The following is a 56,101-nucleotide window of genomic DNA, read 5'->3' as shown; positions in this document are numbered from 1 at the left end:
GAGCACGGCGAGGATCGGGATGAACCGGCCCAGGGCCATCGCGACGCCCAGCGTGGACTGGAACCAGTCGCTGGTCACGGTCAGGCCGCCGAAGGCGCTGCCGTTGTTGTTGGACGCCGAGGCGTACGCGTAGAGGACCTCGGACAGGCCGTGCGCGCCGGGATTGGTCAGTGCCGCGCCGGTGGCGGGCAGCACGACCGCGATGCCGGCGAGCACCAGCACCAGGGTGGGCATGGCCAGCATGGCGATCGACGCCATGGTGACTTCCTTGCGCCCCAGCTTCTTGCCCAGGTACTCGGGCGTGCGGCCGACCATCAGGCCGGCGAGGAACACGGCGATGATGGCGAACACGAGGATGCTGTAGATACCGGTGCCGGTGCCGCCGGGCGAGATCTCGCTGAACAGCATGTTCAGCATCGCGCCGCCGCCGCCGAGGCCGGTGAAGCTGTCGTGCGCGGAGTTGACCGCGCCGGTGGACGTGCCGGTCGTGGAGTCGGCGAACAGCGCGGATCCGGGGATGCCGAACCTGGTTTCCTTGCCCTCCAGGGCGGAACCCGCGAGCAGCGCCGCCGGGCCGTTCGGGTGCGCCTCGGCCCACCAGATCACCGCGAGCATGGCCGCCCACAGGAACGCCATCACCGACAGGATGGTGTAGCCCTGCTTGCGGTCCGCCACCATCACGCCGAAGGTCCGGGTGAGGCTGACCGGGATCACCAGCAGCAGGAAGATCTCGATGAGGTTGGTCCAGGCGTTGGGGTTCTCCAACGGGTGCGCCGAGTTGGCGTTGAGGATGCCGCCGCCGTTGGTGCCGAGTTCCTTGATGGCTTCCTGGCTGGCCGCCGGGGCCAGCGCGATGGTGTGCTGCGCGCCGTCCACACCGGTCACCGTGATGCCGCCGGAGAGGCTGTCCACCACGCCGAGTCCCATCAGGACGATCGCGAACACGAACGCGACCGGCAGCAGGATCCGGATCACCGTGCGGGTCAGGTCCACCCACAGGTTGCCGATGCGATCGGTGCCGGCGCGCATGAAGCCGCGGATCAGCGCGACCGCGACACACATGCCGATCGCCGCCGACACGAAGTTCTGCACGGTCAGGCCGGCCATCTGCACGAGGTGGCCGTAGGCCTGCTCCGGCACGTAGGACTGCCAGTTGGTGTTGGTGACGAAGCTGATCGCGGTGTTGAAGGCGACCGACGGGACGATCTCCGGCCGGCCCAGCCCCAGCGGCAGCACGGTCTGGAGCCGCTGCAACAGGTACAGCACGACCACCGAGACGAAGGAGAAGCCGATCACGCCGTAGGCGTACGTGCTCCAGCGCTGGTCGGACTCCGCGTCGACGCGAACCACCTTGTACAGCGCGCGTTCCACGCGCCAGTGCCTGGTGCTCAGGTACGCCCTGGCCATGTAGTCGCCGAACGGCTTGTACACCGCGGCCAGCGCGGCGAGCAGCAGCGCGACCTGGAGCAGGCCGGCAACAGTGTCGTTCATGTCAGAACTTCTCCGGCTTGATCAGGGCGACGAACAGGTAGACGAGCAACAGCAGGGCGAGCACGCCGCCGAGGACGTTCGCCACCACACCGGCCCCGTTCACAGCCGCTCCAATCCACGCACCATGAGTGCCAGTAGTCCGAAGACGCCGATGACCAGCACGGCGTAGGCCAGGTCGGCCATGACGCGCCGTTCCCCTCTCGCGTTGCGGTCACCCCGTCGGCGACCGCGATCGCAGGAAGCATCCGTCCGCGGCGACGCCCCGAAGCGGTGCCTGACAGCCTCTTGACGCGCCCCTACGCCGCATTGACGCGTTATTGACGGGTCCGGTGAGCCAGGTCTCCACCCGTTCGGGGGACTACTGCGCGGAGTGTGACCGGGGCGACGCGCCGCAAACGTTCCCGGTCGGGCGCTGGCCCCGCGACCAGGCGGTTCCGCGTGTCAAGATCGTCACCGAGCGCGACTGTCGGCGATGTGCGCCGCTACCTGGGTGCGGTTGTTGACGCCCAGTTTGTTCATGATGCTGCGCAGATGGGTCTGCACGGTTCGTGCGCCCAGGAACAACTTCGCGGCGATCTGAGGGTTCGTCAGGCCGGCCGCCACCAGCTCGGCCACCTCGCGTTCACGGGCGGTCAGCTCCGGCAGCGGCGGCGATGCCGAGCGCGTCGGCAGCCCGACCCGCGCACCCATCGCCACCGCGCGGTCGAAGCCGAGCTCGGCACCCTCGTCGATGGCCGCCCGGAACGCCCGCTCGCCCAACGCCTCCGTCAGCGTGGCGGCGGCCCGGTCGTGCCCCATCGCGAACGGTCCCGGCCGGTACAGGCGCAGGCCGATGTCCGACCACAGCTTGCCGGCCGCGCCCATCAGGATCGCGGCGCGCTCGTGGTGGCCGGCGGCGGTGCAGGCCCAGGACAGCATCTCCATGGTCCAGCCGCAGCCCCACAGATCGTCGATCGCCTGGAACCGCCGCAGCGACTTCTCGATCGACGTGACCGCCCGCTCCGGGTCCGTGGCCAGGAACGACGAGCCCAGCGCCCACGTCGCGTTGGCCAGCGAGTAGCCCGCGCCCAGACCCTCGGCCCGGTCCACCAGGGCCTGGCAACCGGTTTCCGGCTCGCCGCCGTTGAACGCGAACCACAGCTCGGTGGCGAACGCGTCGCCGACCGCGCCGGCCCGGAGGAACAGGTCCCGTGCGGCGGCGAAGTTCTCGGCCACCACGGCGTAGTTGTACTCCACGATCCACGCCCAGATCGCCCGTGCGGTCAGTGTGGACGCGTCGGCCAGGGCGTCGCCGGTGTCGGGGATCAGCTCCGGCGCCTGCGCCGGATCGCCGAGGAACACCGCGATGATCGACGCCCACGCCAGGCCCATCGCCCGCAGCGGCGTCGGCTGCTCCTCGCCCGCGGCCAACGCGAGCCGCAGCCAGCGCAGGCCCTCGGCCAAGCCGCCGACCACGTACCAGCAGTGCGACCGCATCAGCGAGATCGCCATCTCCAGCGCGGCGGCCGACTCGCCGGGCGTGCTCAGGCTCCAGCCCATGGCGGCCAACACGTTCGGCAGATCCGTGCGAATCCTTTCCAGCCAACGGAGTTCGTCCGGACCGTGCCACTGCGTGGCGGCCTCGTAAGCGAGGCGTCGGAAGTAGTCGCGGTGGCGGATCTGCACCGACTCGGGGTCGTCGAGCTGCTGAGCGCCGTACTCGCGGATCGTCTCCAGCATCCGGTACCGCACGCGGCCGCCCCGGTGCTCGCTGATCAGCAGCGACCGCTCGGCGAGGCCGGCCAGCGCCGCGAGCACCTCCTCGTGCGGGAGGAGGTCGTCGGCACAGACCTGTTCGGCGGCCGCCAGGTCGAGGTCGCCGGCGAACACCGACAGCCGCGCCCACAGCAGCCGCTGGTGCTCGGTGCACAGCTGGTAGCTCCAGTCCAGGGTCGCCGCCAGGCCGGTGAGCAGCCGGAACCGGTCGCCGAGCCGCTCCAGCAGGGTGGCCATGCCGATCGAGCGCAGCTGGGCCGCCGCCAGCTCGATCGCCAGCGGCAGGCCGTCCAGCCGCTGGCACAGCCGCAACGCCGTGTCCCGGTCGCCGGCCGTCGGCTCGAACTCCGGCATCGCCGCGTGCATGCGGTCGAGCAACAGCGTCACCGCCTCGGACGCCAGCGGCCGCAGCTCCAGCACGTGCTCGCCGGCGATGCCCAGCGGCTGCCGGCTGGTGGCGATCACCCGCAGCTCCGCCGACGCGGCCAGCATCGCCCGCACGATCGGGCCGACCGCGTCGATCAGGTGCTCGCAGTTGTCCAGCACCAGCAGCAGACGCCGGTCACGGACGTGATCGAGCAGGACTTCGGTGGTGGTGCGGGTGGAATGGTCCTGCACGCCGAGGCCCTTGGCGATGGTCTCGGCGACCAGCTGCGGCTCGGCGCCGCGATGCAGTGTGGACAGATCCGCCCACCAGGCGCCGTCGGCGAAGGACCGGCGCAGCTCGTAGGCGAGTCGAAGGCTCACCCGGGTCTTGCCGACGCCGCCGACGCCTGTCACCGTCAGCAGGTGCGCCGTGGCCAGCAGCCGGCGCATGGAGGCGAGGTCGTCACGCCGCCCGACGAACGAGCTGATCTCGGTTGGTAGCGATCCACCCGCCATGGACCCACCCTAGAGCGGCCCGCTACGCCACCGCCTACGCCATCGCGCGGATGCGGCTCTCGGGCAGAAACGGGCACGCTGGGTCGCGGGGAGAGGGGTTGCAGGCGGCCCACCCGCTGGGAGGTTGGGTGGGCCCTCCCCGCTCAGAGCGCGTAGCCGAGGACGAAGTACATCAGCATCGAGCCGACCAGCGCGTTCGCCGGCACCACCAGCCACAGCGTGCGGCGGTCCACCCGGCTGTAGTAGCCGACGAGGACCGAGACGAACGCCGCCGGCACGCCCACGATGATCAGCGCCAGGCCGCCGTGACCGAATCCCACGACCGGCAGCACCCGCAGCAGCCACCAGGCCGGCTGGAGGCTGTAGACGTAGGCGAGGACCTTGCCCGCGAACGTGGACTGGTCCGGGTTCAGGAACGGCAGCAGCGCCTTGACCGTCGGGAGTTCGGCGATGGCCCGCACCCCGTCCTGGCCGCGGACCAGCAGCGGCAGCGAGATCGCCAGGCCGACCAGGCCGGTCAGCAGGAACAGCGGCGTCGTGTGGTAGCTGCGGATCGAGGCGCCGAACAGCAGCGCGCTGGCCGTCGTCACGATGAGGCCGGCCAGCGCCAGCACCTCGACGCCGTCCTTGCGCTGGTCCTTGGGCAGCGCACGGGTCGGCTCGTCCGGCTGGGGCGGCGGCGGGTAGCCGGCCGCCGAGCGCAGCTCCGCCGCGTACGCCTCCGGGCTGCCCAGGCGCAGCTCCAACTGGTCCTCGCCGTGCTCCCGGGCCAGCTCGCGGACGTGCTCCTCGGTGTCCTCCAGCAGCTCGTTCACCTCGGTCGGCGGCAGGTCCGACAGGGCGGCCCGCATCCTGCTCAGGAACCGGTCAGTAGTTGATCCATCGTCTTCGCGAACGTCCGCCACGTCCTGCACGACTCCTCCAGTCGAACGCGTCCCGACTCGCTGACGCGGTAGTACTTGCGGTGCGGCCCCTCCTCGCTCGGCACGACGTAGGAGGTGAGCAGGTCGGCCTTGTAGAGCCGGCGCAGCGTCCCGTACACCGAGGCGTCGGCCACCTCGTCCAGGCCGCTGGCCCGCAACCGGCGCAGCACGTCGTAGCCGTAGCCGTCCTCCTCGCGGAGCACCGCCAGGACCGCGAGGTCCAGGACGCCCTTGAGCAGCTGGCTGGTGTCCAACGACAATCCTCCCGGTGATGCGCTGCCCACACTATTCCGCAATGCGCACTACTAGGCAAGCTGGGGGTCCCGCGCGGAGGTCGCGAGCGACCCTCACCACGGAGTCGCGAGGCCCCGCCGGTGCTTCGCCCGGTTGCTGGATTTCGATCGACCGCCACCCGAAGCACCCACCGCACGAGCCGATGCGGGCGATCGAAATCCAGCAAGGGCGAGGCACCGGCCCCGAAGGGGCCGAGCCCCGCGCGGAACGCGCGGCAAACTACACGTGGGGGTTCCTCGGCATCGGCTGGCAGCGGGGGCAGCTGTAGGACGACCGGTTCATGAAGGGGTCGCGACGGATCTCGGCGCCGCAGCGACGGCAGGGCTTGCCCTCCTGGCCGTACACCGCCAGCGACCGCTCGAAGTAGCCGGACTGGCCGTTCACGTTGACGTACAAGGCATCGAAGGAGGTGCCGCCGGCGGCCAGCGCCTCGGTCATCACCTCGGTCGCCGCCGACAGCAGCTCGCCGGCTTGAGCCCGCGTCAGCTTCTCGGTCGGCCGGGCCCAGTGCAGTTTGGTGCGCCACAAGGACTCGTCGGCGTAGATGTTGCCGACGCCGGACACCAGCGTCTGGTCGAGCAGCGCCCGCTTCACGCCGGTTCGCTTGCGCCGCAACGCGGTCACGGCGGCGTCGGGGTCGAAGGCGGGGTCCATCGGGTCGCGGGCGATGTGCGCGACCGGCGCCGGCACGGCGGCGCCGGCGGCCTCGACCATGTCGGCCAGCGCCAGCCCGCCGAACGTCCGCTGGTCGACGAAGCGCAGCTCCGGCCCGCCGTCGGCGAACCGCACCCGCACCCGCAGGTGCTTCTCGTCGGCGACGCCCTCGGGCTGCACCAGCATCTGCCCGCTCATGCCGAGGTGGGCGATGATCGCCTCGGCGCCGTCCAGCTCCAGCCACAGGTACTTGCCGCGGCGGCTCGCGGCCACCACGGACCGCCCGGCCAGCCGGCCGGCGAAGTCCGCCGGGCCGGGCTCGTGCCGGCGCACCGCGCGCAGGTTCAGCACCTCGACGGCGGTGATGGTCCGACCCGTCACGTGCGCGTCCAGCCCACGGCGGACGACCTCGACCTCGGGCAGCTCCGGCATGCCAAACCCCTTCTGTGCCTTTGCCGCGCGTTCCGCGCGGGGCTCGGCCGCTCTGATCCGGCGCCTTCCCTTGCCGTATTTCGAGCGCCGCATCGGTTTACCGGTCGGTCACGTCGAGTGGCGGCGCCCGAAATACGCCAACCGGTCCAGGCGCCGGCGCGGCCTCGAATGCTCGGAAGGGGGCATTCCTGGCGTTGAACGCCTGGAATGCCCCCTTCCGAGCAAGGAGCGACGTGTCAGCCCGCGGCGTTCGCGGGCGGGATCTCGTCCTTGAGCGTGGTGTAGGCGGCCTCGGCCGCCTTCTGCTCGGCTTCCTTCTTGGTCCGGCCGCTGCCGGAGCCCAGGCCGCGCCCGCCGACATAGACGGTGGCGGTGAACTCCTTGCGGTGGTCCGGGCCCTCGTCGTCGACGCGGTACTCGGGCACGCCGAGGCCCTGCGCGGCGGTCAGCTCCTGGAGGCTGGTCTTCCAGTCCAGGCCGGCGCCGAGCGTGGGCGCCTCCACCAGCAGCGGGTCGAACAGCCGGTGCACCAGGCCGCGGGCCACGTCGATGCCGTGTTCGAGGTACACGGCGCCGATCATCGCCTCGAGGCCGTCGGCGAGGATGCTCGCCTTGTCCCGGCCGCCGGTCAGCTCCTCGCCGCGGCCCAGCAGCAGGTGCGCGCCGAGGCCACCCTCGCCGAGCCTGCGTGCGACCTTGGCCAGGGCGTGCATGTTCACCACGCTGGCCCGCAGCTTCGCCAACTGCCCCTCGGGCAGGTCGGGGTGTCTGCGGTACAGGTGGTCCGTCACCACGAGTCCGAGGACGGCGTCGCCGAGGAACTCGAGACGCTCGTTCGGCGGCAGGCCGCCGTTCTCGTACGCGTAGGACCTGTGAGTGAGGGCCAACACGAGAAGCTCGGCTTCCAACTCCACGCCGAGCGCCTCAAGTAGCGGGGTCCGATCCGGTGCCGGACCCCGTGCTCCCTTACCTCCCACTGCGCTCAGCCTTCTCGCCGGGAGGCGGCGGTCAGGCCGGCTGGACGACCTGGCGGCCGTCGTACTGGCCGCAGGTCGGGCACGCGATGTGCGGCAGCTTGGGCGCGCGGCAGGCGCGGTTGGAGCAGGCCACCAGCGTGGGGGCGACGGCCTTCCACTGCGAACGGCGCGTACGGGTGTTGGAGCGGGACATCTTCCGCTTCGGGACGGCCACGACTAGCTCTCCTCCTCGGTCCCGCCGAACCGTTCCTTCAGAGCGGCCCAGCGAGGATCAATCGTCTCATGCGCGTGGTCGGGGCCCAGTTCGGCCCACTTGACGCCGCACTCGGCGCACAGTCCACGACAGTCCGGCGAGCACAGCGGAACCTGCGGCAACGCGAGCACGACGGCGTCGCGGACCACGGGTTCCAGGTCGATCAGGTCGTCGACGAGTCTGGAGATCTCGTCCTCGTCCGTGGTCGCCTCGGTCGCGCTGTCCGGATACGCGAACAGCTCGGTGAAGCGGACCTCGACCGTGCCGGACAGCGGGTCAAGACACCGCGAGCACTCCCCGACCGTCTCCGCCTTGGCGGTCCCGGTGGCGAGCACTCCCTCCACTACCGACTCGACCAGCAGGTCCAGCACGACATCGCTGCCGACCTCGACCCCGATGACATCCGGGAAGCCGAGACCCTCCGGCGCCGGAGCCACTCGGTGGTAGCTGCGGCTGGAGCCGGGTCTACGGCCGATGTCCCGGGTGTCGATGACCCATGGACCGGCCGTCTGCTGGGGGCGCGCGTGTGATCGTTGCTTAGACATGGTGGTGGTGTCGCTGGTGGGGTGACTTACCGTTTCCAGCCCGGTAAGCCTACTCAAGAACTACGCCGGAAGGAAAATCCGCAGGTCAGAGGGCGATCAAGGTCTCGACACCGGGGTCGCGAGGCCCCGCCGGCGCTTCGCGCGATTGCCGCATTTCGATCGCCGCCACCCGACGTGCCCCACCGCACGAGCCGATGCGACGGTCGGAATGCGGCAAGGGCGAGGCGCCGGCCCCGAAGGCGGCGCCAATGACACTGCTCAATCCCGCGCGTAGTCGAACGGCGCGCCGGAGGCGCTGCTGCTGGTCACGGGGGCGCGCAGGCTGGCGCGGCCCTTGCCGACGGTGCGCAGGGTGTGGGCCAGCAGGTCCTCGAAGTCGGCGAGCTTGGCGTCGACGTAGGCGTCGCACTCGGCGCGCAGGCGGTTGGCCTCGCCGCTGGCGGCGTCCAGCACGCGGGCGGACTCGGCGTGGGCGGCCTGCACGACCTCGGTCTGCTGGACGAGGCGGTGCTGCTCGTTGCGCCCCTCCTCGACGGCCCGCTCGTAGGAGGCGCGGCCGGCCTGGATCATGCGCTCGGACTCGTCGCGGGACCGGCCGACCAGGTCCTCGTACTCGTGCCGGCCGGCGGCGACGACCCGCTCGGCCTCGCGCTCGGCCTCGGCGACGAGCCGCTCGGCGTGCGCCCGGGCGTCGGCGACCATGCGCTCGGCCTCGGCGCGGGCCTCGGCCAGCGTGCGGTCGGCCTCCTCGCGAGCCTGGCCGACGCCCTGCTCGCTCTCGTGCTTGGCCTTGGAGATCATGCTGTCGCGGTGGTCCAGCACGTCCTGCGCGTCGTCGAGCTCGCGCGGGATGGCGTCCCGGATGTCGTCGAGCAGCTCCAGCAGGTCGCCACGGGGCACAACGCAGCCGGAGGTCATCGGCACGCCGCGCGCTTCCTCGACAATCGTGACGAGTTCGTCGAGGGCCTCGAACACCCGGTACACGTCGCACTCCTCGTGGTTATACGGCTGGCAGTCTCCAGTCTGCCGGTTCACCCCGCCGTACGCGGGGAGATTCGCCAGGTGTGTCCGGCGCCCGGTCCGGCGGACCGGGCGCCGGGCGGGCTCAGCGGTTGATGTCGACCAGCGAGAAGGTCGCGTAGTGGTCGCCGGTGTAGAAGTACTCGCCGGCCGAGCCGGTGATCATCCGGCGGGCGCCGCGGTTGGATGCGCCGGGCGTGGGCACCGTGTACTCGTGGTAGTAGCCGGACGCGCACAGCGGCAGGATGTGCTCGTCGTTGCGGAAGACCACCCCGTCGTTGCGCGGGTACGGGAACGGCCCGCCCTGTTTGATCAGCTTGACGGTGGTCGTGGCCTGCGCGGGCAGGCTGGACAGGTTGACCTTCTTGTAGCTGCTCGTGTTGCCGCAGGCCACCTGCGCGGCCGCCGGGTGGGCGGTCGGCGCGGCGGCGCTGACGGTGGCCAGGCCGAGGGCGCCGACCACGGCCAGGGCGAGAGCAAGCAGGGCCTTCACGGCTCGTGACGTGAGGTAGCTCATACCCCGATAACGTACTGCTATCGAGTGATCGCTAGAAGGAGCCAGCCCTAACCAACGGTTGACAGTTCAGGCCCGTTCGGCCAGTCGCCGTATCAGCCGTTCGTGGACGGGCTTGGGCAGCAGGTGGGAGACGTCGCCGTGGTAGGTGGCGACCTCCTTGACCAGCGAGCTGGACAGGTAGCTGTACAGCGGGTTGGTCGGCATGAACAGCGTCTCCACGCCGGACAGCTGGTGGTTCATCTGCGCCATCTGGAGCTCGTAGTCGAAGTCGCTGACCGCGCGCAGGCCCTTCACCATCGCCTTGACGTCGTTGGCCTTGCAGTAGTCGACGAGCAGCCCCTGCCAGGAGTCCACCTTGACGTTCGGCAGGTGCGCGGTGACCTCGCGGATCATGTCCACCCGCTCCTCGACGGTGAACATGGTCTTCTTGTTCTTGTTGACCATGACGGTGACGATGAACTCGTCGAAGACTTCGGCGCCGCGCGTGATGATGTCCAGGTGGCCGTTGGTCACCGGGTCATAGGAGCCGGGAGACATCGCACGCCTCATGGGGCGGACCGTAACAGGGTTGCCGCCGGCTCACCTCGTGGCGACGGTCACTGCCCAGTGCAGGGTGGTTTCGCCGTATTTCTTGCTCCGCGTCGGCTCGACGCCGTCCGGCCAGCTCGGCTCGGCGCCGCGCGAGGACCGCTCCACCACCAGCGTCGCCTCCGGCGCGGCCCAGGCCAGCACCGCATGGAGGACTTCGCTCAGTTCCCGCTCGCCCAGCGCATACGGCGGGTCCACGAACACGACGTCGTAGCGGTCGCCGGGAGTGGTGGCCAGCACGGACTGCACGGTGCCCAGCCGCACGTCCGCGCCGGGCAGGCCGAGGGCCTTGGCATTGCGGCGCAGGATGTCGGCGGCGCGGCGGTCGGACTCCACGAAGGTCGCCTTCACGGCGCCACGCGACAGCGCCTCCAGCCCCAGCGCGCCGGAGCCGGCGTAGAGGTCGAGCACCCGCGCGCCGTTCAGTCCGACCGCCGCCTCCAGCGCGCTGAACAGTGCCTCCCGCACCCGGTCGGAGGTCGGCCGGGTGCCGCTGGGCGGCACCTCCAGCCGTCGTCCCCCGGCCGCGCCGGCCACGATCCTGGTCACGTGCCCATCGTCGCCTACGGCTTGCGGCGCGGCCCGCGCAGGCTCCGCAGGCCGACGACGACCCGGATCAGGAAGTACCCGCCGATCCAGATGAACACCAGCGTCAGCCACCAGAGCCGGGTCGACTCGATGTCCGGGTTGGTCAGCATGTCCACCAGCGAGCCGGCGGCCAGCAGGAGACACAGCACCGCCAGCGCGCCGAACGCCAGCAGGATCATCCGCGACCGGCGGACCACCGGAGTCCGGGGCACGGCCGCCGGGGCGGGCGGCGGCGGCACGGGCCGCTGCGGGATCCGGTCCGGCGAACGGGCCGGCTGCCAGGCCTTGCGCTCGTCGGGCACCAGCTCGTCGATGCCGGCTATGGTGTCGGCCGGCACGTCGTAGACGTTCGGCTCGATGCTGACGCTCACCCCATCAGCGCCGATCAGCCGACGCGCGCCGTCGGGCCAGCACTGCATCAGCACGCACTCGGCGTACAGCACAGTCAGCACGCCGTGCGGCGACACCATGCTGACGCCCTCGTAGCCGAGGATCAGCTTGAAGTCCTTCTTCTGCAGCGACGGGAACTCGCCGCCGGTGGTCGCCTGCTCCGACCACATGGGAGCCTCGGCGAAGCCGGCCCAGTCGGCGCGCTCGCCCCGCGGCACCTGCAACAACATGGTGTCCATCGCCTGCACGGCCACCTCGCGCAGGTCCTCGACGGTCACCGCCGCCAGCTCGGCGCTGAAGTCGGCGAGCGCGCGGCGGGGGCGGCCGTAGAGGATGTCGACCGCCTCGGTGAACAGCATCGCCGCCACCGCCTCCGGCCGCTGGAGGTAGGTCTCCGCCTTGTCCCGCAACGTTTCCAGCTCGTCGGCGTCGACCCGGCCGAGCCGCAGCGCCGTCAGCACGTCGAGCAGCCCGCCGAGCACGGCGTCCTGCTTCTCCGGCAGCGCATCGGCCAACGCCGTGATGGTGGCGAACTCGTCGTCACGCGGCACGTACGCGGCGGCGACGGCGTAGGAGTTGCCGTCCTCCGTGCGCAGGGCCCGGAACAGGGCGCGCTCCAGCACCATGGAGAACAGCGAGGCGCGCGCCGACCGTTCCACGATGGCGCTGAGCATGATCTTGCCGCTGCCCTCGGCGAAGTACGCCGGGGTGCTCGGCAGCGTGGAGGTGATCGCCGGCACCGGATGGGCGGCGCCGGACGGCAGCGTCAGCTCCAGGCCCGCGGGCACGTCGCCGGCGATCCACAGCACGGCGTTCTCCCTGGTGAAACGGGTCGCCGCCCACTCGCGGACGTCGTCGTCGGTGATCAGCTCCAGGCCCCACTCCGGGTAGCCGGCCGCGCCGAAGCCGACCGCCCCGTACCGCCAGACCAGCAGCGGGTCGTGCGGGCGGTTGGCCTGCTCGGTGCGCAGGATCGTCTTCTCCGCGGCCATCCGCTCCAGCGGCAGGTCCCGCAACGAGTCGCAGACGCTGGTCAGGTAGCTGACCACGGCCTGCTCGCTGCCGCTGGTGTAGAAGTGCGTGGTCGTGATGCCGGTGGCCGCGTTGGCGTCGTGCTCGATCAGGCCGTGCCGGTGCAGCGCCAGGTGCTCGACCAGGTGCGTCAGGCCGCGTCGGGACAGCGGCTCGTCCGCGCAGCCGACGCGGAACACCAGGCCGGCGGCGAGCGGACCGTTGCCGGGCGCGATCAGCGTCCGGATGCCGGAGATCTCGGTCTCCTTGATCACTTCGCACCGCCGAGGACCTGGTCGCGCACGGAGGCGAAGCCCACCGCCGGGTCGCCGTGCAGGTTCTGCCACGGGTACTCGCTGGCCACGGTGTCGCCGAGCGCGCGGAAGCAGGCCACGGCGCGCTCGTGGTCTCCCATCTTGCCGAACAGGACGGCGAAGACGCCGTACGCCTGCGGCCAGTGGTAGCCGCCGGCGAAGTCCGGGTGCAGCACCGACTTCTCCGCGGCGGCACGGATCTCCCGCTGCACGGTGACGTGGCGGAGGTAGGTGCCGGCCTCGGCGCCGTCGAGGCCCACGTAGTGCTCGAAGTGGGCCTCGCCGACGACCACCGGGTTCAGCGAGCCGGGTGCCGCGGCGTCCATGCACTCCCGTGCGAACGTGTGCAGTGCGTCCCAGGAGCCGCTCCACTTGGGACACAGCTGCTGCACCATCTGGCTCTGCGCGGAGTAGCTGTGCGGCGCGAACCGGGCCAGCCGGTCGTAACGGCGGCGGACCTCGCCCTGCCCGACCTCCAGCCCACGCCCGGACCGCAGCCGGAACGACCAGGCCACGACGTCGCCCGGATCCCGCGCGGTCAGCTCCATCAGGATCGGCTCGGCCTTGACCAGTTCCGCGCGCATGCCGGCGAACTGCTCCTGGCTGACGTGCTTCGCGCGGTAGCCGGTGCGGATCTCCCAGGCCTTGGAGATCAGCCGGGCGCCGAGCAGCAGCCGGGCCAGCGGCGACGGCGGCAGCTGCTCGAGGAACTCCTCCGCGCCGGTCACGTCCGCGACGACCTTGACCGCGAAGGCGGTCATGTCGACGTCGGACAGGCCGGCGAAGAACAGCTCGATGGCCGTCCAGTCGGCCGCGCGCACGGCGTCACGCAGGCCGACCAGCTCGGGAAAGGCGGCCGCCTGGTCGAACCGGCGGACCGAGGGCGTGGTCACCAGCGAGACAATAGATGAAGAGTCTTCACCTACGGGTGAGTAGTCGTGTGCACTGTGGAATCGCTCTCACGGCCGTGTCGGCACGGACCGGCTCGGCGACGGCTGGACGGGCAGCGTCGTCGAGTGGGCGTGCAGCGCCGCGCCGACCGCGCGCAGGATCGGCACCAACACGCGTAACCGGTCCGGATTGTCCGTGGCGCACTCGGTGATGCCGGCGCCGATGATCGGCCGGATCGCCGCCACCGCCCTGATCGCGTCGACCAACTCGCTGACCAGCAGCCCGCCCGGCACCGGGCACGTCACGTCGGCGAACTCGCTCGGATCCAGCACGTCGAGATCGATGTGCAGATAGAACTGCGGGGCCCGGGAGGCGACGACCGCGTCGACCACCCAGGAGGTGTCGTAGCCGCGTTCGATCGGAACGTGCCGGACCAGCCCGCGGTCGATCATCGCCTGCTCGCCGGGGTCGAGGGCGCGGGCGCCGGCCAGCACCGCCCGGCGGGTCGCCAGCGGCGTGTCCAGCACGAAGTCCCGGTCGCCCTCGCCGAAGGCGTGGCGTAAGGCCATCCCGTGGTACGCGCCCGACGGCGAGGTCGCCGGCGTGTTCAGGTCACCGTGCGCGTCGAACCACAGCACCCCCAGCGCCGGCCCGAAACGCTCGCGGGCGAAGCCCAGCGGCACCGTCTCCACGCCACAGTCGCCGCCGATCGTCAACACCGGCCCCTGCGCGTGATGTAAGGCCTGAGCCTGGAATCCGCGATTGGCGATCAGCACCTCACGGTTGTGGATGCCGCCGACGAGAGTGGAGGTGCCGGCACGCACCGGCACCCGGCGCACGTCGAGACCGAGCACCCGGCCGGCCAGATCGGCGAGGGCCAGGCTGCCCGTCGGCAACCATGGGGACTTGGGGACGACCGCGCCCTGTCGCTGGGCCACGGACTGCAACTCCAGCACGATCACACCTAACCAGCGACGGGAAGCGCGTTGCTAGCCGGCAACACGGGGAACATCTCGTCACTCTACCGGGTGATGCATGACGGCGCCGTAAAGAAAGCGTCCACATTGGACAGACCGGTGCCCCCGGCCGTGAAGGCGCGGGGGCACCGGGTCGTTCAGGCCAGCACGATCAGCAGATCGCCGCCCTCCACCTGCTGCTGCGAGCCGATCGCCAGGCGCTGCACGGTGCCCGCCTTCGGCGCGGTGATCGCCGCCTCCATCTTCATCGCCTCGATCGTCGCCACGGTCTGGCCCGCCTGCACGCTGTCACCCTCGGCGACCGCGACCGTGACCACACCCGCGAACGGCGCAGCGACGTGGTTGCCGTTGCCGCGATCGGCCTTCTCGGCCGCCGGCACGTCGGCGGCGACCGAGCGGTCCCGCACCTGGATCGGCCGCAACTGTCCATTGAGGACGGCCATCACGGTGCGCATGCCGCGCTCGTCGGCCTCGCCGATCGCCTCCAGCGTGATCAGCAGCCGCACGCCGCGGCCGAGATCCACCGAGTACTCCTCGCCCGGCCGCAGGCCGTACAGGAAGTCCTTGCTGCGCAGCACGCTGGTGTCGCCGTAGGCCTCCCGATGGGTGAGGAACTCCCTGGTCGGCGCGGGGAAGAGCAGCCGGTTCAGGGTGGCCCGCCGGTCGCCGGCCAGCCCCTCGGTGTCCTCGGCGGACAGCTCGGCCACGCCCTTGGGGGCGGTCCGGCCGGACAGCGCCTTGGTCCGGAACGGCTCCGGCCAGCCGCCGGGCGGGTCGCCCAGCTCGCCGTGCAGGAAGCCGATCACCGAGTCCGGGATGTCGAACCGGCCCGGGTCGGCCTCGAACTCGGCCGGGTCCACGCCGGCCCCGACCAGGTGCAGCGCCAGGTCGCCGACGACCTTGGACGACGGCGTGACCTTGACCAGCCGGCCCAGCATCCGGTCGGCCGCCGCGTACGTGGCCTCGATGTCCTCGAACCGGTCGCCCAGACCCAGCGCGATCGCCTGCTGGCGCAGGTTGGACAGCTGCCCGCCGGGGATCTCGTGGGTGTACACGCGGCCGGTCGGCGACGGCAGGCCCGCCTCGAACGGCGCGTACACCTTGCGCACGACCTCCCAGTACGGCTCCAGGTCGCAGACCGCCTTGAGGTCCAGGCCGGTGGTGCGGGCCGAGTGGTCGGTGCCGGCCACGATCGCCGACAGCGACGGCTGCGAGGTGGTGCCGGAGATCGACGCCGTCGCGCCGTCGATGGCGTCCACCCCGGCCTGGATCGCCGCCAGGTAGGTGGCCAGCTGCCCGCCCGCGGTGTCGTGCGTGTGCAGGTGGACCGGCAGGTCGAACTCCTTGCGCAGCGCCGTGACCAGCCGCGCGGCGGCCGGCGGGCGCAGCAGCCCGGCCATGTCCTTGATCGCCAGCACGTGCGCGCCGGCGCCGACGATCTGCTCGGCCAGCTTGAGGTAGTAGTCCAGGGTGTAGAGCTGCTCCCCCGGGTCGGACAGGTCGGCGGTGTAGCAGAGCGACACCTCGGCGACCGCCTTGCCGGTCTCCCGCACCGCCTCGATCGCCGGCCGCATCTGCTCGATGTCGTTGAGGGCGTCGAAGATGCGGAAGATGTCGATGCCGGTCTCGGTCGCCTCCTCGACGAACGCCCGGGTCACCGCCTCCGGGTACGGCGTGTAGCCGACGGTGTTGCGGCCGCGCAGCAGCATCTGGAGACAGAGGTTCGGCACGGCCTCACGCAGCGCCGCCAGCCGCTCCCACGGGTCCTCGGCCAGGAACCGCAGCGCCACGTCGTAGGTCGCGCCGCCCCAGCACTCCAGCGACAGCAGCTGCGGCGTCATCCGCGCCACGTGCGGCGCGACCTGCACGAGGTCCTTCGTACGTACTCGGGTCGCCAGCAGCGACTGGTGGGCGTCACGGAAGGTCGTGTCGGTGACCAGCACGCCCGGCTCGTTGCGCAGCCAGGCGGCGAAGCCCTCCGGCCCCAGCTCGGTGAGCCGCTGCTTGGAACCGGCGGGCGGCTCGGTCGACAGGTCCAGCTTCGGCAGCTTCGTCCACGGGTCGATCACCGCCGGCCGCGGGCCGTTCGGCTTGTTCACCGTGACGTCGGCGAGGTAGGTCAGCAGCTTCGTGCCGCGGTCGGCGGACTGCCGCGCGGTCAGCAGCTGCGGCCGCTCCTCGATGAACGCCGTGGTCACGCGGCCGGCGCGGAAGTCCGGGTCGTCCAGCACGGCCTGGAGGAACGGGATGTTGGTGGAGACGCCGCGGATCCGGAACTCGGCGACCGCGCGTCGGGCCCGGGCCACCGCCGCCTCGAACGAGCGGCCGCGACACGTCAGCTTCACCAGCATCGAGTCGAAGTGCGCGCCGACCGTGCTGCCGGCGCCGATCGCGCCGCCGTCCAGGCGGATGCCGGAGCCGCCGGGCGAGCGGTAGGCGCTGATCACGCCGGTGTCCGGGCGGAAGCCGTTCACCGGGTCCTCGGTGGTGATCCGGCACTGGAGCGCGTTGCCGCGCAGGTAGATCACGTCCTGGCTCAGGCCCAGGTCGGCCAGCGTCTCGCCGGAGGCGATGCGCAGCTGCGACTGCACCAGGTCGACGTCGGTGACCTCCTCGGTCACCGTGTGCTCGACCTGGATGCGGGGGTTCATCTCGATGAACACGTGGTTGCCGCGCTGGTCGAGGAGAAATTCGACGGTGCCGGCGTTGCGGTAGCCGATCTGGCGGGCGAAGGCCACCGCGTCGGCGCAGATCCGGTCCCGGACCTCCGGGTCCAGGTTCGGCGCGGGAGCCAGCTCGATCACCTTCTGGTGGCGCCGCTGCACCGAGCAGTCGCGCTCGTAGAGGTGGATCACGTTGCCGGCGCCGTCGGCGAGGATCTGCACCTCGATGTGCCGGGGCTGCACGACCGCCTGCTCCAGGAACACGGTCGGGTCGCCGAAGGCCGACTCGGCCTCGCGCATCGCCGCCTCGATCGACTCGCGCAGCGCGGCCGGCTCCTGGACCCGGCGCATGCCGCGCCCGCCGCCGCCGGCGACCGCCTTGACGAAGATCGGGAAGCCGACCTCGTCGGCCGCGGCGAGCAGCGCGTCCACGTCGCTCGACGGTTCCGAGGACTTCAGCGTGGGCAGGCCGGCCGCCTTGGCCGCGGCGATGGCGCGGGCCTTGTTGCCGGTCAGCTCCAGCACCTCGGTCGGCGGGCCGACGAAGGTGATGCCGGCGGCGGCGCAGGCCGAGGCCAGCTCCGGGTTCTCGGAGAGGAAGCCGTAGCCGGGGTAGATCGCGTCCGCGCCGGCCTTGCGGGCCGCCGCCACGATCTCGTCGACCGACAGGTACGCCCGCACCGGGTGGCCCGGCTCGCCGATCTCGTACGCCTCGTCCGCCTTGAGGCGGTGCAACGAATTGCGATCCTCGTGGGGGAACACCGCGACCGTGCCCGCGCCCAACTCGTAGGCGGCGCGGAACGCGCGGATGGCGATCTCGCCGCGGTTGGCGACGAGCACCTTGCTGAACATCAGGCGTTCCTCCCGTTTTCCTGGGGATCCGTCCAGGTCGGCACGTTACCGTTGCCATCCATTCATGTGGGAGAACCATCCCGGGTGATGGGAGTAATACCGAGCACTTCGAGGGTCCGAAGGTGAGCGCGGTCACGTTTGTTCACCTAGCCTGCGGGGAATGTCCCGTGACGACCTGTCGACCGAGCGTGACGTCAGCGCCATGTCGACCGTCAGTAACACGACGTTCACCGAACGTCCCCCGGATGGCCCAGTGACCCTCACAGACTCCGGGTCCGTGTCACCCTCAGTCATCAGCCGCTGGAACCCACGGGAGCTGCTGCTCACCATGCTGTTCCTGGCCCCGGCGGTCGCCGGGCTCGGCGCCTTCGTGATCTTCCCGCTGTTCCAGGCGGTCTACCTGGCCACCATGGGCAGCGACATCCTCGGCAACCCGACCCGGTTCGTCGGCCTCCAGCACTTCGCGGAGCTGCTCACCCCCGACTTCGGCGCGGTGCTGCTGCGCACCGCCGGCTTCACGCTGATCGTGGTCGTCGCCGGTGTGGTGCTGCCGATGGCGCTGGCCGTGCCGCTGAGCCAGCGGCTGCCCGGCATGCGGGTGTTCCGCACGCTGTTCACGCTGCCGTTCGCGTACTCCGCCTCGGCGGCGTCGGTGGTCTGGCTGCTCATGCTCAACCCGGCCATGTCCCCGGTGAACTGGCTCCTCCAGCTGGCCGGCGTGAGCGCTCCCGGCTGGACCACCGACTCCGGCTGGGCGCTGGTCACCGTGGCCGGCGTGACGGTGTGGATGGTGTCCGGCTTCAACCTGCTCGTGCTCGCGGCGGGTCTGGCCGGTCTGGACGAGCAGGTGCTGGAGGCGGCCCGCATCGACGGCGCCACCGGCGTCCGCAACTTCACCAGCATCGTGCTGCCGATGATCTCGCCGAGCCTGTTCTTCGTGATCGTCACGACCACGCTGACCGCGCTGCAGAGCCTGGGCCAGCCGCAGGTGATGACCGACGGCGGCCCCAACGGCGCGACCAGCACGCTGGTCTACTCGATCTTCAACCAGGCGTTCCACAACAACAACAGCAACTACGGCCTGGCCAGCGCCCAGGGCCTGGTGCTGCTGATCGTCGGCGTGCTGCTGGCCGCCGTGCAGTTCGGCGTCATCGAGAGGCGGGTGCACTACCGGTGAGTCGACTCAACCGTCCCGGGCCGGCGACCAGCGCGTTCACGTACATCTGGCTGGTGGTGGCGGCCGTCGTGCTGCTGTTCCCGGTGCTGCTGACCGCCCTGGGCGGCTTCCTGCCGTCCATCGACCTGCTGCGCCAGCCGCCCAACCTGCTCGGCCACTACACCGTGGCCAGCTACGTCGGCGCGTTGCAGCAGACCGTCGTGCCGCTGCTGCCGGCCTTCGGCAACTCGCTGTTCGTCGGCCTGGTGATCATGATCGCCCACCTGGTCACGTCCTGCCTGGCCGCGTACGCGCTGGTGTTCCTGCGCACGCCGCTGCGGACCCCGCTGTTCTGGCTGTTCCTGGCCACGATCATGGTCCCGTACGAGGCGATCGTCGTGCCCAACGCGCTGTTCGTGCGCAGCCTCGGCATCGGCGACAGCCGGTTCGCGCTGGTACTGCCGTTCCTGGCCAACGGGTTCGGCGTGTTCCTGCTGCGCCAGGCGTTCCGGCAGTTCCCGAGCGAGCTGCGCGACGCCGCCACCATCGACGGCTGCGGCCACTTCCGGTTCCTGTTCACGATCCTGCTGCCCGGCTGCCGGCCGGCCATCGCCGCGCTGGCGGTCTGGTCGTTCCTCCAGGGCTGGAACATGTACTTCTGGCCGCTGATCATCTCGTCCACCAACAACTCGCTGAACACCCTGCAGACCGCGGTGTTCGCCCTGCGCAGCAACGACAGCGCCGATCCGGGCCTGTTGCTGGCCGGCATCACGATCACGCTGCTGCCGACCCTGCTGCTCGTGCTGTTCGGCCAGCGCTGGCTGGTCCGCGGCTTCACGGCCGGTGCCGTGAAGTGACCTACCGAGGGAGACAACTAGTGCGTACCAAGTTGGGGCTGCTGGCCTGTGCGGTCGCCGCAGCCACCGCCGTCACCGCGTGCAGCTCGGCCGCCAGCTCCGGCACGTCCCCGTCCGCGGGCGACGGGCTGTCCGCGCCGGCCGCCGGCGCGCTGGACGGCAAGGGCGAAACCGACATCACGTTCTGGCACGCGATGACCGGCACCAACGGCGAGACGCTGAAGAAGCTCACCGACCAGTTCAACGCGGCCAACCAGGGCAAGATCAAGGTGACGCTGGCGTTCAAGAACAACTACGACGACACGCTGTCGGCGTACAAGAACGCGTTGAAGGGCGGCGAGCTGCCCGACCTGCTCCAGGTGTACGACATCGGCACCCAGTTCATGATCGACTCCAAGGCCACGGTGCCGGCCCAGTCGTTCATCGACGTCGACAAGTACGACGTGTCCGACATCCAGCCCAACATCGCCGGCTACTACTCGATCGGCGGCAAGCTGTACTCGATGCCGTTCAACACGTCGATGCCGCTGCTGTACATCAACAAGGACGCCTTCACGAAGGCCGGCCTGGACCCGAACAAGCCGCCGACCACGCTGGACGAGATCAAGGCCGACGCCCAGAAGCTGACCGTCAAGGACGCCAGCGGCAACACCACGCAGTACGGCTTCGGCGCGTCGCTGTACGGCTGGTTCCTGGAGCAGTGGACCGCCGTGGCCGGCGCCCAGTACTGCAACCCCGACAACGGCCGCAACGGCCGCGCCACCGAGGCCAACTTCGCGTCCGACAACAACGTGAAGCTGCTGAACTGGTGGAAGGACATGGTCGGCTCGGGGCTGGCGCTGAAGCTGGACTCCGACACCAAGAACGGCGACTCCGCGTTCGTCGCCGGCAAGGACGCCATCACGCTGGAGTCCACCGGCTCGCTCGGCGACTTCACCAAGGCGGGCTTCCAGGTCGGCACCGGCTTCTACCCGAAGATCAACGCCTCCGACGCCGCCGGCCCGATCATCGGCGGCGCGTCGCTGTGGATCGTCGGCAAGGGCAAGGACGACGCCCACAAGCGGGCCGCGTGGGAGTTCGTGAAGTTCCTGGAGACCAAGGACTCGCAGGCCACCTGGCACACCTCCACCGGCTACTTCCCGGTCAGCAAGGGCGCGCTGGACACCGCCGTGGACAAGCAGTGGGTGGCGAACAAGCCGCAGTTCCAGACCGCGATCACCCAGCTGCAGAGCACCAAGGTGACGACGGCGACGCAGGGCTGCCTGTTCGGGGTGATGCCGCAGGTGCGCAAGGCGGCGGAGAGCGCCATGCAGGCGGCGGTGTTGCAGGGCAAGGACGCCAAGCAGGCCCTCACCGACGCCGCTGCCTCCCTCACCCAACCCATCAAGGACTACAACGACTCCGTGAAGTAACCACCCCCGCGAGTTCGCCCAGAAATCAGGCCCAGCCAGGCACACCGAATGTAGGTCTCAGGCACATGTGCCTGAGACCTACATTCATGGTGTCCGAGAGCGCGACTCGCCGGGGTTCGTCAGCTGCTCAGGCGCTCGATCTGGCGGATCTTGTTCATCGCGTCCAGGGCCGCGACCTTGTACGACTCGGCCAGCGTCGGGTAGTTGAACACCGCGTCCACCAGGTAGTCGACGGTGCCGCCGCAGCCCATCACCGCCTGGCCGATGTGGATCAGCTCGGTGGCGCCGGTGCCGAACACGTGCACACCCAGCAGCGACCGGTCCTCCGGCGACACCAGCAGCTTGAGCACGCCGTAGGAGTCGCCGATGATCTGACCCCGGGCCAGCTCCCGGTACCGGGACACGCCGACCTCGAACGGGACGCGCTCGTTGGTGAGCTGGTCCTCGGTCCGTCCGATGAAGCTGATCTCCGGAATGGTGTAGATGCCGATCGGCTGGAGCGTGGACATCGCCTGCACGGGCTCGCCGCACGCGTGGTAGGCCGCCAGCCGGCCCTGCTCCATCGAGGTCGCCGCCAGCGCCGGGAAGCCGATCACGTCGCCGACCGCGTAGATGTGCGGCACCGAGGTGCGGAAGTGCTCGTCCACCTCGATCCGGCCGCGCTTGTCGGCGGCCAGCCCGGCCTTGTCCAGCTGCAACGTGCCGGTCATGCCCTGCCGGCCGGCGGAGTACATGACCACCTCGGCCGGGATCTTCTTGCCGCTCTCCAGCACGGCGATCGCGCCGCGCTCGTGCCGCTCGACCGCGGCCACCGTCTCGCGGAACCGGAACGTGACGGCCAGGTCCCGCAGGTGGTACTTGAGCGCCTCGACGACCTCGCCGTCGCAGAACTCCAGCATCCGCTCCCGCGACTCGACCACCGTGACCTTGGTGCCCAGGGCGGCGAACATGGACGCGTACTCGATGCCGATCACGCCGGCGCCGACCACGATCATCGACTGCGGCACCCGTTCGAGCGCCAGGATGCCGTCCGAGTCGATGATCGTCTTTCCGTCGAAGTCCACAGTGGCCGGTCGCGCCGGCGTGGTGCCGGTGGCGATCACGATGTTCTCCGCGGTCACCGTCATCTCGCGGCCGGTGCCGTCGACCACCTCGACGGTGTGGTCGTCCACGAAGTGCCCCATGCCGGGCAGCATCGCCACGTGGTTGCGGGTGAGCTGGCTGCGGATCACCTCGACCTCGCGGCCGATCACGTGGTTGGTGCGGGCCAGCAGGTCGGAGACGGTGATGTCCTCCTTGACCTGGTAGCTCGCGCCGTACATCTCGCGCTGGTTGAGTCCGGTCAGGTAGAGAACCGCCTCCCGCAGTGTCTTGGACGGGATCGTGCCGGTCTGGATGCACACCCCGCCCACCATGTCCCGCCGCTCCACGACGGCGGCCTTCCTGCCCAGCTTGGCCGTCGCGATGGCGGCCTTCTGTCCGCCGGGGCCGGACCCCAGCACCAGCACATCGAAGTCGCGCACGCGGCCAGTCTGCCCCTTGACAGCAGAAGCTAACGCCATTAGCTTTTTAGCTACACCAGTTAGCTAGGGAGGTCACGATGAACACCCAGTACCTCGACGTGAACGGCGGGCGGATCGCGTACGACGAGCAGGGTCCGGCGGACGGCGAACTCGTCCTCTGCCTGCACGGATTGGGCGACACCCGGCGGACGCACCGGTTGCTCGTGCCGCTGCTCACCGCCGCCGGCTACCGGGTCGTCACCACCGACATGCGCGGCTGCGGCGAGTCGTCGGCCGAGTTCGCCGACTACACCCCGGAGGCCGTCGGCGCCGACGCGCTGGCCCTGCTGCGCCACCTGGGGCGGCCGGCGATCCTGATCGGACACTCCTACACCGGCGCGTCGGTCGTCTGGCTGGCTTCGGAGGCTCCGGAGCTGGTCCGCGGCGTCGTGCTGCTCGACTCGTTCGTGCGGGACGCGAAGATGAACCCCGTCATGAGCCTGGCCGCCAAGCTCGTCGCCCGCAGCGCCACGCTGTGGACCATGTACTACAAGACGCTGTACCCGGTGCGGAAGCCGGCCGACTTCGACGCCTACGTCGCCGCGCTGAAGGCGTCGCTGCGCCAGCCCGGGCACCTCGCCGCCCTGACCGCCATGATGTCCGGCTCGCGCGCCGACACCGCCGCCCGGCTGCCCGAGGTGACGTGCCCGGCGCTGGTTGTCATGGGCACCAAGGACTCCGACTTCCCCGACCCGGCCGCCGAGGCGCGGTGGATCGCCGACGGTCTCGGTGGCCCGGCCAGGGTTGAGATGATCGACGGCGCCGGCCACTACCCGATGGCCGACACCCCGGACGCCACCGCCGCCGTCATCACCGCTTTCCTCAAGGAGGTCTGACATGCCCCGGGTCGGCCTGTCCCCCGACGCCGTCGTCGACGCCGCCGTCGCCGTGATCGACGCCGACGGCCCCGACGCCCTGAGCCTCGCCGCCGTCGCCAGCCGCACCGGCGTCGCCACCCCGTCGCTGTACAAGCACGTGTCCAGCCTGGAGGCGCTGCGCGTGCTGGTGCAGCTGCGGGTGCTCACCGAGCTGGGGGACGCGCTGGCCGAGGCCGTGCTGGGCCGTAGCAAGGACGACGCGTTGCGGGCACTCATGGCCGCCTACCGCGGCTACGCCGTTGCCCACCCCCACCGCTACGCCGCCCTCCCCCAGCAGCCCCGCCCCGAGCCGGCCCTCGCCTCCGCCGGCAACCGGGCCGTCGAGGTGATCCTGGCCGTGCTGCGCGGCTACGGGCTGGAGGGCTCCGCCGCCATCCACGCCACCCGCTGCATCCGCGCCGCCCTGCACGGCTTCGCCGCGCTGGAGATCTCCGGCGGCTTTCAACTGGCCGAGGACCTCGACGAGAGCCACCGACTCCTGGTGGACCTCGTCGTGGCCGGCATCCGTCGCTGAACTCCTTGCCAGTACAGGGAATTCCTAGCTCTTCTCCAGGTACTCGGCGCGGCCGGCGTCCACCACCTCCCGCACCATCTGCGCGAGGCCGGGGTGCTCGGCCAGGTCCGGGTCCTCGCCGACGACGCGCTGCGCCTCCTGCCGGGCCTCCTCGATCACGTCCAGGTCGTCCAGCAGGGACAGCATCTTCAGGCCGGACTTCATGCCGGACTGGGCGGCGCCGAGGATGTCGCCCTCGCGGCGCAGCTCCAGATCCATCTGGGCCAGCTCGAAGCCGTCGAGGGTGTCGGCGACGGCCTGCAGGCGCTGCATGGTGGAGGTGCCGGCCGGGATCTCGGAGACCAGCAGACACAGGCCGGCGGCGCTGCCCCGGCCGACGCGGCCGCGCAGCTGGTGCAGCTGGCTGACGCCGAAGCGGTCGGCGTCCATGATCACCATCACGGTCGCGTTGGGCACGTTCACGCCGACCTCGATCACCGTGGTGGCAACGAGAACCTGCACGTCGTTGGCGGCGAACGCCCGCATCACGGCGTCCTTGTCCTCGGGCGGCATCCGGCCGTGCAGCATGTCGACGCGAAGCCCCTTGAGCGGTCCCTCGGCCAGCTTGGGCAGCACGTCCATGACGGCCAGCGGCGGCCGCTGATCGGAGCCGCCTTTGGGCTCGGCATCCTCGTCGTCGCCGATCCGCGGGCACACCACGTACGCCTGATGCCCGGCCGCAACCTCCTCGCGGATTCGTTCCCACGCCCGCCCGAGCCACGCCGGCTTCTCCGCGACCGGCACCACCGAGCTGCGGATCGGCGACCGGCCCTGTGGGAGTTCGCGCAGCGCCGACACCTCGAGGTCGCCGTACACCGTCATGGCGACGGTGCGCGGGATCGGCGTCGCGGTCATGACCAGCACGTGCGGGCTGATGCCGTCGCCTGCCTTGCCGCGCAACGCATCCCGCTGCTCGACACCGAAGCGGTGCTGCTCGTCGACGACGACGAAACCCAGTTCCGCGAACGACACCTTGTCCTGGATCAGCGCGTGCGTGCCGACGACGATGCCGGCCGTGCCGGAGGCGATGTCGAGCATCGCCTGTCGACGCTGCGCCGTGTTCATGGAACCGGTCAGGAGCACCACGCGGGTCGCCTGCTCCGGCGCGCCCAGCTCACCGGCCGTCGCGAGATCGCCGAGCATGTCTCGCAGCGAGCGGGCGTGCTGCGCCGCCAGGACTTCCGTCGGCGCCAGCATCGCGGCCTGCCGGCCGGCGTCGACGACTTGCAGCATGCCGCGCAGCGCCACCAGCGTCTTGCCCGAGCCGACCTCGCCCTGCAGCAGCCGGTTCATCGGGTGCGTGCCGCCCAGCTCCTCGGCGAGCACCTCGCCGATCTCGCGCTGCCCGTTGGTCAGCTGGAACGGCAGCCGCTCGTCGAACGCGTCGAGCAGGCCGCCCGTGCGTCGCGGGCTCGGCGTCGCCGGCCGGGCCGCCGCCGACCGCCGGCGCTGGGCCAGCGCCAGCTGGATGGACAGCGCCTCGTCCCACTTCAGGCGGCGGCGGGCCTCGTCGATCGCCGCCTGGCTGTCCGGCAGGTGGATCAGCTTCAGCGCCGACATCAGGTCCAGCAGGTTGTGACCCTTGATCAGGTCGTCCGGCAGCGGGTCGACCACGCCGTCCCACATCTGGAGCACCTGCTCCACGCAGCGGGCGATGCTCCACGTCGGCAGGCCGCTCACCGCCGGGTAGACCGGGATCAGCTTGCGCGCGAAGGAGGCGATCGCCTGCTCGCCGTCCTCGTCGTCGAGCAGCTGGAACTCGGGATGGGCGAGCTGGACGGTGCGGTTGAACTTGCTCACCTTCCCGGCGAACAGCCCCCGCTTGCCCGGCACCAGCTTGTTCAGGTTCGGGATCTTCTGGGTGAAGAAGACCAGACTCAGCGGCCGCGTGCCGTCGGTGACGATGACCTCCGTCATCGTGCCGCGGCGGGCGCGCATCGGTTTCCTGGTCACCTTCGAGACGTCCGCGAGCACCGTCGCGTGCTCGTCCAGCTCGAGGCTCGCGATGGACGTCAGCTTGCCGCGCTCGTCGTAGCGGCGCGGGTAGTGCCGGAGCAGGTCGCCGACCGTCCGCAGGCCGAGCCCGTCGGCCAGGGCGTCCGCCGACTTCTTGCCCAGCAGCGGTTCGAGGGAGTCGTCGATGGCAGTCATCGGGTGCTATTCAACCCCTTGCCCCTGACACCGCTACTCTGACCGCCCGCCAACCCACCGAGGAGCCGCCCCATGCCGCGCCCCAGCGTCGAGGTCGAGCGGCGGGCGCAGATCCTCCGCGCCACCTGCCGGGTGATCGCCGAGAACGGGCTGCGCAACCTGCGGATCTCCGACGTCGCGCGGCTGGCCGGGCTGTCGGGCGGGACCGTGCACTACTACTTCGACACCAAGCAGGACCTCGCCCAGGCCGCCTTCGAGGACTGCTTCGAGCGGTCGCTGGAGCGCCGCCGCTGGCTGCTCGACTCCCGCGCCGACGCCGTCACCCGATTACGGCAGGTCGTCGACTCGTACGTGCCGGGCACCCCCGAGACCGTCGAGGCGTGGAAGGTCTGGGTCGAGCTGTGGGCCGAGAGCCCGCGGTCGCCACGGCTGCGCGAGCTCAACGAGCGCCTCTACGGCGAGTGGCGCCGCATCGTCGCCGCCATCGTCCGTGACGGCCAGGCCCGCGGTCAGGTCGCCGACGGCGATCCGCTGGTGCTGGCCAACATGCTCGTCGGCATGATCGACGGCCTGGCCGTGCAGGTGCTGGCCGGTTCGCAGAGCCTGACCGCCGACCGCATGCGCACGACCTGCCTGGAATTCGTCGATACCGTCCTGGCGGCCCAAAACAGCCCCCACCCTGTCCCGGGGAGGCGTGCCCGAGCCCAGTCTACCAGCGACAACGCCTAGTTGATCACTGCTGCGGCCCGCCTGTGGACAACTCGCCGGCGCTTGCCACCCTGTGGACAACTCGGCGTGCGCCTACGCCGCCGAGCCGAACTTGGCGTCGATGTCGCGGACGGCGAGGTCGGCTATGCGGGCGGCGGCGGCTCGGGGGGTGATGGCGGCGCGGTCCGCCTCGTCGAGGACGGCGGTGACGAGGCGGCGGGTGGTGCTGCGGATCTTGGCGAAGGCGCTTTCCGAGTCGGGCTGGACGTCGCCGAACAGGGTCCACCACGACCAGGTGTTGGAGGCGGAATTGGCGACGACGTCGGGGATCACGAGCGTCCCCCGCTGCACGAGCCGGCGCTCGGCCTCGGGCAGCACGGGCATGTTGGCAGCTTCGACGACGACCCGGGACCGCACCTGGTCGACGTTGCGCTCGTCGACGGCGTAGGACACGGCGGCGGGCACCAGCACCTCGGCGTCGACGTCAAGCCACTGGTCGCCGGGCAGCAGATGGTCGCCGGGCGCGAGGTCGTCCCGGTCGGCGACGCCGTGCGAGTCCCGCCCGCGCAGCAGCCGCTCGACGTCGAGACCGTCCTGATTGGCGACGATGCCCTTGACGTCGGCGATGCCGACCACGCGCACGCCGGCCTCGGAGAGGAACCGCGCGGTGGAGCCGCCGACGGCCCCGAAGCCCTGCACGAAGGCGCGCACCTCGCCGACCGGTAAGTGGAGCCGGTCGAGGGCGGTGAGCGCGGCCTCGGCGACGCCGCAGCCGCCGACGAGGTCCTCGAGCTTGAGCCCGCCGACCCGAACCTGGAAAGCCTTGCGCAGCCGGGCCCGCGCGGCGCGCTCGTCGTCCAGCAACGGATAGACGGCCTGGATCGACGAGGAGAAGCCGAGTTCGGCGAGCACCTTGTCGATCGTGGACTGTCGCAGCCCCAGATCCTCGCCCATGGTCCAGAACCGCTCGACGTACGGCCGCATCGCGGTCAGGTACCGGCGCAGCACGTCGGTCGCCCGCGGGTCGTACGGATCCCAGTCGATGCCGCCTTTCGCGCCGCCCAACGGGATGTACCGACCGGTCGGGTCGTAGTTCAGCGCCTCCTTGACGGAGACGCCGGCGGCCAGCCCGCGCACCTCGTCCAGGGTGCAGCCGGCGCGCATCCGCAGGCCACCGCTGCTCACCCCACGCACCAGGCGGTCGATCACGAGGTAGCCGTGGCAGCCGGTGACGGGGTCGGTCCAGGTGACCTGAAGGTAGGGTTCACGCACCTGGCCACCTCCTCGCTGGTGACGTGCGGATATGCAGGCACCGCACAGTTGACCCGACACCTGACTGATGTGTCAATCAACGCGCTCCGACCGCAACCGAGGTGTCAGCTGCCGGACACCATCGGCGCTGCCACACGCGGTGAGACGGCGGCGACGATGCGTGCGCACGCTCCCGTCCTGTCGCACTGGGTGATCGCATGATCACCATCTGAGTCCACAATGGACTATCCGGGCGAGACCATCCACAACGGACTACTCGACGCCGATCAGCGCCACGGTCTCCGGCTGCCCGCCGGGATATCCGGTGAGTTCCGCCTCGGGATGGCTCAGCCGCAGGTGCCGGCCCAGCTCGTCGTCGAGCGCGGCCGGGGCGTCCTCGCCGGCGAAGACGGTCACGAGTTCGCCGCCGGCGTCGAGCATCCGGTCCACCAGGCGGCACGCGGCCGCTACGAGGTCGGCGGGCGCGGGTTCGATCAGCACCACCTCGCCGTCGATCATCCCCAGGGCGTCGCCGGGCTGGCAGCGGCCGACCCACGTGATGGCCTCTCGCTTCGCGATGACCAGTTCGCCGCGCCGGGTCGCGGCCGCCGCCTCGGCCATCGCCACGACGTCGTCGCCGGATCGCCGGCTCGGATCGTGCACCGCGAGAGCGGCCAGCCCCTGCACCGGCGAAACGGTCGGCACCACCACGACATCCCGGCCGTCGCGTTCGGCGGCCGCGGACACGAGCTCGGCGAGGCCGGTGTCGTTGGGCAGCACCACAACCTGCGCGGCACAGGTCTCCGCGAACACGTCCAGCAGGTCGGTGACGGTCGGTTCGCGGCCGGCCCGCACCGGCAAGACGATGGCGCCCTCGGCGCGGAACAGCTCGGCGGCCTGCTCGCCGGCCACGATGGCGACGACGGCCCGGTCCCGCTCGAACCGGGCCTTCTCGTCGGCGAACCGCGTGACCTTGATCCGGTGCGGCCGGCCGTTCTCGATGCCGACCTCGATGGCCGCGCCGACGTCGTCACAGTGCACGTGGACGGACCACAGGCCGTGCCCGTCGCCGGCCACCACGACGCTGTCGCCGAGCCGGGTCAGCCGGTCGCGCAGCGACGGCTCGTCGGCCAGCCCGTCGAGCAGGTACATCACCTCGTACTCGAAGCCGCTGCTCTCGTGCATCAATGCGGACTTCGGCGCACTCAGCGGAGGCAAGTCGTGGTTTGTGTCACTGTCGACGCGTTCGGCGACCACCGTGGCCAGGGCGTCCAGGAGCAACAGCAGGCCGCGACCGCCGGCATCGACGACACCGCGTTCGGCCAGCACGGCGAGCTGGCGCGGAGTGTCCGCCAGCGCCTGCGCGGCGGCCTTCACGGCGGCGGACGCCACGTCGTCCAGCAGGTCGGAGCCGCAATCCTCGGCGGCGTCGGCTGCGGCCGTGAGCACGGACAACACTGTGCCGGCGACCGGCTTGGACACCGCGGCCGTGGCCAGCTGGTCGGCTCGGCGCAGGGCGGTCCGGAGCGCGGTCCCGGTGACGGTGCGGGCGCCCTCCCAGCTCTCCGCCAGGCCACGCAGCACCTGCGACAAGATCACGCCCGAGTTGCCGCGCGCCCCCGCCACGGCCCCCTTGGCCAGCGCCGACACCGCCGCGCCGGCCGCGTCCGCGGGGTCGTCGACCAGGGCGTCCAGCGCCGAGCGCATGGTGTGCAGCAGGTTCGTGCCCGTGTCGCCGTCGGCCACCGGGTAGACGTTGATCCGGTCGATGGCTTCGCGGTCCGCGTCCAACGCGCGCACCCCGGCCGCCGCCCACCGGCGGACCGCGTCGGCGTCCAGCGCCTCGAGCACGTCCTGCCCTCCTCTCACAGCCTCCGCGGCGAGAGTAGCGGGGCCGGTTTGGAGCGGCGCCGGATCACCGGTTACCCTGTTGTGGTTGCTCTGGTCCGTGGTTGGCCCGGATCAGCGCGTCCGTACCGGTGGCAACGCTGGCGTCGGATGCCACCTGAGGACCGAAATTACTTGAAGGAGTGTCTGACATGGCTGCCGTCTGCGACGTCTGCGGCAAGGGGCCGGGCTTCGGCATGTCGGTCTCGCACTCGCACCGCCGGACCAACCGTCGGTGGAACCCGAACATCCAGTCGGTGCGCGCCAAGGTCGCGCCCGGCCAGCGTGCGCGGGTCAACGTGTGCACCTCCTGCCTGAAGGCCGGCAAGGTCGTCCGCGGCTGAGGTTCGAGGCCAAAAATGCGGTGCGGGACTTCGTCCCGCACCGCATTTTTCTGTGTTCGATCAGGCGACGAGCGCCGGCTCCGGACTCGGCGCGGTCGTTCGGGCGAGGCGCTGAGCCAGCCAGGCGCAGACCATCAGCTGGATCTGGTGGAACAGCATCAGCGGCAGCACGATCAGGCCCACGCTCTGGCCGGCGAACAGCACGCTGGCCATCGGCAGGCCGCTGGCCAGGGACTTCTTCGAGCCACAGAACATGATCGTGATCCGGTCCTCGCGGGAGAACCCGAGCAGCTTCGGGCCGTACCAGGTGACCGCGAGCACCAGCGCCAGCAGCACGATGTTCACGCCGACCAGGGCCAGCAGGCTCGTCACGGACAGCTGGCCCCAGATGCCGGCGACCACTCCCTCGCTGAACGCCGTGTAGACGACCAGCAGCACCGAGCCGCGGTCGACCAGGCCCAGCACGGACTTGTGGCGGGTGACGAAACCGACCAGCCAGCGGCGGGCGAGCTGGCCGAGCACGAACGGCAGGAGCAGTTGCAGCGTGATGTCCAGCAGCGCGTGGCCGGAGAAGCCGCCGCCGCGGGTGGTCAGCAGCGTGCCGACCAGCAGGGGCGTCAGGACGATGCCGACCAGGTTGGAGAACGACGCCGCACAGATCGCCGCCGACACGTTGCCGCGGGCGATGGACGTGAAGGCGATCGAGGACTGCACCGTCGACGGCAGGCAGCACACGTAGAGCAGCCCGATGTACAGCTCCGGCGAGATCACGCCCGGCACCAGAACCCGTAGGGCCAGCCCGAGCAGCGGGAACAGCACGAACGTCGCCGCGAACACCAGGCTGTGCAGCCGCCAGTGCCTGACGCCGGCGAGCGCGTCCTGGGGTGACAGGCGGATGCCGTACAGGAAGAACAGGAGGCCGATCGCCACCGTCGTCGCGTCGCCGAACACCGGTACCGCCAGGCCTCGTGCCGGCAGCACGGTGGCCAGCGCGACGGTGCAGAGGATGGCGACGATGTAGGGGTCGATGCGGCGCATGCATCCAGGATCGATGCGGGCCGGCGATTCGGAAACACGCTAACCGCTCTGACTGTGTTCACAAAACGCGATAACGTCGGACCTCGTCGCACAATGGCCTCATGTGCCGAAGCATCAAGACGCTGCGTCCGCCGTTCACCGACCACGTCACCGACGCCGACATCCGCGCCGCCGCGCTCCAGTACGTGCGCAAGCTCTCCGGCTTCCGCCAGCCCGCCGCGCACAACGCCGCCGCCTTCAACGCCGCCGTCGAGGCCGTCGCCATCGCGACCGCGGAACTCCTGTCCTCGCTGGAGGTCCGCGGCCAGCACTGATGGTGGGTCAGGGCAGCTTCCACTCGATGGGCTGGACGCCCTGCCGGGTGAGGAGGTCGTTGGCGCGGCTGAACGGCTTGGAGCCGAAGAAGCCGCGGTCGGCGGACATGGGGCTGGGGTGGGCGGACTCGATGCACGGCACGCCGGACAGCAGCGGCGCGAGGCTGCGGGCCTGGCTGCCCCAGAGGATGGCGACCAGGGGGGTGTGGCGGGCGGCGAGGGCGCGGATGGCCTGCTCGGTGATCTGCTCCCAGCCCTTGCCCTTGTGCGAGGCGGGGCGACCGGGGGCGACCGACAGGCACCGGTTGAGCAGCAGCACCCCCTGCTCGGTCCAGGGCGTCAGGTCGCCGTTGGACGGCCGTGGCAGGCCCAGGTCGGACTCCATCTCCTGATAGATGTTGGCCAGGCTGCGCGGAATGGGCCGCACCTCGGGCGCCACGGAGAAGCTGAGGCCGACCGCGTGCCCGGGCGTGGGGTACGGGTCCTGGCCGACGATCAGCACCCGGACGTCGGCGAACGGCTGCTTGAAGGCGCGCAGCACGTTCTCGCCGGCGGGGAGGTAGGTGCGGCCGGCGGCGACCTCGGCGCGCAGGAAGTCGCCCATCGCGGCGATCCGGTCGGCCACCGGCTCCAGCGCCTGGGCCCAGCCGGCTTCGACAACTTCTGTCAACGGACGCGAAACCATGGCGCGAACTGTATCCGGCCGGTCTGACACTTCCGACGCGGACGAGCCGGGGCACCCGAGTGGCCCACTGGGGGTTGGGGGAAGGGGGCCGGGTGGGTGGTCGGTGGCCAGGACAGGACCCCGTGGACCACCCACCCGACCGTCAGGCGCCGGCCAGGGCGACGGCATCCCTACGGGCTCCGTACCGTCGCGCGAGCCAGGCGCAGACCATGAGTTGCAGCTGGTGGAAGAGCATCAGCGGCAGCACGGCGAGCCCCACGGTGGCGGCGGGGAACAGCACGGTCCCCATGGGCAGGCCGCTGGCCAGGGACTTCTTGGAGCCGCAGAAGACGATGGCGATCTCGTCCTCGGTGGCGAAGCCCAACCTCCGGGCGCCGAAGGTCGTCACGAGCATGACGGCGGCGAGCAGGAGCGCATTCACAACTAGCAGCACGGCCAGCGACCAGAGGGACAAGCGTCCCCAGATGCCGGCGACGACGCCCTCGCTGAAGGCGGCGTACACCACCAGCAGGATGGAGCCGCGGTCGACGTAGCCGAGGACCTTCTTGTGCCGGGCGAGGAAACCGCCGATCCACCGCCGCAGCAGCTGCCCGGCGACGAACGGCGCGAGCAGCTGCAAGGCGATGTCCCGCAGCGCCCCGAGTGAGAAACCGCCGCCGGTGAACAGGAACACGGTGACCAGCAACGGAGTCAGCACGATCCCGATGAGGTTGGAGAAGGAGGCACTGCAGATGGCAGCGGCGACGTTGCCGCGGGCGATGGAGGTGAACGCGATGGAGGACTGCACAGTCGACGGCAGGCAGCACAGGAACATCAACCCGGCGTACAGCTCCGGGGTGAGCGCCCACGGCACGAGCAGCCGGCACGCCAGGCCCAGCAACGGGAACAGCACGAACGTGGATGCGAACACCAGGCCGTGCAGCCGCCAGTGCTTGAGGCCGTCGATCGCCTCACGGGTGGAAAGCCTTGCCCCGTAAAGGAAGAACAGCAGCCCGATGGCGATGGTCGTGGCATGGCCGAGGCCGGTGGCCACCGCCCCGCTCGCCGGGAGCAGCGAGGCGACGGCCACCGTCAGCAGCAACGCCACGATGTACGGGTCAACCCGCAACCGGGACATGGTGCCGAGAGATGTTGCGCTCCAACAGCTCGATCGACGCGGCGACGCCGACGTCGCCCTCGGCGACCTCGGGCAGCCGGCCGTCGTTGGCCCGCAGCTCCAGCAGCGCGTTGTCGATGGCGGTGTGCGCGGCGAACAGGCACGGCGTGGAGTAGATCGCCACGTCGACGCCGAGGTCCTCCAGCTCGCTCAGGGACAGCCGCGGCGACTTGCCGCCCGCGATCTGGTTGAACAGCAGCGGCTTGTCGCCGACCACCCCGCGCACCTTGCGGATCCAGTCGACGCTGCGCACGCCGTCGACCAGCAGCACGTCGGCGTCGGTGGCGGCCAGCGCCTCGGCCCGGCGCAGGATCTCCGGCTCCTCGGTGGCGTCGGTGCGGGCGACCACCACCATGTCCTTGCGGGTGGCCAGCACCAGGTTGAGCTTCTCGAGGTACTCCTCCAGCGGGAGGATCTGCTTGCCGTCCACGTGACCGCAGCGGCGCGGCCGCTTCTGGTCCTCGAGGATCACGCCGGACGCGCCGATGCGCTCCAGGTTCTCCACCACGTGGCAGGCGACCTCGGGGTCGACGTAGCCGTCGTCGATGTCGACGAGCAGGTGGTGCTGCGGGAACGCCAGCCGCAGCCGCTGCACGAAGTTGACCATGTCCGGCCAGGCGATGAAGCCGATGTCGGGCAGGCCGTAGTAGGACGCGGCGAAACCGAATCCGGAGACGAACATGCCGCCGTAATGCTGTGCGGCCAGCGACGCGGAGAACATGTCGAACACGCCGATGAGCGGCGTGATGTCGGCCCCGTGCACGTCGCGGCGCAGAGCGCTGCCGTAAGTCATGCGTGAACCCCTTTGAATGAGCGAAGACGTCTCATTGCCCCACAGTGAGATGCATTCCGACCGCGAAGGTCAAGAGAACATTACCTTGACCGCCATCGCCGACGGTAGTGAGCGGAGATCGGGACGACCAGCGTCCAATCGGGCAAATCTTGCATGTGAGCGTCACTCACGGTAGTGCCGGGCCACCCGTTAGCGGCACGGATCGCCACACCGGAGAGCGGGCACGAAAAGATGTAATGGGAGACAGTAAAACTCAGGTAAAGGTTGTCAGAAGGGAGAGCCACCGATCGGCGTCACCATGATCCGACCGAGTGAGTCTCACATCGACTCAGAGTGTCAGCGCAGGCGTCCACTCACACGGGTGAGCACGACGGCCGGCCAATCTGCGCCGTAAAGAAGTATTTCGACGTTACCGGGCGCCTCGGGATCCATGCGCCACTTCTGCCGCACGGCGACCAGCGCGGCCAGCGGCCGGGTCGCCAGCCGGCGCGCGGCCCACGGCAGGCGGGCGTGCGCGAGCAGGGTGCCCTCGTCGGGATCGGCCAGCACGACCCGGGTCCAGTCGCCGCGCACCGGCAGCAGCCGCACGTCCGTCCAATCCGGACCGTCCTGCAACCACTTGGTCGCGAAGCCGGCCTTGCCGCGCAACCGCAGGCCGGTCAGCACCGGCGCGGTCGGGCCGGGCGCCTGGAACACGTGGCCGAACTGGCGCGGGCGCAGGAACTTGCGCCCCTTCGGCTGGTACGGCAGCGACAACGGCAGCACCTGCTCGCAGCCGTCCAGCACGAGCACGCCGTGCCGGCCGTGGTCGACGTCGCCGAGCAGAATCGCGGGCGCGGGCTCGCCGTCCACCCGCAGGCCACCGAAGTCGATGCCGTCGGGCACGCCGAACAGCTGGTCGACGTGCCCGCCCTGCTCGGCCGCGACGGAGATCTCCGGCATCGCCGGCCCACCCGGGCTGTACCAGCGCATCTGCGCGTACACCCGGCGCTGCGGCTCGCGGTGCGCGACCAGCGAGATCAGCTCGTTGCGGCGGGGTTCGCGGTTGCCGTCGTTGCGGATCAGGGACACACCGGTCGCACCGAGCGCGGCCGCGGCGCCGATCAGCACCAGCCACAGCGGCAGCCAGCCGGCGACGAGGACCAGGGCCAGGGCGCCGACTACGCGTAACCAGACAGGCACCCGCGAGTGGGTTATTGGCGGCGGCGCGTCGAACCGTGCCGGCAACACCAGCTCATCTGGTAACGCGTCGTCCTTGGCGGTGGCCACAACGCCCCTTTCCAGTGTCCCCCGGAAGGGTACTAGTCGAGGCGGCGAAGTCCTTGGCGATACGCCCGCGCGTTGCCGACATAAAGCTCGACGGCGGGCTTGGTCATGCCCTCCGGCGTCTCGTATCCCTCGCGGATCCGGGCCGGCACGCCCAGCGCCATCGACCGCGCCGGCACCACCCCGTCGAACGAGACCACGGCGCCCGCGCCGACGACCGCGCCGTCGCCGACGGTGGAACCGTTGAGCACCACCGATCCCGAGGCGATCAGGCAGCCGTCGCCGATGGTCGCGCCCTCGATGTGGGCGTTGTGGCCGATCACGCAATCGGAGCCCACGACCGTGGGGTGGTACATGGTGCAGTGCAGCACAGTGCCGTCCTGGACGCTGGTGCGCTCGCCGATGGTGATCGTGCCGTAGTCACCGCGCAGCACCGCCTGCGGCCACACGGTCGAGTCGGCGCCGATGGTCACCGAACCGATGACCGTGGCGTCCGGGTGCACGTAGGCATCCGGGTGAATGGACGGGACCTTGTCACCGAGCGCGTAGATCGCCACCGAAGATTTCCTTTGCTGCCAAAAGGGTCAACGCCAGTGTTCCCAGCCGGAGGTGCCCTCGTACGGCCGGCCGTCCACGGTCACGCCCGCGCCGCGGCGCACGGTGCCGATGGTGGCCCAGCCGTCCGGCACGTCCGCCGGCTCGGGGAAGGTCGCGGCCAGCGCGTGGTCCTCGCCGCCGGTGAGCACCCAGTGCCGCGGGTTCGCGCCCAGCGCCGAGCCCACGTCGATCAGCCGCTGGTGCACGGGCAGCAGGTCGGTGCGGATGTCGATCGCCACGCCCGAGGCGTCCGCGATGTGGCCCACGTCACTGAGCAGGCCGTCGGACACGTCCAGCATCGCCGACGCCCCAGCCTCGGCCGCCTGCGGGCCGGCCGCGTACGGCGGTTCCGGCGCCTGCTGCGCGCCGACGATCGCGACCGGCGACCGGAAGCCGCGGCCGAGCACCGCGAGACCGGCCGCCGCCCACCCCAGCCGCCCGCACACCGCGAGCACGTCGCCGGGCGCGGCGCCCGAACGGGTAACCGGAGCCAGTCCGCGCATGTCACCGAGGGCTGTAATCGATATCACTACGTTCGGGCAGCTCACCATGTCCCCGCCCACCACTCCGGCGCCGGCCCGGCGAGCCTCCGCCCACAGCCCGTCGGTGATGCCGTCGACCAGCGCGGTGGGGGTGTCGGCGGGACACGCGAAGCCCACCAGGAGCGCCGTCGGGGCCGCCCCCATGGCCGCCACGTCGGCCAGGTTCACCGCCGCCGCCTTGCGTCCGACCTGCTCGGGAGTCGACCAGTCGAGTCGGAAGTGGACACCCTCGACGAGCACGTCCGTGCTGGCCACCACCCGACCGTCGGGGGCGGCCACCACCGCGGCGTCGTCGCCGGGGCCGAGCAGGGTCGAGGAGGGCTGCGCGCGTCCGCGAGTAACCCTCCTGATGAGACCGAACTCACCCACTCCGGCGACCGTGTCCGCGTCTGGGGGCGGCTCCGGGCGCAAGATTCCCTCCGATCATGAGCAGTCGGAACCCCGACTGAGGTACGTTCTGGCCACGTTCCTACCCCGTGCCGGCTGATCGAGACGAAGGGGCGCGCCGTGGTCCACGCGTACATCCTGATCCAAACCGAGGTCGGAAAGGCGGCTGCGGTGGCAGCTGAGATCTCCGGCATACCGGGCGTCACCACGGCGGAGGACGTCACCGGCCCCTACGACGTGATCGTGCGCGCCGACGCCGACAGCGTCGACCAGCTCGGACAGCTGGTGGTGGCCCGGATCCAGAACGTGGAGGGCATCACCCGGACCCTGACGTGTCCGGTCGTGCACCTGTGATGGAGTAGCGGGGTGAGCGTCACCCCGTCCAAGCCCGTGCTGGCCGTCGCGATCGGCCTGCCGGCGCTGCTCGCCGTCGTCGTGGCGGTGATCGGCGTGGCCGGCGGGCCGACCGCGGCGCCGCCGGCGCCCACCCCCACCGACGACCGCACCGGGCCGCTGGCGCTGGTCTCGGTGGACGCCCCCGACGCCGGCAAGCCCGCCTGCGCCGAACTGCTCAAGGCGCTGCCGCAGCAGGTCACCGACGCCGGCGCCAAGGTCCCGCGGCGGGAGCTGGCCAAGCCCGCACCGCCGTCGACCGTCGCGTGGGGCGACGCCCAGCACGAGCCGATCGTGCTGCGCTGCGGCATGGGCAAGCCTCCGGAGCTCACGCAGACCGCGCAGCTCGGCACCGTGAACGGCGTGCAGTGGCTGGACGTCGTCGGCGACGCCGGCACGGTCACGCACTACGTCGTGGACCGTTCGGTGTACATCGCGCTGACCGAGGCCAAGGACGCCGGCACCGGTCCGGTGCAGCAGGTCTCCGCCGCCGTCACCGCCACCCTGCCCCCGCAACCGATCTCCCCGAATCCAGGCTGATGACGCAGGGAAGACGTCAGCGCAGGCCCGTGCCTCGGGCGATGGCCGTCTCGATGAGGGTGCTCAGCAGCGTGGGGTAGTCGACGCCGGTGGTGGCCCACATTCGGGGATACATGGACACCGGGGTGAAGCCCGGCATGGTGTTCACCTCGTTGATCACCAGCTGGTTGTCCGGGGTGACGAAGAAGTCGACCCGGGCCAGGCCCTGGCAGTCCAGCGCGGTGAAGGCCCGCACGGCCATCTCCCGCAGCCGCGCGGCGAGTTCGTCGTCCAGCTTGGCCGGGATGTCGAACTCGCAGGCGTCGTCGGTGTCGAGGTACTTGGAGTCGAAGTCGTACCAGTCGATCTTGTCGCTGACCATGCGGATCTCCGCCGGCACCGACGCCTCGACGCGGCCGTCCGGGAACTCGAGGACTCCGCACTCGACCTCGCGCCCGACCACCGCGGCCTCGACGAGCACCTTGGGATCGACGGCGCGGGCGAACTCGATCGCGGCGTCCAGGTCGTCCCACGACGTGACCTTGGAGATGCCGGTGGACGAGCCGGCGCGGGCCGGCTTCACGAAGACGGGCAGCCCCAGCCGGTCCCGCTCCGCCTGCGGCAGCGTGGTCTGCCCCCGCTTGACCACGGCGTACGCGCAGTTCGGCAGGCCCTCGGCGGCGAGCAGCTTCTTCGTGTACTCCTTGTCCATCGCCACGGCGCTGGCCAGCACGCCGGGGCCGACGTAGGGGATGTCGGCCAGCTCGAGCAGGCCCTGGATGGTGCCGTCCTCGCCGTACGCGCCGTGCAGCACGGGGAACACCACGTCCACCTGCGCCAGCGCCTCGCCGCCGCGCCCGGGCTCCAGCGTGACCAGGTCGTGGTTGACCAGCGTCAGCTCGGCGCCCTTGCCGACCTCGGGCATCTCCCGGCCGCTCAGCGCCAGCGCCTCGGCCGAACCCAGCACCCAGGCGCCGTCGGTGGTGATGCCGACCGGGACCACCTCGTAGCGCTCCTGGTCCAGGTGGCGGAGCACGCTGCCGGCGGACACGCACGACACGCCGTGCTCGGTGCTGCGGCCGCCGAACACCACGGCGACACGAATCCTGGGCTGGTTCATAGGCAGCGACCATACCCGTCACGCGGTATGCGGCGTCCGGCGCGCGTTGTGGCACCACCACCCCTGCCCCACCCCTAGGGAGCTTCACGGGTTCACACAAATGTATAGATCCGTCAGACTCGGTGCCATGACCAGGAAAACGTGGCGACAACTGACCGTCTGGCTGCACGTCCTGACCGCCGTCGGCTGGATGACGCAGGCGCTGGCGCTGCTCAGCCTGCTCGCACTCGCGCTGGCCGATCCGGTGCAGCGGCCGGCGGCGATGGCGATGGCGGCGCGCCTGGACTGGACGGTGCTGGCGCAGCTGGCCAACATCGCCGCCTTCACGGGTCTGATGCTGTCGGCGGCGACCCCGTGGGGCTTCGTCAAGCACTGGTGGGTTGCCGTCAAGTTCGCCATTACGCTGCCGCTGCTGAACATCTGCGCCGTCGTGCTGGCGCCGCTGATCCGCGACGGCCAGGCCCCAGGCCTGCTCGCCGCCACGGCGGTCGTGCTGGCGGTCGCGCTGGGCTACCAGACATGGCTCTCCGTGGCCAAGCCGTGGGGCCGCACCCGGTGGTACAGCATGCAGGAGACCGCGCCGGCCTGGGTGTTCGCGGCGACGATCGTGGTGGCCTTCGCCGACATGGCCATCGGCTACGCCGTCTCGTTCCCCACGCCGACGATCTCGCTGCTGTTCCTGCTCGGATACGTCGCCTACGCGGCAATCCAGCGGCGCTCGACGGCCCGTGTCAATCCGCTGGCCACCTCGTCGACTACGTGGCGAGCAGCTCGATGAGCGGCGGCAGCACGCTGATCAGCTGGTCCCGCGAGCAAGCGGTGTAGCCGATCGCGACGCCGTGCCAGCGCGACGGGCCGGCGTGGTGCCGCTCGAGGCCGTCGATCTTGACGCCGAGCCGCGCCGCCGCCCGCACCACGCCCCGCTCCTTCTCCACCGACGGCAGCAGCACCACCACGTGCGAGCCGGCGTCGTCGCCGAGCACCGGAATGCCGGCCGTGCGAAGGGCTTCCACCACCAGCACCCGCCGCTCGGACAGCTCGCGGCGCAGCCGCCGCAGGTGCCGGCCGAGATCTCCGTTGCGGGCCAACTCCACCAGCACCCGCTGCCCGGCCGGCGCGGGGCCGGTGCCGGTGCGTTCCCGGTGGGCCAGCAGCGCGCCGGCCACCGCCGGCGGCGCGACGAGCCAGCCGGCGCCGAGCGTCGGCGTGAGGATCTTGCTGGTGGTGCCGAGGTGCACGACGACGTCCGGCGCCAGCGCGGCGAGCAGCGGCAGCGGGGCGACGTCGTAGCGGAGTTCGCCGTCGTAGTCGTCCTCGATGATCAGCAGGCCGTCCCGGCGGGCCCGTTCCACCAGCGCCACGCGACGGGCCGCCGGCAGCCGGCTGCCCAGCGGGTACTGGTGCGCGGGCGAGCAGTAAAGCGCCCGTACGCCAACGGGAATCTGGTCGACGAGCAGGCCGTCCTGGTCGAGCGGCACGGGCAGCACACGGAGCCCGGCGGCCTGCAACGCGCCGACCGCCCGCTGGTAGCCGGGATCCTCGACGGCGACGGCGTCACCGGGCCGGAACTGGCTCAACGCCAGCTCGGCGACCGCCGACGCGGTGCCGCTCGTGGCGAGCACCGCCTCGGTCGCGAGGCCGCCTCGGATTGTCAGACCACGGTGCCGCAGCAGGTGTTCCGCCACCGCCTCGCGGTACTCCGGCAGCCCCGCGGGCATGTGCCGGACCATCGGCTCCGCGTCCGCCGCCGACCGCCAGGCCCGCCGCCAGGCGGCGCGGTCCAGCCCGCCGACCCAGGGCCGGCCCAGTTCCAGCGAAACGACGTCCGCCTCGGGGGCCTCGGTCCGCGCGCGCTCCGCGGGCACCGGTGAAGATCCCGGTGGCGCGGTCGTCACGTACGTGCCGGAGCCGTGCTTGCCGACGATCCACCCCTCGGCGAGCAGCTGGTCGTACGCCGCCGAGGTGACGGTGCGGCTCACCTTGAGGTGGCTGGCCATGGTGCGGGTGGACGGCAGCCGGTCGCCGGCCCGCAGCTGGCCCGCGGCGGCGGCCGCGCGCAGGGCGTCGGCCAGCTGCACGGCCAGCGGGGCGCGGGACTCGCGGTCCAGCCGAATCAGCAGCGCGTCGTCGGATTCCGGCAAATTGGCCTTCTCAAATCGGGAAGCAGTGGCACTTCCATGATGCCACTTCCCGATCGATGCTGGTGAACGTGAGCCGAACACCACTGTCACCGACACCACGGACCCTCGTCAACCGACATCGGGAACGCGGCCAGACCGACCGCGCCGCGCTCGACGACGTGCTCGACTCGGCGCTGATCTGCCACCTCGGCGTGCTCTACGACGGCCAGCCCGTGGTGTTGCCCACCGGCTACGGCCGCGACGGCGACACCCTCTACATCCACGGCTCCTCCGGCGCCAAGAGCCTGCGGCCGGGCCCGGTCTGCGTCACCGTGACGATCGTCGACGGCATCGTCTACGCGCGGTCCGTGTTCCACCACTCGATGAACTACCGCAGCGCCGTCGTGCTGGGCACGACCCGCCTGGTCGACGACCCGGACGAGAAGATGCACGCCCTCGCCGTCGTCACCGAACACCTCGCGCCCGGCTCCTGGGACCACGCCCGGCTGCCCACCAGGAAGGAGCTGGCGGCGACGAACGTGCTGGCGCTGGACCTCACGGAGGCGTCGGTGAAGATCCGCAACGCGCCGCCCAGCGACGACGACGAGGACGTCGAGGCCAACACCGCCTGGGCCGGCGTGCTGCCGCTGACCATGGAGTGGGGCGTGCCGGAGTCGGCGTCCACTCTGCCCGTGCCGGAGCACGTGCTCAAGCGGTGACGGGCCCCTCGACCGGGTCGAGGCGGTACGGCGTCATCCGCTGACGGGTCGGCCCGAACACGTGGAGGCTCACCGCCGGGTCCTCCCCGGCGTTGCGCATCTGGTGCACGTAGTTCGGGCCGAAGACCCGGGACTGGCCGGCGTGCAGCACGTGCAGCGCCTCGCCGGCGTGCCCGGGCCGGCCGACCAGCTCGGTCAGCACGCCCTGCACCACGGTGAACGCGCCCTCGGCGCCGCCGTGGTCGTGCAGCTCGGCGCCCTGCCCGGGCAGCCAGCTCATCAGCCACACCTCATAGGTGGGCGTGCTCTGCACGAGCGCGGTCCAGCGCTCGACCGGGTCGTAGCGGAGCAGATGCGCCCAGCTCGCACGGTCGGCGAGGACATCGCGGACGATCTTGGTGGGCTGCTGCGGCGCGACACGGGCGGCCGACAGCACGGTGTTTTCCGGAACGGCGAACATGATGAACTTGTGTCTTCCTGTGGGCTCGGGTGAGGTGCGAGGCAGATCACCAGGGAAGACACAGCGCGCCACAGACCCGGCAGAGGTCGATGTGACCCCGCCGTTCGGTCATGGCACGCAGCAACACGCCGACTATTGAACCGGCCCCCCGACGGCCCGGTCAAGCGCGTCCACCACGTCGTGTACCAGATCGTGGGAATCCTCCAGGCCGGCCGAGAACCTGACCAGACCCTCGGGCACCGGGTCGCCCCAGTGCGCCCGCCGGTCCGCGGTGCTGTGCAGGCCGCCGAAGCTGGTCGCGGCCGACACCAGCCGGCTCTCCCGCACGAACCGCGTCACCAGCTCGGCCGAGGCCAGCTCGAACGTGAAGACCCCGCCGAACCGCCGCATCTGCCGGGACGCGATCGCGTGCGACGGGTCGTCCGGCGATCCCGGCCAGCGCACGTCGGCCACCGCCTCGTGCCCGCGCAACTTCGCCACCAGCGCGGCGGCGTTCTCCGCCTGCCGCGCCAGCCGGACGTCCAGCGTGCCCAGGCCGCGGTGCACCATCCACGTCTCGAACGGGCCGGGGATCGCGCCGCTGACCGTGCGCTGCCGCTGCAACTCCGTCCACAGCGCCTCGTCCGTCACGGAGACGTGTCCGAAAAGGACGTCGCTGTGGCCGGCGACCGCCTTGGTGTCGCTGGCCACGGACACGTCCGCGCCGAGCTCCAGTGGTCGCTGACCAAGAGGCGTCGCGGTGGTGTTGTCCACGGCGACGAGCGCGCCGACGGCGTGCGCCAACTCGGCGATCGCCGCGATGTCGCACACGTCCAGGCCCGGATTCGACGGCGTCTCCAGCAACACCAACCGCGCCCCGGCGACGGCCTCCGCCGTCCAGGGGCCGACGGTCGGCACCTCCCGCACCCGGACGTCCAGGCCGGTGAGGAAAGTCCGTACCAGGTAGTAGCCGTCGGACGGCACGACGAGCAGGTCCCCCGGCGACAGCAGCGTCCGCAGCAACGTGGTGATCGCCGCCATGCCGGAGGGGAACACAGTGCACAGGCCGCCGTCGAGCGCCCCGATCGCCGACTCCAGCGCGCGCCAGGTCGGATTGCCGGCGCGGCCGTAGAAGTCGTCGGCGCCGGGGTGGCCCGGGCTGAGGTGATACGGGGCGGCGAGCACCGGACCGGCGAGGAACGGTTGCCCGGCAACCGGTTCGGTCGAACCCGCGTGCACGCACCGCGTGCCGTCGCCCCATTCGGTCATGAACGTTCCGCCTTTTGCGCTCGGCCCAGCAGTTCCGCAGCCATCTGGCGAGGGTCGAGGCTCTCGTGGCAGACCCGGTGCACCCCGTCGGCGATCGGCATGTCGACGCCATGCGCCGCGCCCAGTTCACGAATGGACGTGCAGGACTTCACGCCCTCGGCAACCTGCCCGTGCGTCGCCTCCTGCGCCTGCGCAAGCGTTTCCCCCTTGCCCAGACGGGCGCCGAAGCTCCGGTTCCGCGACAGCGGCGAGGAACAGGTCGCCACCAGGTCGCCCAGGCCGGCGAGTCCGGCGAACGTCAGCGGATCCGCGCCCAGCGCAGCGCCCAACCGGGCGGTTTCCGCCAGTCCGCGCGTGATCAGCGACGCCATGGTGTTGTCGCCGAAGCCCATGCCGTGCGCGATGCCGCACGCCAGCGCGATCACGTTCTTGCACGCGCCGCCCAGCTCGCAGCCGACGACGTCGGTGATGGTGTACGGCCGGAAGTAGCCGTTGGCGCTCGCGCGCTGCACCGCCGTCGCCCGCTCATGGTCCGTGCACGCGACGACGGTCGCGGTCGGCTGCTGCGCGGCGATCTCCATCGCCAGGTTCGGCCCGGACACCACCGCGACCCGATCCGACGACACCTGCGCGACCTCGGCGACGACCTCGCTCATCCGCTTGCCGGTGCCGAGTTCGATGCCCTTGGCCAGGCTGACCAGCGTCACGTCGGCCGGCAGCAACTCCCGCCACTCCGCGAGGTTCGCGCGCAGCGTCTGGCTCGGCACGCCCAGCACCACGGCCTCGGCCCCGTCCAGCGCGAGCCGCGGATCGGTGGTGGCGCGCAGCGACTCCGGCAGCCGGATGCCCGGCACGTACGCGTGGTTCAGCCGCTGGTTGTTGATCTCGTCGGCGACGTCCGGCCGGCGCGCCCACACCACCACGTCGCGGCCCGCGTCGGCGAGCACCTTCGCGAAGGTGGTGCCCCACGACCCGGCCCCCAGCACCGCGATGCGCTGTAGCTCCACGTCACTCCCCGTTCTGCTTGGCCTTGACCGGGGAGTAGAAGCCCTCCGGAGCGTGCTCGCCGCGCGCCTGCTCGAGCAGTTCCTTGACCCGCCCCATCAGCAGGTCCGTCACCTCGCGCAGCACCTGCGCGGTGACCGGCTGGTCCCGGTAGGCGGACAGGTCGATCGGCTCGCCCAGGACCGAGGTGACGGTCTTGCGCGGGAACGGCCGGAACTTCTTGTTGTAGCCGTCGTAGAGCGCCCGGGTGCCCCAGCGCGCGGCCGGGATCACCGGCACGTCGTTGGCCAGCGCCAGCCGGGCCGCGCCGGTGCGGGAGGCCATCGGCCAGCCGTCCGGGTCCTTGGTGATCGTGCCCTCCGGGTAGATCACCAGCAGCTTGCCCTGCTCCAGGCCCTTGCTGGCGACCTCGAGGCTCTCCTTGGCCGCGCGCAGGCTCTCCCTGGCGTCACCACCGCGGTAGACCGGGATCTGGCCGGCGCCGACCAGAACCTTGCCCAGCACCGGGACCTTCCACAGCGAGGCCTTGGCCATGAAGCGCGGCACCCGCTCGTTGTTGTGCACAAGGATGGCGTCGAACACCGGGTCGAGGTGCGACACGTGGTTCATCACCAGCAGCACGCCGCCGTGCCGGGGCAGCTTCGGCCCCTTGTTCACCCGTCGCGCCAGCAGCTTGACCGTCGGATACAGGACGATGGCGCACATCCTGATCCACGGCCCGCCCTTCTCCTTGCGCATCCGCTCTCCTCCACGCGTTCGAATTCGTCGGGCCGAGTCTGCATGATGGAGGGGTGCGGAGCTACCTCGACCTCGTGGTGCCGGTGAAGCGGCTGGACCGGGCCAAGTCCCGGCTGGTCGGCGCGGCCGACGGCGGCATCGGCGACCGGCGCGCGCACGCGGACCTGGTGGTGGCGCTGGCGCTGGACACGATCACCGCCGCGGCGGCCGCGGACGGCGTCGGCGACGTGGTGGTCGTCACGTCCGACCCGATGCTGACGGCGGTGTTGCGGGCCGAGGGAATCCGCTGCGTGCCCGAGGCCGAGCCGGGCCTGAACGAGGCGTACCGGCACGGAGCGTCGCTGCTCGGCCGGCACGTCGGCGCGCTCCAGGCGGACCTGCCGGCGCTGCGGTCGGAGGAACTGGCCGCCGCGATCGCCGCCGCCGACGGCAAGCGGGCGTTCGTGCCCGACCGCCAGGGAACCGGCACGACGCTGCTCATCGCGGCCCCCGGTGAGCCGCTGGATCCGCGCTTCGGCGTCGGCTCGGCCGCGGCGCACCGATCCTCCGGGGCGATCGAACTGATCGGCGACTGGCCCACGGTGCGCTGCGACGTGGACACCGAGGCGGACCTTTCGGTCGCGGCCGGCCTCGGGCTCGGGCCGCGCACCGAGCAACGGTTCCGGCTGTCGGCGTGATCCACAGTGGACCGCGCTAGGCTGGTCGACATGGAGCAGGCCACCGTGCACACCGTCCACCCGGACGGGTCGGCGACGGTGCTGCGTGACGACGGTGTGCTGGTCGACGTGCCCGCGACGGCCGTGGTTGCCGGCGGTTGGCGCGCGCCGCGGCCGGGTCAGCGGGTGACTTTGAGCCGTGTGGACGGCGTGACCTCGGTGATGAGGGCTCCTTCGTAGCTCTGGGTGTTCACCGTGTCGTTCCTCCCGAGCAGCGCCTTTTGCCTCGCTCTGGGGAACAATGGCCACCGTGTCTACGGAAACCAACGACGAGCAGGCCCCGGCCGAGCAGACCAAGCCCAAGCCCGCCACCGCCAAGGCGCGGCAGCCACGAGCGACCCCTAGGCGGACCACTACCCGTAGCACCGCGGCCACCGCCAAGGCCGCGGCGGAGACGCCGGCGCCCAGCCGGCGACGCACCACCGCGAAGGCGGAAACCACACCGGCAGCCAAGCCTCGCGCCCGTGCGGCGAAGGCGGCAGAACCCGAAGCCGTGAAGCCTCGGACGACGCGCGGCCGCGCGGCCAAGGCGGACGCGGCCGTCGAAATTCCCGTCGAAACGGCGAAGCCGACCCGGAAGCGGGCACCGAAGGCGGAAACCGCCACCCGCGGCGGTGCGACGAAGGCCGCACCCGCCGCGGCGAACGACACCGCCGAACCCGCGAAGCCGGCGCGCACCCGCGCGAAGGCCCCCGCGAAGCCCAGGACCCGAACGGCACGCGCACGGACCGCCGCGCCCGTCGTCGAGGCGAAGACGGAACCCGTCTCTCTGGTCGAGGGCAAGACCGCCGTCGTGACGCCGGTTCCGCCGGCTGAACGCACCCGGCTCCCTCGGCCCGATGGCCCGACCCACCGGGTCGTCACCCCGCCGGCCGTGACGGCCAAGCCGATGGACGAGACGGACCTGCCCGACGACCGCTACTTCAACCGCGAGCTGTCGTGGCTGGACTTCAACGCCCGCGTGCTGGCGCTGGCCGAGGACGCCTCGCAGCCGCTGCTGGAGCGGGCCAAGTTCCTGGCGATCTTCGCCTCGAACCTGGACGAGTTCTACATGGTGCGGGTCGCCGGCCTGAAGCGCCGCGAGGAGACCGGCCTGACCGTGCGCAGCGCGGACGGCCTGACGCCCAGCGAACAGCTGAGCCGGATCGCCGCGCGCACCCAGGAACTGGTCGACCAGCACGCGAAGGCGTTCCTCAACGAGATCCGCCCCGGGCTGGAGCAGCACGGGGTGCGCATCGTGTCCTGGCAGGACCTGGAGGAGGCCGACCAGCTGCGGCTGTCCAACTACTTCAGCGAGCAGGTCTTCCCGGTGCTCACGCCGCTCGCGGTGGACCCGGCGCACCCGTTCCCTTATATCTCCGGCCTGTCGCTCAACCTCGCCGTCACGGTGCGGTCGCCGGAGGGTGGCCCGGAGCAGTTCGCCAGGGTGAAGGTGCCGGACAACGTGCCGCGGCTGATCCGCGTCGAGGCCGACCGGCGCAGCGGCACCGCGACCTTCCTGCCGCTGGAGGAACTCATCGCCGCGCACCTGGGCGAGCTGTTCGCCGGCATGGACATCATCGAGTGCCACGTCTTCCGCATCACCCGCAACGCCGACCTGGAGGTCGAGGAGGACCAGGACGAGGACCTGCTCAAGGCCCTGGAACGGGAACTGGCGCGGCGCCGGTTCGGGCCGCCGGTGCGCCTGGAGGTCGGGGACGACATGACCGACCACGTGCTTCGCCTGCTGCTGCGGGAGATGGACGTGGAGCCGGACGAGGTCGTCGAGGTTCCCGGTTTACTGGATCTGTCGTGCCTGTGGCAGGTGTACGGCGTGGACCGCAAGGAGCTCAAGGACCCGCCGTTCGTGCCGGCCACGCATCCCGCGTTCGCCGACCGGGAGACGCCGCGCAGCGTCTTCGCCACGCTGCGGGACGGGGACGTGCTGGTGCACCACCCGTACGACTCCTTCTCCACCAGCGTGCAGCGGTTCATCGAGCAGGCCGCGGCCGACCCGAACGTGCTGGCCATCAAGCAGACCCTGTACCGCACCTCCGGTGACTCGCCGATCGTCGACGCGCTGATGGACGCCGCCGAGGCCGGCAAGCAGGTGGTGGCGCTGGTCGAGCTGAAGGCACGGTTCGACGAGGAGGCCAACATCAAGTGGGCCCGTGCGCTGGAGAAGGCCGGCGTGCACGTGGTCTACGGCCTGGTGGGTCTGAAGACGCACTGCAAGACGGCGTTGGTGATCCGCCAGGAGGGCTCCTCCATCAAGCGGTACTGCCACATCGGCACCGGCAACTACAACCCGAAGACCGCGCGCCTGTACGAGGACGTCGGCATCCTCACCGCGGAGCCGACGATCGGCGCGGACCTCACCGACCTGTTCAACGTGCTGACCGGCTATGCCCGGCAGGACAACTACCGCAGCCTCATGGTCGCGCCCTACGGCGTGCGGCGCGGCATCGTGCGGAGGATCGAGCAGGAGATCGAGCACGCGCGGGCGGGCCGCAGGTCGGGCATCCGGATCAAGGTGAACTCGCTCGTGGACGAACAGGTCATCGACGCCATGTATCGCGCGTCGCAGGCCGGCGTGCCGGTCGAGGTGGTGGTGCGCGGCATCTGCGCGATCAAGCCGGGCGTGCCCGGACTGTCCGAGAACATCACCGTGCGGTCGATCCTGGGGCGTTTCCTGGAGCACTCGCGGATCGTGCGGTTCGCCGGTTCGGACGAGCTGTGGATCGGCAGCGCCGACATGATGCACCGCAATCTGGACCGCCGGGTCGAGGTGCTGGTGAAGGTGACCGACCCGAAACTGGTCGCGCAGTTGGACAGTGTGCTGGATTCGACGATGGATCCGGCCACTCGGTGCTGGGTCCTCGCCCCGAGCGGTAACTGGGATCCGTCCCCGGCGGACGGTTCCCGTGTTCGCGACCATCAGGTCGAACTGATGAAACTGCACAGTGCGAAGGAACAGCAGGTGTGACTATCCGAGCCGCCGGCGCCGTTGTGTGGCGTCCCAGCAGTGTGAGCGACCAGGTGGAAGTCGCAGTGGTCCATCGGCCGCGATACGACGATTGGTCACTGCCCAAGGGAAAATTGGACGCTGACGAAACGACGCCGGCGGCGGCGGTTCGCGAAGTGCTGGAGGAGACCGGCTTCTCCATCGCGTTGGGCCGCCGCTTGCCGTCCACCGAATACAAGGTGGACGGCCGCCCGAAGGTCGTCGACTACTTCGCGGCCCGCCATCTCGATGGCGACTTCCTCGCCAATGACGAGGTGGACCGGCTGAAATGGCTATCGCCCGATGCCGCCGGGGATCTGCTGCGCTACCAGCACGATCGGGTGGTGCTGGCCGAGTTCGCCGCGCTGCCGGCGCGATTGGCCACGCTGCTGCTGGTCAGGCACGCCAAGGCGGGCAAGCGCGAGGACTGGGACGGCGAGGACGACCTGCGCCCGCTCAGTCCCGCCGGGCGTCGGCAGGCCGCCGGACTGGCCGCGATTCTGCCGCTGTTCGGGGCTGATCGGGTCCATGCGGCGCCGCGGACCCGGTGCGTGGACACGGTGGCCGGCCTGGGCCTGGAGATCCGCAGCGAGCCGCTGCTGTCCGAGGAGGGCTACTGGGTGAGCCCGTCGGCCGGGGTGGCGCGGCTGCTGGACATCGTGGCCGCCGGCGGCACGCCGGTGGTGAGCAGCCAGGGCGGCGTCATCCCCGACGTCATCGCCCGACTGGCCGACCTGAGCGGCCTGCGCCTGGACGAGATCGCCAGCAAGAAGGGCAGTTTCTGGGTGCTGTCGTTCCGGCCGCCCAAGCGCGGGCGCGAGCCGCGTCTGGTCGCCGCCGACTACTTTCCCAGCCCGCTGCCGAAACCGGCCGGCAGCTAGTTCTGGGGGTCGGCGGACCCGTTGCACCCCACCGGTTGTGGTGCAAACCCGCACCACACCGGGCTTTCCCGTCCGAGAAATGATGAGGGGCCCGTGCCGGATGCACAGGCCCCTCATCACGAACGACGGCACGCGCGGGTCGAGCGCCGGGTTCGTGGGTGTACCTAGGGAACACGCCCGGCCGAGCGGGTGACTCGGCCGGTCGTGGTCACTTCTTGGCGGCAGCGGCCTTGCGCGGCGCGGCCTTCTTGGCGGTGGCGGTCGCCTTCTTCGGGGCGGCCTTGGCGGCCGGCTTCGCGGCAGCCGTGGTGGTCGCGGCCGCGGCGGCCGGCTTGGCGGCGGCCGTGGTGCGCTTCGGCGCGGCCTTCCGCGTGGTGGCGGGCTTCGCGGCGGCAGCGGCCGGCTTGGCGGCGGCGGTGCGACGCGTGGTGGCCGGCTTCGCGGCGGCGGCGGCCGGCTTGGCGGCAGCAGCGGTACGACGCGTGGTGGCCGGCTTCGCGGCGGCAGCGGCGGTCGTCGTGGCCTTGGCGGCAGCGGCGGCCGGCTTGGCGGCGGTGACCTTCGGCAGCTTCTTGGCGCCGCTGATGACGTCCTTGAACGTCGTGCCGGCGCGGAAAGCGGGGACGTTGGTCTTCTTCACCTTGACGGTCTCACCAGTGCGCGGGTTGCGCGCGGTACGCGCCGCCCGAGCCCGCTTCTCGAACACACCGAAGCCCGTGACGTTGACCTTCTCGCCCTTGTGGACGGTGCGCACGACGATGTCGACGATGCCGTCGACGGCCGAGCTGGCGGCCTTCTTGTCGCCGAGACGCTCGGCCAGAGCCTCAATGAGTTGGGCCTTGTTCACTTCAGTCCCTCCCAGGACACTATCGGCCCTGTAGTTGGGCCACTTCAGGCACACGGTAAGCCAACGCGCCAAGAATTTCCACGCGCCACGCCCATTTTTTTGTTGCTGGCGCGTTGGTTCCGCCCCACCGGGGGACATAAGCCCGGTTTTCGAAGCGGCGAGGGAGGGTGGAAGGGCCGCCGGAAAGTCCTTCCGGCGGCCCCGAGATCAGCCCGCCGTGACGGGGTTCGTTGTGGGCAGCCAAGTCGGCCGGCGGCCCTCGAATTCCCCGATCGCGTCGACGTTTCGCAAGGTCAGACCGATATCGTCGAGACCTTCCAGCAGTCGCCAACGGGTGTAGTCGTCGATCTGGAAGGCGGCCGAGAAGTCCTTGGCGCGGACGGTCTTCGCGGTCAGGTCGACCGTGACCTCCGTGCCGGGCTCGTTCTCCAGCAGCTTCCACAACAGTTCGATGTCGGACTGCTCACACTGAGCGGCCACGAGCCCCTGCTTGCCCGCGTTGCCGCGGAAGATGTCGGCGAACCGGGACGACAGCACCACCCGGAAGCCGTAGTCCATCAGCGCCCAGACGGCGTGCTCGCGGGACGAGCCGGTGCCGAAGTCGGGGCCGGCGACCAGAACACTGCCGCCGCGGAAGGGCTCCTGGTTGAGGATGAAGCTGTCGTCCGCGCGCCAGGCCGCGAACAGGCCGTCCTCGAAGCCCGTGCGGGTGACGCGCTTCAGATAGACGGCCGGGATGATCTGGTCGGTGTCCACGTTGGACCGGCGCAGCGGGACGCCGACCCCGGTGTGGCTGGTGAACGGTTCCATCGGGTTGACTCCCCTGCTTCTCAGTCCAGGTCGGAAGGCGACGACAGCGTGCCGCGCACCGCGGTGGCCGCGGCGACCAGCGGCGACACCAGGTGGGTGCGGCCGCCCTTGCCCTGGCGGCCCTCGAAGTTGCGGTTGGAGGTGGAGGCGCTGCGCTCGCCCGGCTTGAGCTGATCGGGGTTCATGCCCAGGCACATGGAGCAACCCGCGGACCGCCACTCGGCGCCCGCGGCCGTGAAGACCTTGTCCAGCCCCTCGGACTCGGCCTGCGCGCGCACCCGCATCGAACCCGGCACCACCAGCATGCGTACGTCGGAGGCGACCTTGCGGCCCTTGAGGACCTCCGCCGCCGCTCGCAGGTCCTCGATGCGCCCGTTCGTGCAGGAGCCGAGGAAGACGGTGTCCACGTGGATCTCACGCAGCGGCGTGCCCGGCTCCAGGCCCATGTAGGCCAGCGCCTTCTCCGCCGCCACCTTGGCGTTGTCGTCGCCGAAGTCCTCGGGGTCGGGCACCCGCTCGGCCAACGGCAGGCCCTGCCCCGGGTTCGTGCCCCAGGTGACGAACGGCGTCAGCGCGTCCGCGTCGATGTCCACCTCCATGTCGAAGGTGGCGTCGTCGTCGGTGCGCAGCGAGCGCCAGTACTCGACGGCCGCGTCCCAGTCCGCGCCCTTCGGCGCGTGGTCGCGTCCCTCGATGTAGTCGAATGTCGTGTCGTCCGGTGCGATCATGCCGGCGCGCGCGCCCGCCTCGATCGACATGTTGCAGACGGTCATCCGCGCTTCCATCGACATCGCCTCGATGGTGTCGCCGCGGTACTCGAGGATGTAGCCCTGGCCGCCACCGGTTCCGATCTTCGCGATCACCGCCAGGATGACGTCCTTGGACGTGACGCCGGGGCGCAGCGTGCCGTTGACGTTGATCGCCATGGTCTTGAACGGCTTCAGCGGCAGCGTCTGCGTGGCCATCACGTGCTCGACCTCGGAGGTGCCGATGCCGAAGGCGATCGAGCCGAAGGCGCCGTGGGTGGAGGTGTGGCTGTCGCCGCACACCACCGTCATGCCCGGCTGGGTCAGTCCCAGCTGCGGGCCGACCACGTGCACGATGCCCTGCTCCGCGTCGCCCATCGGGTGCAGGCGGACGCCGAACTCCGCGCAGTTGCGGCGAAGCGTGTCCACCTGGGTCCGGGACACCGGGTCGGCGATGGGAAGTTCGACGTCGATCGTCGGAACGTTGTGGTCCTCGGTGGCGATCGTCAGGTCCGGCCGGCGGAGCGTGCGGCCGGCGAGCCGCAGCCCGTCGAACGCCTGCGGGCTGGTGACCTCGTGCACCAGGTGCAGGTCGATGTAGATGAGGTCCGGTTCGGCTCCGTCGCCCTTGCGCACCAGGTGCGCGTCCCAGACTTTCTCCGCGAGCGTGCGGCCCATAACTCCTCCCCCTTCGGGGATGTCGTGTCAGATCGGGTTTCTCAGTCCTCGGCGCGGCTGGACTTCCCACATCGCGGGAAGCTAGTATCGCGACGTGGGACAGCATAGCGGGATCGGCGTTCTGGACAAGGCGGTGGCGGTGCTCAGCGCCGTCGCCAAGGACCCCTGTGGGCTGGCCGAGTTGTGCAACCGCACGGGTTTGCCCCGGGCCACCGCGCACCGCCTGGCCGTGGGGCTCGAGGTGCATCGCTTGCTGCGCCGCGGTTCCGACGGCCGCTGGCGCCCCGGCGCCGCCCTCGCCGAACTGGCCGGCGGCGCCACCGACCCCCTGCTCGACGCCGCTTCCTCGGTGCTGCCCCGCCTGCGCGACATCACCGGCGAGTCCGTTCAGCTCTACCGCCGTGACGGCATGCAACGCATCTGTGTCGCCGCCGCCGAGCCCCCCTCCGGTCTCCGGGACACCGTCCCCGTAGGCGCTCGCCTCCCCATGACCGCCGGCAGTGGCGCCAAAGTCCTCGCCGCGTGGGCCGACTCCCCCACCCAGCGCGCCCTCCTCACCGACGCCCTCTTCGGCGAACGCACCCTCCTGGAGGTCCGCCGCCGCGGCTGGGCACAGAGTGTCGGCGAACGCGAACCCGGCGTCGCCAGCGTCTCCGCCCCCGTCCGCGACTCCTCCGGCACCGTCATCGCCGCCGTCTCCGTCTCCGGCCCCGTGGACCGCATAGGCCGCCGCCCCGGTGGCCGCTGGGCCGCCGACCTCCTAGCCGCCGCCGAAGCCCTCCAAAACCGCCTCTGAGCGCGCCAGGACCACACCCAGAGCACCACGCCCCCGCCCGCACTGCCGCCGAGAAGCCCCGCCGGAGCCACCGCCCAACGGCGAAGACCCATGGAGAGGGCTGAAGGTGAGCGGGACCAACGGGACGAGCGCCGGACCCACGCGCCCAGAGCCGAGGACCAAGACGGAGACCCGACGGTGAGCGCTGAAGGGTAAAGGGACTAGCGGGGACACGACCGGCCGAGAGAGGGCTCGACCGGGACGGCGCTGGACCCACGAGCGCGGAGACCGAGGACCAAGCCAGAGAAGCCTGAAGAGGAAGGCCAAACGGGGAAAGGACCAGCGGCGACCGCGCCGAGGGCAAGAGAGGACCAGCCGGGGCAACCCGGCGGGGACAGAACTAACAGCGAGCGCCGAAGGCGAGGGTCTGGCGGGAGCGCTGGCGGGGACACGACCGCAGGGACCGCCGAAAACAAGAGCGCCGAACGCGCGAGGGACCAGCCGGAAGAGCGCCTGAGCCACAAGCGCCAAAGAGACGACCCCAGGCTAGTGCCCGGAGAGGACCTCCCCGCCGAACAGACAACCAGACGTGAGCAGAACTCACCCCCCAGCCCCAACACCAACACGACGGCAAAGCCCAGCCCCCACCGAGAGACCACGGCAAAGCCGAACCGGGGCGGAGAGACGACGGCAAAGCCGAGCCCCCACCGAGAGACGACGGCGAAGCCGAGCCGGGGCGATGCGAAGCGAGCCCGAAGGGGGGTGCAGGGGGGCGAAGCCCCTCCTGCCTTGGGGTGTGGGGCGAGAGCCCCACAAGGCAATGCGAAAAGATCCCTGTGTGGCCTCGCCACACAGGGATCTCCCGATCTTGTAGCCCCGACGGGATTCGAACCCGCGCCGCCGCCTTGAGAGGGCGGTGTCCTAGGCCGCTAGACGACGGGGCCAAGACTTGATTTTCTTGCTCCGAGGTACCCTAGCACATCGCTTTGGGCGCCTCTTGCTGGGGTACCAGGACTCGAACCTAGACTAACTGAACCAGAATCAGTCGTGCTGCCAATTACACCATACCCCATTGGCATTCTGGATCAGCTTTGCTGTTGCCGGCCGCTGTCCGCCCTGCCGGAATGAATACTAGACCATGGCCGCCCGGATCACGAAATCGCCCCCGACGGGGACCGGATCGCGCAGGTCAGAGGCCGTCGACGCCGGGGCCGGTGAGCTCGCAGACGAGCAGTTCGGGCAGCTCGGCGAGGCTGGCGATGGTCCACACGCCGTCGGGCGCGGTCTGCTCGGACAGGCCGTCGCGGTTGAGCCACACGCCGTGCATGCCGGCGTCGCGGGCGCCGATGGCGTCGAGGTCGAGGCGGTCGCCGACGTGCACGGTCTCGGTGGGCAGCACGTCGAGGTCGAGGCAGGCGGTGTGGAAGATCACCGGGTCGGGCTTGGCGACCCCCAGCTCACCTGCGATGACGACGTGGTCGAAGAATTCGGACAGGCCGACGGCGGCGATCTTGGCGCGCTGCCGGGAGCCTGAGGCGTTGGTCACGGCGGCGACCTTGATGCCGCTGGCGCGCAGCCAGTCGAGCAGGGGCAGGGTGTCGTCGAACACCCGCCAGGACCGTTCCATGACGGCGAGCCGGTTGTCCTCGCGCCGGCGGACCTCGGCGTCGTCGAGGTGTTCGCCGAGGTCGGCGAAGAAGGCCTTGGTGCGCTGCCAGCGCATGGTGTCGTAGTCGAACTCGCCGGAGATGGCACGGGCGACGTGCTCGTCGGTGGCGCGCTGCCAGGC

The 56,101-nt window shown here is 70.8% G+C and carries 55 protein-coding genes and 2 tRNA genes (2 of these 57 cut by a window edge); 17 read left to right on the top strand and 40 right to left on the bottom strand.

All coding sequences use genetic code 11. From position 1 onward, the window contains the following. The 17 genes from kdpA to BCF44_RS33345 form a co-directional block, all read right to left on the bottom strand. Positions 1 to 1,491 carry the 5' portion of a potassium-transporting ATPase subunit KdpA gene (kdpA, locus tag BCF44_RS33425; protein WP_116178405.1) on the bottom strand. Its footprint begins 171 nt before the window's first position, so 1,491 of the gene's 1,662 nt are visible here — the first part of the coding sequence; the start codon lies at positions 1,489 to 1,491; the stop codon falls past the left edge of the window. 1 nt (position 1,492) lies between these two features. Beyond that, positions 1,493 to 1,594: a K(+)-transporting ATPase subunit F gene (gene kdpF / locus BCF44_RS33420; protein ID WP_116178404.1), complete on the bottom strand. Its 102-nt coding sequence runs from the start codon at positions 1,592 to 1,594 to the stop codon at positions 1,493 to 1,495. Positions 1,595 to 1,941: 347 nt separating this feature from the next. Further along, complete coding sequence (locus tag BCF44_RS33415; RefSeq protein WP_147328723.1) at positions 1,942 to 4,128, bottom strand: ATP-binding protein; 2,187 nt, start codon at positions 4,126 to 4,128, stop codon at positions 1,942 to 1,944. A gap of 143 nt (positions 4,129 to 4,271) precedes the next feature. Then, entirely contained in the window at positions 4,272 to 4,979 is a 708-nt protein-coding gene (locus tag BCF44_RS33410; RefSeq protein WP_116178402.1) for an HAAS signaling domain-containing protein, read from the bottom strand. Between the two features lie 5 nt (positions 4,980 to 4,984). Continuing rightward, positions 4,985 to 5,305 carry a PadR family transcriptional regulator gene (locus BCF44_RS33405; RefSeq protein WP_116178401.1) on the bottom strand — a complete coding sequence of 107 codons (321 nt, stop codon included), beginning with the start codon at positions 5,303 to 5,305 and terminating at the stop codon, positions 4,985 to 4,987. A gap of 259 nt (positions 5,306 to 5,564) precedes the next feature. After that, complete coding sequence (mutM, locus tag BCF44_RS33400; RefSeq protein WP_116178400.1) at positions 5,565 to 6,431, bottom strand: bifunctional DNA-formamidopyrimidine glycosylase/DNA-(apurinic or apyrimidinic site) lyase; 867 nt, start codon at positions 6,429 to 6,431, stop codon at positions 5,565 to 5,567. Between the two features lie 236 nt (positions 6,432 to 6,667). Further along, positions 6,668 to 7,408 carry a ribonuclease III gene (gene rnc, locus BCF44_RS33395; protein WP_116178399.1) on the bottom strand — a complete coding sequence of 247 codons (741 nt, stop codon included), beginning with the start codon at positions 7,406 to 7,408 and terminating at the stop codon, positions 6,668 to 6,670. Positions 7,409 to 7,439: 31 nt separating this feature from the next. After that, positions 7,440 to 7,622 carry a 50S ribosomal protein L32 gene (rpmF, locus tag BCF44_RS33390; protein WP_116178398.1) on the bottom strand — a complete coding sequence of 61 codons (183 nt, stop codon included), beginning with the start codon at positions 7,620 to 7,622 and terminating at the stop codon, positions 7,440 to 7,442. Between the two features lie 2 nt (positions 7,623 to 7,624). Further along, positions 7,625 to 8,206 carry a YceD family protein gene (locus tag BCF44_RS33385; RefSeq protein WP_116178397.1) on the bottom strand — a complete coding sequence of 194 codons (582 nt, stop codon included), beginning with the start codon at positions 8,204 to 8,206 and terminating at the stop codon, positions 7,625 to 7,627. A 258-nt stretch (positions 8,207 to 8,464) separates the two neighbouring features. Beyond that, on the bottom strand, positions 8,465 to 9,190 hold the full coding sequence (locus BCF44_RS33380; RefSeq protein WP_116178396.1) for a DivIVA domain-containing protein: 726 nt from the start codon (positions 9,188 to 9,190) through the stop codon (positions 8,465 to 8,467). Positions 9,191 to 9,311: 121 nt separating this feature from the next. Further along, a complete protein-coding gene (locus BCF44_RS33375) occupies positions 9,312 to 9,743 on the bottom strand; it encodes a guanyl-specific ribonuclease (RefSeq protein ID WP_116178395.1) in 432 nt (143 codons plus the stop codon). Between the two features lie 66 nt (positions 9,744 to 9,809). Continuing rightward, complete coding sequence (gene coaD, locus BCF44_RS33370) at positions 9,810 to 10,292, bottom strand: pantetheine-phosphate adenylyltransferase (RefSeq protein WP_116178394.1); 483 nt, start codon at positions 10,290 to 10,292, stop codon at positions 9,810 to 9,812. 30 nt (positions 10,293 to 10,322) lie between these two features. After that, positions 10,323 to 10,880: a 16S rRNA (guanine(966)-N(2))-methyltransferase RsmD gene (rsmD, locus tag BCF44_RS33365; RefSeq protein ID WP_116178393.1), complete on the bottom strand. Its 558-nt coding sequence runs from the start codon at positions 10,878 to 10,880 to the stop codon at positions 10,323 to 10,325. Between the two features lie 14 nt (positions 10,881 to 10,894). Beyond that, positions 10,895 to 12,595, bottom strand: coding sequence for a M16 family metallopeptidase (locus BCF44_RS33360; protein WP_116178392.1), 1,701 nt, complete (start codon positions 12,593 to 12,595; stop codon positions 10,895 to 10,897). Further along, the gene (locus BCF44_RS33355; protein WP_116178391.1) at positions 12,592 to 13,527 is read right to left on the bottom strand and encodes a hypothetical protein; all 936 of its coding nucleotides are present in this window, start codon (positions 13,525 to 13,527) and stop codon (positions 12,592 to 12,594) included. Before BCF44_RS33355 ends, BCF44_RS33360 begins: the two co-directional genes overlap by 4 nt. A 66-nt stretch (positions 13,528 to 13,593) precedes the next feature. Next, complete coding sequence (locus BCF44_RS33350) at positions 13,594 to 14,481, bottom strand: arginase family protein (RefSeq protein ID WP_246015871.1); 888 nt, start codon at positions 14,479 to 14,481, stop codon at positions 13,594 to 13,596. A 158-nt stretch (positions 14,482 to 14,639) separates the two neighbouring features. After that, the gene (locus BCF44_RS33345; RefSeq protein WP_116178390.1) at positions 14,640 to 18,017 is read right to left on the bottom strand and encodes a pyruvate carboxylase; all 3,378 of its coding nucleotides are present in this window, start codon (positions 18,015 to 18,017) and stop codon (positions 14,640 to 14,642) included. Between the two features lie 277 nt (positions 18,018 to 18,294). Here BCF44_RS33345 and BCF44_RS33340 point away from each other — a divergent pair, with 277 nt between their 5' ends. The 3 genes from BCF44_RS33340 to BCF44_RS33330 are packed head-to-tail and all read left to right on the top strand — an operon-like array spanning position 18,295 to position 21,442. Beyond that, positions 18,295 to 19,194, top strand: a complete 900-nt coding sequence (locus BCF44_RS33340; protein ID WP_246015869.1) for a carbohydrate ABC transporter permease — start codon at positions 18,295 to 18,297, stop codon at positions 19,192 to 19,194. Continuing rightward, positions 19,191 to 20,030, top strand: a complete 840-nt coding sequence (locus BCF44_RS33335) for a carbohydrate ABC transporter permease (RefSeq protein ID WP_116178389.1) — start codon at positions 19,191 to 19,193, stop codon at positions 20,028 to 20,030. The genes BCF44_RS33340 and BCF44_RS33335 overlap by 4 nt, the downstream gene beginning before the upstream one ends. A 20-nt stretch (positions 20,031 to 20,050) precedes the next feature. Then, the gene (locus BCF44_RS33330; protein WP_211353320.1) at positions 20,051 to 21,442 is read left to right on the top strand and encodes an ABC transporter substrate-binding protein; all 1,392 of its coding nucleotides are present in this window, start codon (positions 20,051 to 20,053) and stop codon (positions 21,440 to 21,442) included. A gap of 119 nt (positions 21,443 to 21,561) precedes the next feature. Here BCF44_RS33330 and sthA read toward each other — a convergent pair whose 3' ends face one another. Further along, positions 21,562 to 22,965, bottom strand: coding sequence for a Si-specific NAD(P)(+) transhydrogenase (gene sthA / locus BCF44_RS33325; RefSeq protein WP_116178388.1), 1,404 nt, complete (start codon positions 22,963 to 22,965; stop codon positions 21,562 to 21,564). 77 nt (positions 22,966 to 23,042) lie between these two features. On the opposite strand from sthA, the gene BCF44_RS33320 reads away from it, so the two are divergent. Further along, positions 23,043 to 23,840 carry an alpha/beta fold hydrolase gene (locus BCF44_RS33320; RefSeq protein WP_116178387.1) on the top strand — a complete coding sequence of 266 codons (798 nt, stop codon included), beginning with the start codon at positions 23,043 to 23,045 and terminating at the stop codon, positions 23,838 to 23,840. Position 23,841: 1 nt separating this feature from the next. After that, positions 23,842 to 24,396, top strand: a complete 555-nt coding sequence (locus BCF44_RS33315; protein WP_116178386.1) for a TetR-like C-terminal domain-containing protein — start codon at positions 23,842 to 23,844, stop codon at positions 24,394 to 24,396. 24 nt (positions 24,397 to 24,420) lie between these two features. Here the strand turns inward: BCF44_RS33315 and recG are convergent, their stop codons facing one another. Further along, a complete protein-coding gene (gene recG, locus BCF44_RS33310) occupies positions 24,421 to 26,586 on the bottom strand; it encodes an ATP-dependent DNA helicase RecG (RefSeq protein ID WP_116178385.1) in 2,166 nt (721 codons plus the stop codon). Positions 26,587 to 26,658: 72 nt separating this feature from the next. On the opposite strand from recG, the gene BCF44_RS33305 reads away from it, so the two are divergent. Continuing rightward, complete coding sequence (locus tag BCF44_RS33305; RefSeq protein ID WP_116178384.1) at positions 26,659 to 27,315, top strand: TetR/AcrR family transcriptional regulator; 657 nt, start codon at positions 26,659 to 26,661, stop codon at positions 27,313 to 27,315. Between the two features lie 72 nt (positions 27,316 to 27,387). Here BCF44_RS33305 and BCF44_RS33300 read toward each other — a convergent pair whose 3' ends face one another. Together BCF44_RS33300 and BCF44_RS33295 are read right to left on the bottom strand one after the other, a co-directional pair. Then, on the bottom strand, positions 27,388 to 28,566 hold the full coding sequence (locus tag BCF44_RS33300) for a Glu/Leu/Phe/Val dehydrogenase dimerization domain-containing protein (protein ID WP_116178383.1): 1,179 nt from the start codon (positions 28,564 to 28,566) through the stop codon (positions 27,388 to 27,390). A gap of 252 nt (positions 28,567 to 28,818) precedes the next feature. Next, positions 28,819 to 30,396, bottom strand: coding sequence for a DAK2 domain-containing protein (locus BCF44_RS33295; RefSeq protein ID WP_116178382.1), 1,578 nt, complete (start codon positions 30,394 to 30,396; stop codon positions 28,819 to 28,821). Between the two features lie 188 nt (positions 30,397 to 30,584). Here BCF44_RS33295 and rpmB point away from each other — a divergent pair, with 188 nt between their 5' ends. After that, the gene (gene rpmB / locus BCF44_RS33290) at positions 30,585 to 30,776 is read left to right on the top strand and encodes a 50S ribosomal protein L28 (protein WP_043722728.1); all 192 of its coding nucleotides are present in this window, start codon (positions 30,585 to 30,587) and stop codon (positions 30,774 to 30,776) included. A gap of 60 nt (positions 30,777 to 30,836) precedes the next feature. Here the strand turns inward: rpmB and BCF44_RS33285 are convergent, their stop codons facing one another. Next, complete coding sequence (locus BCF44_RS33285; protein WP_116178381.1) at positions 30,837 to 31,814, bottom strand: bile acid:sodium symporter family protein; 978 nt, start codon at positions 31,812 to 31,814, stop codon at positions 30,837 to 30,839. A gap of 101 nt (positions 31,815 to 31,915) precedes the next feature. Here BCF44_RS33285 and BCF44_RS33280 point away from each other — a divergent pair, with 101 nt between their 5' ends. Further along, complete coding sequence (locus BCF44_RS33280; protein ID WP_116178380.1) at positions 31,916 to 32,128, top strand: DUF2277 family protein; 213 nt, start codon at positions 31,916 to 31,918, stop codon at positions 32,126 to 32,128. Positions 32,129 to 32,135: 7 nt separating this feature from the next. On the opposite strand, the gene BCF44_RS33275 is transcribed toward BCF44_RS33280, so the two are convergent. The 6 genes from BCF44_RS33275 to BCF44_RS33250 all read right to left on the bottom strand — a co-directional run bounded on the left by BCF44_RS33275 (position 32,136) and on the right by BCF44_RS33250 (position 37,578). Further along, positions 32,136 to 32,813 carry a uracil-DNA glycosylase gene (locus BCF44_RS33275; protein WP_116178379.1) on the bottom strand — a complete coding sequence of 226 codons (678 nt, stop codon included), beginning with the start codon at positions 32,811 to 32,813 and terminating at the stop codon, positions 32,136 to 32,138. A 142-nt stretch (positions 32,814 to 32,955) separates the two neighbouring features. Further along, positions 32,956 to 33,930: a bile acid:sodium symporter family protein gene (locus BCF44_RS33270; protein WP_116178378.1), complete on the bottom strand. Its 975-nt coding sequence runs from the start codon at positions 33,928 to 33,930 to the stop codon at positions 32,956 to 32,958. Next, positions 33,911 to 34,762 carry an isocitrate lyase/PEP mutase family protein gene (locus tag BCF44_RS33265; RefSeq protein ID WP_116178377.1) on the bottom strand — a complete coding sequence of 284 codons (852 nt, stop codon included), beginning with the start codon at positions 34,760 to 34,762 and terminating at the stop codon, positions 33,911 to 33,913. Before BCF44_RS33265 ends, BCF44_RS33270 begins: the two co-directional genes overlap by 20 nt. 336 nt (positions 34,763 to 35,098) lie before the next feature. Then, positions 35,099 to 36,031, bottom strand: coding sequence for a hypothetical protein (locus BCF44_RS33260; protein WP_116178376.1), 933 nt, complete (start codon positions 36,029 to 36,031; stop codon positions 35,099 to 35,101). A 32-nt stretch (positions 36,032 to 36,063) separates the two neighbouring features. Further along, on the bottom strand, positions 36,064 to 36,585 hold the full coding sequence (locus BCF44_RS33255) for a gamma carbonic anhydrase family protein (RefSeq protein WP_116178375.1): 522 nt from the start codon (positions 36,583 to 36,585) through the stop codon (positions 36,064 to 36,066). 27 nt (positions 36,586 to 36,612) lie between these two features. Then, positions 36,613 to 37,578, bottom strand: coding sequence for a thiamine-phosphate kinase (locus BCF44_RS33250; RefSeq protein ID WP_116178374.1), 966 nt, complete (start codon positions 37,576 to 37,578; stop codon positions 36,613 to 36,615). A gap of 96 nt (positions 37,579 to 37,674) precedes the next feature. On the opposite strand from BCF44_RS33250, the gene BCF44_RS33245 reads away from it, so the two are divergent. Further along, complete coding sequence (locus tag BCF44_RS33245) at positions 37,675 to 37,908, top strand: Lrp/AsnC family transcriptional regulator (RefSeq protein ID WP_116178373.1); 234 nt, start codon at positions 37,675 to 37,677, stop codon at positions 37,906 to 37,908. A 12-nt stretch (positions 37,909 to 37,920) separates the two neighbouring features. Beyond that, complete coding sequence (locus BCF44_RS33240; protein ID WP_246015867.1) at positions 37,921 to 38,487, top strand: DUF3515 domain-containing protein; 567 nt, start codon at positions 37,921 to 37,923, stop codon at positions 38,485 to 38,487. A 16-nt stretch (positions 38,488 to 38,503) separates the two neighbouring features. On the opposite strand, the gene BCF44_RS33235 is transcribed toward BCF44_RS33240, so the two are convergent. Beyond that, the gene (locus BCF44_RS33235; protein WP_116178372.1) at positions 38,504 to 39,586 is read right to left on the bottom strand and encodes a D-alanine--D-alanine ligase family protein; all 1,083 of its coding nucleotides are present in this window, start codon (positions 39,584 to 39,586) and stop codon (positions 38,504 to 38,506) included. A 127-nt stretch (positions 39,587 to 39,713) separates the two neighbouring features. Here BCF44_RS33235 and BCF44_RS55835 point away from each other — a divergent pair, with 127 nt between their 5' ends. Continuing rightward, positions 39,714 to 40,364 carry a hypothetical protein gene (locus tag BCF44_RS55835; RefSeq protein WP_170217873.1) on the top strand — a complete coding sequence of 217 codons (651 nt, stop codon included), beginning with the start codon at positions 39,714 to 39,716 and terminating at the stop codon, positions 40,362 to 40,364. Here the strand turns inward: BCF44_RS55835 and pdxR are convergent. Beyond that, entirely contained in the window at positions 40,342 to 41,727 is a 1,386-nt protein-coding gene (pdxR, locus tag BCF44_RS33225) for a MocR-like pyridoxine biosynthesis transcription factor PdxR (protein ID WP_116178371.1), read from the bottom strand. The genes BCF44_RS55835 and pdxR overlap by 23 nt on opposite strands. Before the next feature lie 56 nt (positions 41,728 to 41,783). On the opposite strand from pdxR, the gene BCF44_RS33220 reads away from it, so the two are divergent. Beyond that, complete coding sequence (locus BCF44_RS33220) at positions 41,784 to 42,425, top strand: pyridoxamine 5'-phosphate oxidase family protein (RefSeq protein ID WP_116178370.1); 642 nt, start codon at positions 41,784 to 41,786, stop codon at positions 42,423 to 42,425. Here the strand turns inward: BCF44_RS33220 and BCF44_RS33215 are convergent. The 4 genes from BCF44_RS33215 to BCF44_RS33200 form a co-directional block, all read right to left on the bottom strand. After that, positions 42,415 to 42,885: a cysteine dioxygenase gene (locus tag BCF44_RS33215; RefSeq protein WP_116178369.1), complete on the bottom strand. Its 471-nt coding sequence runs from the start codon at positions 42,883 to 42,885 to the stop codon at positions 42,415 to 42,417. The genes BCF44_RS33220 and BCF44_RS33215 overlap by 11 nt on opposite strands. 132 nt (positions 42,886 to 43,017) lie before the next feature. Further along, on the bottom strand, positions 43,018 to 44,133 hold the full coding sequence (locus BCF44_RS33210) for a cystathionine gamma-lyase (protein ID WP_116178368.1): 1,116 nt from the start codon (positions 44,131 to 44,133) through the stop codon (positions 43,018 to 43,020). Beyond that, positions 44,130 to 45,140: an NAD(P)H-dependent glycerol-3-phosphate dehydrogenase gene (locus BCF44_RS33205; protein WP_116178367.1), complete on the bottom strand. Its 1,011-nt coding sequence runs from the start codon at positions 45,138 to 45,140 to the stop codon at positions 44,130 to 44,132. Before BCF44_RS33205 ends, BCF44_RS33210 begins: the two co-directional genes overlap by 4 nt. Position 45,141: 1 nt before the next feature. Continuing rightward, positions 45,142 to 45,876, bottom strand: a complete 735-nt coding sequence (locus BCF44_RS33200) for a lysophospholipid acyltransferase family protein (protein WP_116178366.1) — start codon at positions 45,874 to 45,876, stop codon at positions 45,142 to 45,144. A 53-nt stretch (positions 45,877 to 45,929) separates the two neighbouring features. Between BCF44_RS33200 and cofC the strand changes: the two genes are divergently transcribed. The 4 genes from cofC (at position 45,930) to BCF44_RS33180 (ending at position 50,456) form a co-directional block, all read left to right on the top strand. After that, positions 45,930 to 46,553, top strand: a complete 624-nt coding sequence (gene cofC, locus BCF44_RS33195; RefSeq protein ID WP_116178365.1) for a 2-phospho-L-lactate guanylyltransferase — start codon at positions 45,930 to 45,932, stop codon at positions 46,551 to 46,553. Positions 46,554 to 46,583: 30 nt separating this feature from the next. Next, a complete protein-coding gene (locus tag BCF44_RS33190) occupies positions 46,584 to 46,772 on the top strand; it encodes a hypothetical protein (RefSeq protein WP_116178364.1) in 189 nt (62 codons plus the stop codon). A gap of 70 nt (positions 46,773 to 46,842) precedes the next feature. After that, the gene (locus BCF44_RS33185) at positions 46,843 to 49,557 is read left to right on the top strand and encodes an RNA degradosome polyphosphate kinase (protein WP_342775674.1); all 2,715 of its coding nucleotides are present in this window, start codon (positions 46,843 to 46,845) and stop codon (positions 49,555 to 49,557) included. Positions 49,558 to 49,559: 2 nt separating this feature from the next. Next, complete coding sequence (locus BCF44_RS33180; protein ID WP_116178501.1) at positions 49,560 to 50,456, top strand: NUDIX hydrolase; 897 nt, start codon at positions 49,560 to 49,562, stop codon at positions 50,454 to 50,456. 208 nt (positions 50,457 to 50,664) lie between these two features. Here BCF44_RS33180 and BCF44_RS33175 read toward each other — a convergent pair whose 3' ends face one another. From BCF44_RS33175 to leuC, 3 genes are all read right to left on the bottom strand, one after another. Continuing rightward, positions 50,665 to 51,303, bottom strand: coding sequence for an HU family DNA-binding protein (locus BCF44_RS33175; RefSeq protein ID WP_170217872.1), 639 nt, complete (start codon positions 51,301 to 51,303; stop codon positions 50,665 to 50,667). A 207-nt stretch (positions 51,304 to 51,510) separates the two neighbouring features. Then, a complete protein-coding gene (gene leuD / locus BCF44_RS33170; protein WP_116178362.1) occupies positions 51,511 to 52,113 on the bottom strand; it encodes a 3-isopropylmalate dehydratase small subunit in 603 nt (200 codons plus the stop codon). Positions 52,114 to 52,133: 20 nt separating this feature from the next. Continuing rightward, on the bottom strand, positions 52,134 to 53,537 hold the full coding sequence (leuC, locus tag BCF44_RS33165; RefSeq protein ID WP_116178361.1) for a 3-isopropylmalate dehydratase large subunit: 1,404 nt from the start codon (positions 53,535 to 53,537) through the stop codon (positions 52,134 to 52,136). 94 nt (positions 53,538 to 53,631) lie between these two features. Between leuC and BCF44_RS33160 the strand changes: the two genes are divergently transcribed. Then, positions 53,632 to 54,333 carry an IclR family transcriptional regulator gene (locus BCF44_RS33160; protein ID WP_052395712.1) on the top strand — a complete coding sequence of 234 codons (702 nt, stop codon included), beginning with the start codon at positions 53,632 to 53,634 and terminating at the stop codon, positions 54,331 to 54,333. Positions 54,334 to 55,183: 850 nt separating this feature from the next. On the opposite strand, the gene BCF44_RS33155 is transcribed toward BCF44_RS33160, so the two are convergent. The 3 genes from BCF44_RS33155 to BCF44_RS33145 form a co-directional block, all read right to left on the bottom strand. Continuing rightward, positions 55,184 to 55,256, bottom strand: a tRNA-Glu gene (locus BCF44_RS33155). A gap of 56 nt (positions 55,257 to 55,312) precedes the next feature. Next, positions 55,313 to 55,384: transfer RNA gene (locus BCF44_RS33150), tRNA-Gln, on the bottom strand. A 117-nt stretch (positions 55,385 to 55,501) separates the two neighbouring features. Further along, on the bottom strand, positions 55,502 to 56,101 hold the 3' portion of the coding sequence (locus tag BCF44_RS33145; RefSeq protein ID WP_116178360.1) for an HAD family hydrolase. 147 nt of this gene lie beyond the right edge of the window; only the last 600 of its 747 coding nucleotides appear in the window; its start codon lies beyond the right edge, outside the window; the stop codon is at positions 55,502 to 55,504.

The sequence above is a fragment of the Kutzneria buriramensis genome, assembly GCF_003387475.1.
GTDB classification, from domain to species: Bacteria; Actinomycetota; Actinomycetes; order Mycobacteriales; family Pseudonocardiaceae; genus Kutzneria; species Kutzneria buriramensis.
This window is presented reverse-complemented; position numbering and strand designations above follow the sequence as displayed.

What these genes read in the sequence shown, in the direction of transcription:
- BCF44_RS33235 (WP_116178372.1), bottom strand. Translation starts at nt 39,586, where the DNA reads ATGAACCAGCCCAGGATTCGTGTCGCCGTGGTGTTCGGCGGCCGCAGC.
- BCF44_RS33200 (WP_116178366.1), bottom strand. Translation starts at nt 45,876, where the DNA reads ATGCGCAAGGAGAAGGGCGGGCCGTGGATCAGGATGTGCGCCATCGTC.
- BCF44_RS33210 (WP_116178368.1), bottom strand. Translation starts at nt 44,133, where the DNA reads ATGACCGAATGGGGCGACGGCACGCGGTGCGTGCACGCGGGTTCGACC.
- BCF44_RS33220 (WP_116178370.1), top strand. Translation starts at nt 41,784, where the DNA reads ATGCTGGTGAACGTGAGCCGAACACCACTGTCACCGACACCACGGACC.
- BCF44_RS33315 (WP_116178386.1), top strand. Translation starts at nt 23,842, where the DNA reads ATGCCCCGGGTCGGCCTGTCCCCCGACGCCGTCGTCGACGCCGCCGTC.
- BCF44_RS33270 (WP_116178378.1), bottom strand. Translation starts at nt 33,930, where the DNA reads ATGTCCCGGTTGCGGGTTGACCCGTACATCGTGGCGTTGCTGCTGACG.
- BCF44_RS33305 (WP_116178384.1), top strand. Translation starts at nt 26,659, where the DNA reads ATGCCGCGCCCCAGCGTCGAGGTCGAGCGGCGGGCGCAGATCCTCCGC.
- rpmB (WP_043722728.1), top strand. Translation starts at nt 30,585, where the DNA reads ATGGCTGCCGTCTGCGACGTCTGCGGCAAGGGGCCGGGCTTCGGCATG.
- leuD (WP_116178362.1), bottom strand. Translation starts at nt 52,113, where the DNA reads ATGGAACCGTTCACCAGCCACACCGGGGTCGGCGTCCCGCTGCGCCGG.
- BCF44_RS33415 (WP_147328723.1), bottom strand. Translation starts at nt 4,128, where the DNA reads ATGGCGGGTGGATCGCTACCAACCGAGATCAGCTCGTTCGTCGGGCGG.
- BCF44_RS33285 (WP_116178381.1), bottom strand. Translation starts at nt 31,814, where the DNA reads ATGCGCCGCATCGACCCCTACATCGTCGCCATCCTCTGCACCGTCGCG.
- BCF44_RS33410 (WP_116178402.1), bottom strand. Translation starts at nt 4,979, where the DNA reads ATGCGGGCCGCCCTGTCGGACCTGCCGCCGACCGAGGTGAACGAGCTG.
- BCF44_RS33215 (WP_116178369.1), bottom strand. Translation starts at nt 42,885, where the DNA reads ATGTTCGCCGTTCCGGAAAACACCGTGCTGTCGGCCGCCCGTGTCGCG.
- BCF44_RS55835 (WP_170217873.1), top strand. Translation starts at nt 39,714, where the DNA reads ATGACCAGGAAAACGTGGCGACAACTGACCGTCTGGCTGCACGTCCTG.
- BCF44_RS33190 (WP_116178364.1), top strand. Translation starts at nt 46,584, where the DNA reads ATGGAGCAGGCCACCGTGCACACCGTCCACCCGGACGGGTCGGCGACG.
- recG (WP_116178385.1), bottom strand. Translation starts at nt 26,586, where the DNA reads ATGACTGCCATCGACGACTCCCTCGAACCGCTGCTGGGCAAGAAGTCG.
- BCF44_RS33375 (WP_116178395.1), bottom strand. Translation starts at nt 9,743, where the DNA reads ATGAGCTACCTCACGTCACGAGCCGTGAAGGCCCTGCTTGCTCTCGCC.
- leuC (WP_116178361.1), bottom strand. Translation starts at nt 53,537, where the DNA reads ATGGGCCGCACGCTCGCGGAGAAAGTCTGGGACGCGCACCTGGTGCGC.
- BCF44_RS33280 (WP_116178380.1), top strand. Translation starts at nt 31,916, where the DNA reads ATGTGCCGAAGCATCAAGACGCTGCGTCCGCCGTTCACCGACCACGTC.
- coaD (WP_116178394.1), bottom strand. Translation starts at nt 10,292, where the DNA reads ATGAGGCGTGCGATGTCTCCCGGCTCCTATGACCCGGTGACCAACGGC.
- mutM (WP_116178400.1), bottom strand. Translation starts at nt 6,431, where the DNA reads ATGCCGGAGCTGCCCGAGGTCGAGGTCGTCCGCCGTGGGCTGGACGCG.
- BCF44_RS33345 (WP_116178390.1), bottom strand. Translation starts at nt 18,017, where the DNA reads ATGTTCAGCAAGGTGCTCGTCGCCAACCGCGGCGAGATCGCCATCCGC.
- BCF44_RS33320 (WP_116178387.1), top strand. Translation starts at nt 23,043, where the DNA reads ATGAACACCCAGTACCTCGACGTGAACGGCGGGCGGATCGCGTACGAC.
- BCF44_RS33265 (WP_116178377.1), bottom strand. Translation starts at nt 34,762, where the DNA reads ATGACTTACGGCAGCGCTCTGCGCCGCGACGTGCACGGGGCCGACATC.
- BCF44_RS33275 (WP_116178379.1), bottom strand. Translation starts at nt 32,813, where the DNA reads ATGGTTTCGCGTCCGTTGACAGAAGTTGTCGAAGCCGGCTGGGCCCAG.
- BCF44_RS33385 (WP_116178397.1), bottom strand. Translation starts at nt 8,206, where the DNA reads ATGTCTAAGCAACGATCACACGCGCGCCCCCAGCAGACGGCCGGTCCA.